The sequence below is a fragment of the Collinsella sp. AM13-34 genome (genome assembly GCF_003473055.1).
In the GTDB taxonomy this organism is placed as follows: domain Bacteria; phylum Actinomycetota; class Coriobacteriia; order Coriobacteriales; family Coriobacteriaceae; genus Collinsella.
Map to the genome: position 1 here is coordinate 1 of NZ_QRLE01000004.1, position 44,209 is coordinate 44,209.

44 protein-coding genes and 1 tRNA gene are annotated in these 44,209 nt (G+C 61.1%); 34 read left to right on the top strand and 11 right to left on the bottom strand.

Features of this window, described 5'->3' with window-relative positions:
- Positions 1–227: 227 nt before the first annotated feature.
- The 15 genes from DW151_RS02005 to hisE all read left to right on the top strand — a co-directional run bounded on the left by DW151_RS02005 (position 228) and on the right by hisE (position 12,172).
- Positions 228–644: a PTS sugar transporter subunit IIA gene (locus DW151_RS02005; protein WP_117564884.1), complete on the top strand. Its 417-nt coding sequence runs from the start codon at positions 228–230 to the stop codon at positions 642–644.
- 16 nt (positions 645–660) lie between these two features.
- A complete protein-coding gene (locus DW151_RS02010) occupies positions 661–1,131 on the top strand; it encodes a PTS sugar transporter subunit IIB (protein WP_117564885.1) in 471 nt (156 codons plus the stop codon).
- An 8-nt stretch (positions 1,132–1,139) separates the two neighbouring features.
- Positions 1,140–1,931: a PTS sugar transporter subunit IIC gene (locus tag DW151_RS02015; protein WP_118334185.1), complete on the top strand. Its 792-nt coding sequence runs from the start codon at positions 1,140–1,142 to the stop codon at positions 1,929–1,931.
- Positions 1,921–2,757 (top strand): PTS system mannose/fructose/sorbose family transporter subunit IID, encoded by an 837-nt coding sequence (locus tag DW151_RS02020; RefSeq protein ID WP_118334187.1) that lies wholly within the window; start codon positions 1,921–1,923, stop codon positions 2,755–2,757. Before DW151_RS02015 ends, DW151_RS02020 begins: the two co-directional genes overlap by 11 nt.
- A gap of 83 nt (positions 2,758–2,840) precedes the next feature.
- A complete protein-coding gene (locus DW151_RS02025) occupies positions 2,841–3,677 on the top strand; it encodes a sugar phosphate isomerase/epimerase (RefSeq protein WP_117640904.1) in 837 nt (278 codons plus the stop codon).
- Between the two features lie 169 nt (positions 3,678–3,846).
- Positions 3,847–5,562 carry an ATP phosphoribosyltransferase gene (hisG, locus tag DW151_RS02030; protein ID WP_118334189.1) on the top strand — a complete coding sequence of 572 codons (1,716 nt, stop codon included), beginning with the start codon at positions 3,847–3,849 and terminating at the stop codon, positions 5,560–5,562.
- Between the two features lie 105 nt (positions 5,563–5,667).
- Positions 5,668–7,104, top strand: coding sequence for a histidinol dehydrogenase (gene hisD, locus DW151_RS02035; RefSeq protein ID WP_117862623.1), 1,437 nt, complete (start codon positions 5,668–5,670; stop codon positions 7,102–7,104).
- A 1-nt stretch (position 7,105) separates the two neighbouring features.
- Entirely contained in the window at positions 7,106–8,221 is a 1,116-nt protein-coding gene (gene hisC / locus DW151_RS02040; protein WP_199579876.1) for a histidinol-phosphate transaminase, read from the top strand.
- On the top strand, positions 8,222–8,809 hold the full coding sequence (gene hisB, locus DW151_RS02045; RefSeq protein ID WP_118334192.1) for an imidazoleglycerol-phosphate dehydratase HisB: 588 nt from the start codon (positions 8,222–8,224) through the stop codon (positions 8,807–8,809).
- A gap of 89 nt (positions 8,810–8,898) precedes the next feature.
- Positions 8,899–9,600 (top strand): imidazole glycerol phosphate synthase subunit HisH, encoded by a 702-nt coding sequence (locus tag DW151_RS02050; protein WP_118334194.1) that lies wholly within the window; start codon positions 8,899–8,901, stop codon positions 9,598–9,600.
- The gene (locus DW151_RS02055; RefSeq protein ID WP_117648476.1) at positions 9,597–10,340 is read left to right on the top strand and encodes a HisA/HisF-related TIM barrel protein; all 744 of its coding nucleotides are present in this window, start codon (positions 9,597–9,599) and stop codon (positions 10,338–10,340) included. The genes DW151_RS02050 and DW151_RS02055 overlap by 4 nt, the downstream gene beginning before the upstream one ends.
- Before the next feature lie 3 nt (positions 10,341–10,343).
- Complete coding sequence (gene hisF, locus DW151_RS02060) at positions 10,344–11,126, top strand: imidazole glycerol phosphate synthase subunit HisF (RefSeq protein WP_117799852.1); 783 nt, start codon at positions 10,344–10,346, stop codon at positions 11,124–11,126.
- A 147-nt stretch (positions 11,127–11,273) separates the two neighbouring features.
- Complete coding sequence (gene hisI / locus DW151_RS02065; RefSeq protein ID WP_089573591.1) at positions 11,274–11,615, top strand: phosphoribosyl-AMP cyclohydrolase; 342 nt, start codon at positions 11,274–11,276, stop codon at positions 11,613–11,615.
- On the top strand, positions 11,612–11,839 hold the full coding sequence (locus tag DW151_RS02070) for a hypothetical protein (RefSeq protein WP_117799851.1): 228 nt from the start codon (positions 11,612–11,614) through the stop codon (positions 11,837–11,839). The genes hisI and DW151_RS02070 overlap by 4 nt, the downstream gene beginning before the upstream one ends.
- A gap of 15 nt (positions 11,840–11,854) precedes the next feature.
- Entirely contained in the window at positions 11,855–12,172 is a 318-nt protein-coding gene (gene hisE / locus DW151_RS02075) for a phosphoribosyl-ATP diphosphatase (RefSeq protein WP_117583614.1), read from the top strand.
- Positions 12,173–12,199: 27 nt separating this feature from the next.
- Here the strand turns inward: hisE and DW151_RS02080 are convergent, their stop codons facing one another.
- The 3 genes from DW151_RS02080 to DW151_RS02090 all read right to left on the bottom strand — a co-directional run bounded on the left by DW151_RS02080 (position 12,200) and on the right by DW151_RS02090 (position 17,217).
- Positions 12,200–13,111, bottom strand: coding sequence for a PHP domain-containing protein (locus tag DW151_RS02080; RefSeq protein WP_117767024.1), 912 nt, complete (start codon positions 13,109–13,111; stop codon positions 12,200–12,202).
- Between the two features lie 120 nt (positions 13,112–13,231).
- On the bottom strand, positions 13,232–13,651 hold the full coding sequence (locus DW151_RS02085; RefSeq protein ID WP_089573587.1) for a nitrous oxide-stimulated promoter family protein: 420 nt from the start codon (positions 13,649–13,651) through the stop codon (positions 13,232–13,234).
- Positions 13,651–17,217, bottom strand: coding sequence for an ATP-binding cassette domain-containing protein (locus tag DW151_RS02090; protein ID WP_118334195.1), 3,567 nt, complete (start codon positions 17,215–17,217; stop codon positions 13,651–13,653). Before DW151_RS02090 ends, DW151_RS02085 begins: the two co-directional genes overlap by 1 nt.
- 384 nt (positions 17,218–17,601) lie before the next feature.
- On the opposite strand from DW151_RS02090, the gene larC reads away from it, so the two are divergent.
- From larC to DW151_RS02120, 6 genes are all read left to right on the top strand, one after another.
- Positions 17,602–18,087 carry a nickel insertion protein gene (gene larC / locus DW151_RS02095; RefSeq protein ID WP_233543293.1) on the top strand — a complete coding sequence of 162 codons (486 nt, stop codon included), beginning with the start codon at positions 17,602–17,604 and terminating at the stop codon, positions 18,085–18,087.
- Positions 18,088–18,142: 55 nt separating this feature from the next.
- The gene (gene yfcE / locus DW151_RS02100) at positions 18,143–18,691 is read left to right on the top strand and encodes a phosphodiesterase (RefSeq protein WP_118270943.1); all 549 of its coding nucleotides are present in this window, start codon (positions 18,143–18,145) and stop codon (positions 18,689–18,691) included.
- A 2-nt stretch (positions 18,692–18,693) separates the two neighbouring features.
- Positions 18,694–19,554 (top strand): nucleoside triphosphate pyrophosphohydrolase, encoded by an 861-nt coding sequence (gene mazG, locus DW151_RS02105; RefSeq protein ID WP_118334198.1) that lies wholly within the window; start codon positions 18,694–18,696, stop codon positions 19,552–19,554.
- 188 nt (positions 19,555–19,742) lie between these two features.
- Positions 19,743–21,032 carry a phosphopyruvate hydratase gene (eno, locus tag DW151_RS02110; protein ID WP_118334200.1) on the top strand — a complete coding sequence of 430 codons (1,290 nt, stop codon included), beginning with the start codon at positions 19,743–19,745 and terminating at the stop codon, positions 21,030–21,032.
- Between the two features lie 196 nt (positions 21,033–21,228).
- Positions 21,229–21,999 carry a septum formation initiator family protein gene (locus DW151_RS10705; RefSeq protein ID WP_233543294.1) on the top strand — a complete coding sequence of 257 codons (771 nt, stop codon included), beginning with the start codon at positions 21,229–21,231 and terminating at the stop codon, positions 21,997–21,999.
- Positions 22,000–22,019: 20 nt separating this feature from the next.
- The gene (locus DW151_RS02120) at positions 22,020–23,021 is read left to right on the top strand and encodes a hypothetical protein (protein WP_118334201.1); all 1,002 of its coding nucleotides are present in this window, start codon (positions 22,020–22,022) and stop codon (positions 23,019–23,021) included.
- 300 nt (positions 23,022–23,321) lie between these two features.
- On the opposite strand, the gene DW151_RS02125 is transcribed toward DW151_RS02120, so the two are convergent.
- Together DW151_RS02125 and DW151_RS02130 are read right to left on the bottom strand one after the other, a co-directional pair.
- Positions 23,322–23,406: transfer RNA gene (locus tag DW151_RS02125), tRNA-Leu, on the bottom strand.
- A gap of 31 nt (positions 23,407–23,437) precedes the next feature.
- Positions 23,438–24,061, bottom strand: coding sequence for a hypothetical protein (locus tag DW151_RS02130; protein ID WP_117629965.1), 624 nt, complete (start codon positions 24,059–24,061; stop codon positions 23,438–23,440).
- A 163-nt stretch (positions 24,062–24,224) separates the two neighbouring features.
- On the opposite strand from DW151_RS02130, the gene DW151_RS02135 reads away from it, so the two are divergent.
- The gene (locus DW151_RS02135; RefSeq protein ID WP_055252380.1) at positions 24,225–24,512 is read left to right on the top strand and encodes a PTS sugar transporter subunit IIB; all 288 of its coding nucleotides are present in this window, start codon (positions 24,225–24,227) and stop codon (positions 24,510–24,512) included.
- 11 nt (positions 24,513–24,523) lie between these two features.
- Entirely contained in the window at positions 24,524–24,898 is a 375-nt protein-coding gene (locus tag DW151_RS02140; protein WP_117757630.1) for a VOC family protein, read from the top strand.
- 74 nt (positions 24,899–24,972) lie between these two features.
- On the opposite strand, the gene DW151_RS02145 is transcribed toward DW151_RS02140, so the two are convergent.
- The 3 genes from DW151_RS02145 to DW151_RS02155 are packed head-to-tail and all read right to left on the bottom strand — an operon-like array spanning position 24,973 to position 27,598.
- On the bottom strand, positions 24,973–26,268 hold the full coding sequence (locus DW151_RS02145) for a cell wall metabolism sensor histidine kinase WalK (RefSeq protein ID WP_118334203.1): 1,296 nt from the start codon (positions 26,266–26,268) through the stop codon (positions 24,973–24,975).
- Positions 26,252–27,037 (bottom strand): response regulator transcription factor, encoded by a 786-nt coding sequence (locus DW151_RS02150; protein ID WP_118334204.1) that lies wholly within the window; start codon positions 27,035–27,037, stop codon positions 26,252–26,254. The genes DW151_RS02145 and DW151_RS02150 overlap by 17 nt, the downstream gene beginning before the upstream one ends.
- A gap of 18 nt (positions 27,038–27,055) precedes the next feature.
- Positions 27,056–27,598 carry a DUF4342 domain-containing protein gene (locus DW151_RS02155; RefSeq protein WP_118334206.1) on the bottom strand — a complete coding sequence of 181 codons (543 nt, stop codon included), beginning with the start codon at positions 27,596–27,598 and terminating at the stop codon, positions 27,056–27,058.
- Positions 27,599–28,112: 514 nt separating this feature from the next.
- Between DW151_RS02155 and DW151_RS02160 the strand changes: the two genes are divergently transcribed.
- From DW151_RS02160 to DW151_RS02170, 3 genes are all read left to right on the top strand, one after another.
- A complete protein-coding gene (locus DW151_RS02160) occupies positions 28,113–28,790 on the top strand; it encodes a type IV toxin-antitoxin system AbiEi family antitoxin domain-containing protein (protein WP_199579877.1) in 678 nt (225 codons plus the stop codon).
- Positions 28,791–28,976: 186 nt separating this feature from the next.
- Positions 28,977–30,152, top strand: a complete 1,176-nt coding sequence (dcm, locus tag DW151_RS02165) for a DNA (cytosine-5-)-methyltransferase (protein WP_118334308.1) — start codon at positions 28,977–28,979, stop codon at positions 30,150–30,152.
- Positions 30,130–31,341, top strand: a complete 1,212-nt coding sequence (locus tag DW151_RS02170) for a type II restriction endonuclease (protein WP_118334207.1) — start codon at positions 30,130–30,132, stop codon at positions 31,339–31,341. The genes dcm and DW151_RS02170 overlap by 23 nt, the downstream gene beginning before the upstream one ends.
- Positions 31,342–31,446: 105 nt before the next feature.
- Here DW151_RS02170 and DW151_RS02175 read toward each other — a convergent pair whose 3' ends face one another.
- Positions 31,447–32,856, bottom strand: a complete 1,410-nt coding sequence (locus DW151_RS02175; protein WP_118334209.1) for a hypothetical protein — start codon at positions 32,854–32,856, stop codon at positions 31,447–31,449.
- 387 nt (positions 32,857–33,243) lie between these two features.
- Between DW151_RS02175 and DW151_RS02180 the strand changes: the two genes are divergently transcribed.
- From DW151_RS02180 to DW151_RS02190, 3 genes are read left to right on the top strand one after another with little or no spacing between them, the layout of a single operon-like run.
- Positions 33,244–33,483 carry a hypothetical protein gene (locus DW151_RS02180; RefSeq protein ID WP_118334210.1) on the top strand — a complete coding sequence of 80 codons (240 nt, stop codon included), beginning with the start codon at positions 33,244–33,246 and terminating at the stop codon, positions 33,481–33,483.
- A 40-nt stretch (positions 33,484–33,523) separates the two neighbouring features.
- Entirely contained in the window at positions 33,524–34,162 is a 639-nt protein-coding gene (locus DW151_RS02185) for a hypothetical protein (RefSeq protein ID WP_118334309.1), read from the top strand.
- On the top strand, positions 34,159–34,884 hold the full coding sequence (locus DW151_RS02190; protein WP_118334212.1) for a metallophosphoesterase: 726 nt from the start codon (positions 34,159–34,161) through the stop codon (positions 34,882–34,884). The genes DW151_RS02185 and DW151_RS02190 overlap by 4 nt, the downstream gene beginning before the upstream one ends.
- A 15-nt stretch (positions 34,885–34,899) precedes the next feature.
- Here the strand turns inward: DW151_RS02190 and gluQRS are convergent, their stop codons facing one another.
- On the bottom strand, positions 34,900–35,919 hold the full coding sequence (gene gluQRS, locus DW151_RS02195) for a tRNA glutamyl-Q(34) synthetase GluQRS (protein ID WP_255413181.1): 1,020 nt from the start codon (positions 35,917–35,919) through the stop codon (positions 34,900–34,902).
- Between the two features lie 510 nt (positions 35,920–36,429).
- Between gluQRS and DW151_RS02200 the strand changes: the two genes are divergently transcribed.
- A complete protein-coding gene (locus DW151_RS02200) occupies positions 36,430–38,376 on the top strand; it encodes a DUF2207 domain-containing protein (RefSeq protein ID WP_158571638.1) in 1,947 nt (648 codons plus the stop codon).
- Between the two features lie 411 nt (positions 38,377–38,787).
- Here DW151_RS02200 and DW151_RS02205 read toward each other — a convergent pair whose 3' ends face one another.
- Complete coding sequence (locus tag DW151_RS02205) at positions 38,788–39,429, bottom strand: GNAT family N-acetyltransferase (RefSeq protein WP_118334215.1); 642 nt, start codon at positions 39,427–39,429, stop codon at positions 38,788–38,790.
- A gap of 265 nt (positions 39,430–39,694) precedes the next feature.
- Between DW151_RS02205 and purH the strand changes: the two genes are divergently transcribed.
- From purH to DW151_RS02225, 4 genes are all read left to right on the top strand, one after another.
- Positions 39,695–41,302 (top strand): bifunctional phosphoribosylaminoimidazolecarboxamide formyltransferase/IMP cyclohydrolase, encoded by a 1,608-nt coding sequence (gene purH / locus DW151_RS02210; RefSeq protein WP_117766417.1) that lies wholly within the window; start codon positions 39,695–39,697, stop codon positions 41,300–41,302.
- Between the two features lie 81 nt (positions 41,303–41,383).
- Positions 41,384–42,115 carry a hypothetical protein gene (locus tag DW151_RS02215; protein WP_118334216.1) on the top strand — a complete coding sequence of 244 codons (732 nt, stop codon included), beginning with the start codon at positions 41,384–41,386 and terminating at the stop codon, positions 42,113–42,115.
- A 174-nt stretch (positions 42,116–42,289) separates the two neighbouring features.
- On the top strand, positions 42,290–42,961 hold the full coding sequence (locus DW151_RS02220; protein WP_118334218.1) for a response regulator transcription factor: 672 nt from the start codon (positions 42,290–42,292) through the stop codon (positions 42,959–42,961).
- A gap of 9 nt (positions 42,962–42,970) precedes the next feature.
- Positions 42,971–44,014: a sensor histidine kinase gene (locus tag DW151_RS02225; RefSeq protein ID WP_118334219.1), complete on the top strand. Its 1,044-nt coding sequence runs from the start codon at positions 42,971–42,973 to the stop codon at positions 44,012–44,014.
- The last annotated feature ends 195 nt before the right edge of the window (positions 44,015–44,209 follow it).

Here is a 44,209-nt window from a genome sequence, read left to right on the forward strand (position 1 = left end):
GGCCTTGACGACGAGTTCCGCGTCATCGTGTCTCCGTGGATCCTTTCCTCGCTGATCACCGATCGCCTTGCCGCTTACTACGAGACGGTCACCAAGCACAACCTCAACTACCGTCGCTACTATCACCAGTTCGACTACTAATAGTTGACCACTCATTTAAGAAGCACCCTGCCCGGGCGCATGCGTCCGGGCATTTTTATGCCGAAATTCGCTAGGAAGGGGATCGAATGAGGCAGTTTATCGTGGCGTCCCATGCTCATTTCGCGTCTGGAATCGTCGAGAGCATCGGCCTGCTTTCCGGTGAGCGCGAAAACGTCCATGCGCTCTCTATGTATGTCGACGGAAACGAGGACCTGTCCAAGGAGGCTGCAGCGATTCTGGACGGCTTTGCCGCGGACGACGAAGTTGTCGTGTGCACTGACCTCTTTGGCGGCAGCGTCAACAACGAGTTCACCAAGATCGTCCAGACGCGTCCCAACACGCACCTCGTGACCAATATGAACTTGCCACTCCTTATTCAGCTGCTGTTCGTACCCGATTCCACTCCGATCGACGAGGCCATTCGCCAGATCGTCGAGGCGGACGACACTAAGGTCAAGTACGTCAACGACCTGCTGGGGCAGGCCGAACTCGATGAGTTTTAATCGTTAGGAGCACATCATGATTCAGATGATTCGTGTAGATTATCGACTGCTTCACGGCCAGGTTGCCGTTAGCTGGACCTCGGCTCTGGGTGCCGACTGCATCCTGTTAGTGAGCGACACGGTCCTCAATGACAAGCTTCGTCTGCAGGCCCTGTCCCTTGCAAAGCCCGAAGGATGCAAGGTCGTCGTCAAAAACACCGAGGATGCTGTCAAGGCGCTCCAGAGCGGTGTGACCGATAAGTACAAACTCTTCGTGGTTTGCGAGACGATTCAGCAGGCCGGTGCCGTCGCCAAGGCGATGGGAGTCAAGAAGATCAACCTCGGCAACGTTGCCTTTAGCGAGAATGCCCGCCAGGTCTCGACGAGCGTGTTCCTCACGCCCGAGAACGAGGCCTACGTGAAGGAGCTGCTCGGCGAGGGCTATGAACTGTTCATTCAGATGATTCCGGCAGATGCGAAGACTGACGCCGCGAAGGTCATCGGTTAGGGGCCGTCATGGTTATCAAGACAATCCTGATTTTCCTTATTGCCCTTTTGGGTTATTCCGAGTGGCTGACGGGCACGAGCTACCTCCAGCGCCCGATCGTGCTCGGACCTCTGGTTGGCCTTGTCATGGGCGACATGGTGACCGGCACGATCATGGGCGCCACGATGGAGCTTGCCATGGTCGGCGCCATCTCGGTCGGTGCGTATAACCCGCCCGATACGATTTCCGGAACCATTCTGGGCGTGTCGCTTGCCATGCAGGCCGGCGCGGACGCTTCGGCGGCCCTGACCCTGGGCATTCCCATCGCAACGATCGTCCTGGCGCTCGATACGGCCCTGGGCCAGCCGGTCATGCTTCTGCTGGTGCACCGTATCGACAAAAACGTCGAGGACGGAGACACCAAGGCCATCACGCGCAACATGCTCATCGCCGGTTACGCGCAGAGCTGGTGCGGCCTGCTGATCATTCCCCTGGCATTCTTCTTTGGCGCCGATGCCGTCGCCAGCCTGCTCAACATCATCCCCGATTTCGTTCAGACCGGCATGGATGTCGCCGCCGCCTTCTTGCCCGCACTCGGCTTTGCGATGCTGGCGCAGATGATTATGAACAAAACGGTGGCTCCGTTCTTCTTCGCTGGCTTCTTCCTCGTCGCCTACTTTGGCATTAGCACGACGGGCGTGGCGATCTTTGCCGCGATCATCGTCGTCGCGATGACGGTTTTGGGCGAGAAGAAAAAGGCGGAGCAGCCCGCAGTGGCAACCGAGAATCCTGCGATTGGGAGTGGGTTCGATGAGTTTTAAGTTTGAGTCTTCCTACGACGGGTTGATTACCCGCGCAGATCTTAAGAAGCTGTTCTGGCGCTCGATTCCCTATGAGCACTCCTGGAACTACGAGCGTATGGGCCATATCGGCTTTATGTGGGCCCTTATGCCGATTCTTCGCAAGCTGTATCCGCAGGATGCAGACTTTAAGGCCGCACTCAAGCGCCATATGGAGCTCTATAACGTCACGCCGTACATTTCGACGCTCCCCATGTCTATTGCTGCCGCAATGGAAGAAGTCAACGCCACCGAAGATAACTTTGACACGAGCGCGATCTCTAATGTCAAGCTTGCTTTGATGGGACCGCTGTCCGGCGTGGGCGATGCCTTCTACTGGGGCACGCTGCGAGTTTTGGCAACGGGTATCGGCACGTCGCTGGCGCTGCAGGGCTCTATTCTTGGCCCGATTTTGTTCCTGCTCGTGTTCAACGTCCCTCACTACATCATTCGTTACCTGCTGACGTTTGTGGGATATCGCTTTGGCTCGGACATGATCAGCAAGGTCCAGGAATCGGGCATTATGGACACGATCGTCAAGATGGCCTCTATCATGGGCGCCATGGTGATCGGTGCTATGACCATGGAGATGGTCACCGTGGACATTCCGCTCATGGTCGGCGCGGGCGATGGCGCTCAGACGCTGGCCGAGCTGCTCAACGGAATCTTCCCGGGCTTTGTCACGATGGGGCTGTTTGGAATCGTCTATCTCATGCTCAAGAAGAAGATGAATCCGCTGCTCATTATGCTCGTGATCCTACTCGTGAGCATCGCCGGCGCGTTCTTTGGAGTGCTTGGTGTTCAGTAGGGCATCCGTCATAATTAAAACAATGTAAGAGGGGGCGTCGCGCACATTGTGCTGCGGCGCCCTTTTGCCGAAAGGTGGACAAGATGGAGTATCCGCAGCTTGCCGTCATGAATATCAGCCATCGCTATTTTGACCTTGAGGAATTCTTTTCCTCGGCAGCGGCCTCGGGCTACACGTGTTGCGAGCTTTGGACCGGGGCGATGCATCTGTATGTCGATTGCCATGGATACGATTCGCTCGAGCAGGTGCGGGAGCTGTCGCAGCGGTATGGAGTTCGGATTGTTGGGCTTTGTCCCGAACAGAACAACCCCAAGCCGTGGAATATCGCGGCGCGTGGGAATGAGGCGCGTGCCCGCACGCTCGCGTACTTTAAGAACGTTGTGGATATCGCGGCGGAACTTGGAGCCGAGCAGGTCATGGTCTCGAGCGGCTGGGCATTTTTGAACGAGCCGATCGAGGACGCGTGGGGTCGCAGCGCCTCGATGCTGCGTGCGATTGCCGAGCATGCGGGAGAACGCGGCGTGCGACTGGTGCTCGAAGCCCTACAGCCGGTTGAGTCGATGATCGTGAACTCGGCGGCCGATACGAAGCGCATGATCGAGGCAGTTGATCATCCGGCACTTAAGGCGTGTCTGGATATGGGCGCCATGGCGGTGGCGGGGGATACCATCGACGATTACTTCGATCTGCTTGGCGATGATGTCGCCCACGTGCATTTTGTCGATGTTGCGGCAGATGGCACGACGCATCTTGCCTGGGGTGACGGCGACCGCGATATGCGCGCTGACCTGGATAGGCTGGTGGCGCGCGGCTATCGCGGAGTTGTTTCAGCCGAGACCTATGACGGGCGCTATTTTGCCGACCCCGCAGCTGCCGATGCGCAGGTAATGGCAGAGTATCGTCGTGCGATTGGCGCCTAGGTGGGGTTGGGCTGCGGCAATCTGCCCCATGTTTCCAAATGAATACGGTGTGAGCGGCTGCGACGGATTTCCCCCGCAAACACTCTAGTATGCTAAAGTACCCAGAAGACCGGCGGAGCTATGCCGGTCTTCTGTTCTATACGAAGTACAGCATGAGGAGGCTCACCAGATGACGGCCACACCGTGGGGATTCCGGGACATATTGCCCGAGGAGGCTCAGGCGCGCGAGGAGATCGCATGTACGGTGAAGGGCTGCTTCAGGGAGCATCATTACCTTCCGGTCGAGACGCCGCTGCTCGAGGACAAGGGTTCGCTTGAGGAAGGCGGACGCATTGCGGACACGCCGTTTAAGCTCTTTGATGATGACGGTCGCCTGCTGGTGGTCCGTCCCGACAACACGCTGCCGATCGTGCGCTTGGTTTCGACCCGCATGCGCGCGGCCGATCTGCCGCTGCGCCTGCGCTACGAGGCGCCGGTGGTTCGTGAGTGCCAGCGCAATGCCGGCGGCTCGCGCCAGTTTACACAACTGGGCTTTGAGCTCATCGGTGAGGGCGATGCCGCGGGCGATGTCGAGATTGTCTCGCTCGTGGCCGAGGCCGTGCGTAAGCTCGCGCTGCCCGATGCGCGCATTATCGCAGGTAGTGTGCGTCCGTTTAAGGAGCTGCTCGCGGCGTGCGAGGATCGCGAGCTGGCTGCCGAAGCCCTGTGCTGCGTGCACGCCAACGACTTCGTGGGCCTCGATTCTCGCGTGGCGGCAAGCGCCGAGTCCGATGCCGTCAAGGCCGCCATTAGCGAGCTGCCGCGCTTGCACGGCGGAGCCGAGGTACTCGACCGCGTGGACGCACTGCTGGAGGCTGCCGGTATCGCCGCGCCGCTGACGCGCGAACTGCGTGCCCTGGTCGAGGGCCTGGCGCCCGAGGACGCCCGGGTGCTGTCGTTCGACTTCTCCATCATGAACTCTTTTGATTACTACACGGGTCTGGTCTTTAAGGCCTATGCCGGTGGCCTGCCCGATCCGGTGGGCTCGGGCGGCCGCTACGACTCCATCTTTACCGGCGCGTTCGGCGACGGCATCGAGGTGCCGGCGGCGGGCTTCGCCTTTTCGCTCGAGCGTCTGGAGGCCGCGCGCACCTCGGCCGAGGACGCCGCTTCCGATGGCGATCACGCCGTGGGCCGTGGCGCCGAGGGTCCGCTGCGCATTGCCGTGCCCAAGGGCTCGCTTAAGGCCGACACCCTTGACGTGCTCGAGGCAGCGGGCTTAGACGTCTCTGGGCTGCGCGACCCCGGTCGTCACCTGATCGTGCGCGGACGAGACACGCGTGCCGGTGAGGGCGCGGTCGGAGATATCGAGTTTGTCATTGTGCGCCCCAGCGATGCGCCCGCCTTTGTGGGCTGCGGCGGTGCCGATTGCGGCATCTGCGGTTGGGACTCGCTCATCGAGGCCGACCTCAACCTGCTGCAGCTGGTCGATCTGGGCTACGGCCTGTGCACCTTTATCGAGGCGGAGCCCGCGTGGCGCGCCGGTCAGGCCGAGCGCAACTATGCCCGCCGCGGGTCGCTTCGCGTGGCAACCAAGTACCCGCGCATCGCGAGTGCCTGGTATGCTGAGCGCGGCGTGAACGCCGACATCGTCTCGCTGCACGGCAATATCGAGCTGGGGCCCATCGTCGGTATGACCGATCGCATCGTGGACATTACCGCCACTGGTGCCACCCTACGCGACAACGACTTGGTCATCACCGGCCGCATCATGGACTGCACGGCCCGCTTCTTTGTCAACCCGGGCGCCGCGCGCCTGGACCCGCGCGTTCGCAACCTGGCCGATCGCCTGGCGACTGCCGTGAAGGACAAGCGTTTTGAGCCCGTCGCGGGCTCGGCACAATAGCGCGAGCGCGCACGGGCGCCCCAACGTACGGGCTGCGGGCCGATTGGCGCCGCCGCCCGGCCTCTCGTTTTTCGAACACAACCTCGACCGATAGGGGATACCGATATGAAGACCATCAAGCTTGCTCCCGGTGAGCGCCTCGTTACCAACCAGCTCAACCGCAAGGGCGTGCTACCGCAAAACATCGTCGACGCCGCCCGCGATATCGTGGCCAACGTGCGCGCCAACGGCGATGCCGCGGTGCGCGATTACTGTCAGCGTTTTGACGGCGTTGAGCTGCAGAGCTTCCGTCTGCCGCAAGAGCAGATCGATGCCGCGCTCGAAGGCCTCGATCCCGCTTTTGTCGCGGCGCTCGAAAAGGCTGCACGCCAGATTCGCGAGTTCCACCAGCGCGAGGTCGAGCAGAGCTGGTTTACCACGCGCCCGGACGGCACGATGCTCGGCGTTAAGGTGACCCCGCTCGCGGCGGCCGGCATCTATGTACCGGGCGGTCGCGCGCAGTACCCTTCCACCGTGCTTATGAACGCCATTCCCGCCAAGGTCGCCGGCGTTGAGCGCGTGGTCATGGTGACCCCGCCGCAAAAAGATGGTCTGATTAGCCCCTATACGCTCGCGGCGGCCAAGCTCGGCGGCGTGGACGAAATCTATATGGTGGGCGGCGCCCAGGCCGTGGCCGCGCTGGCGTACGGTACCGAGACCATTCCGCGTGTCGACAAGATTACCGGCCCGGGTAACGCCTTTGTCGCCGCTGCCAAGCAGATTGTCTCGGGTGATGTGGGTATCGATATGGTCGCCGGTCCCTCCGAGGTCTGCGTGCTGGCCGACGCCACGGCCAAGCCCATGGTGGTCGCGGCCGACCTGATGGCCCAGGCCGAGCATGATCCGCTGGCGGCCTGCTATCTGGTGACCTGCGACGAGCAGTTTGCGCGTGAGGTTGAGGCAGGTATCGACATCCTGGTGGCACAGTCCCCGCGTGCCGAGATCACGCGTGCCTCGCTCGACAACGAAGGCACCATCGTGGTGGCCGCCGACATGGCGGCTGCCGTCGAGGCAGTGAACACCGTGGCGCCCGAGCACCTTGAGCTGCATTGCAAGGATGCGATGGGCCTGCTCGGCGGCATTCGCAACGCCGGCGCCATCTTTGTGGGCGCTTGGAGCTCCGAGCCGCTCGGCGATTACGTTGCCGGCCCCAATCACACGCTGCCGACCGGCGGCACGGCCATGTTCTCCAACCCGCTTTCGGTCGAAGAGTTCGTCAAGCGCTCGAGTGTCATTTGCTATACACCCGAGGGCCTGCTCTCCGATGCTCCCGCTACGCAGCGCCTGGCCGAGGCCGAGGGTCTGTGGGCACACGCGCTTTCGGCCGCACTGCGCCGCCGCGTGTTGGAGCAGGGCGAGGATGCCGTGAGCGCCGAGTCGCTCGCCGCGGCCGACCTGACCAAGGTTGCCTGGCCGGGCGACGCCGTGGCGACGGTTGCCGAGGGCGTGGACCTGGCGGCTGCAAGCGCGGATGGCGCCGGCGCGACTGGCAAGGAGGCCTAATATGGCCGAACTCACGCCGCGCATGAAGGAGCTCGTCCAGCCCTACTTGGCCGGCATTGAGCCCTACGATCCCAACTTTACGCCCACGCGCATCAACCTTTCGGCAAACGAGAACACCTACCCCGTGCCGGCCGACGTGCGCGAGGCGGTTGATGCGGCGCTTGCCGCCACGCCGCTCAACCGCTATCCCGACCCCATGTCCAACGACCTGCGCGACGAGCTTGCCGCTTGGCATGGCGTGACGCGCGAGAATGTCTGCGTGGGCAACGGCGGCGACGAGCTGCTCTATAACTACCTGTTGGCGTTTGGCGGCGCGGGACGGACCCTGCTCAACTGCCCGCCGTGCTTTAGCGAGTATGCGTTCTTTGCGTCGCTCTGTCAGACCGAGGTGCGCGACGTGTGGCGCGACCCCGCGACCTTTGAGCTCGACCAGGCAGCCGTGCTTGCGGCGGCGTCCGAGTGCAACCTGGCAATCGTGACCTCGCCCAACAACCCCACGGGTGACGTGGCACCGCTCGACTTTGTCGCGGCGCTGTGCGATGCGTGCCCCGGCATGGTAATGGTTGACGAGGCCTACGTGGAGTTTGCCGACGATTCGTTTGGCGCGGTCACCACGGCGCAGGGGCTTATCGCCGAGCATCCCAACCTGGTGATTCTGCATACGTTGTCCAAGGCGTTTGGCGCTGCCGGTACGCGTCTGGGTTACGTGATCGCGGCGCCGGAAGTCATCGACGTGTTCGCGGCGATTCGCCAGATCTATTCAGTTAACGTGCTGAGCCAGGCGGCAGCACTTGCCTGCGTGCGTGCCCGTGATGCCTACACGCCCGTGGTGGCACAGATCGCATCCGAGCGCGAGCGCGAGCTGTGCGCCCTGCGCGCAATGGCTGCCGAGGGCATGCCCGTGGAGGCATGGTCGAGCGCGGCGAACTTTGTGCTCGTGCGCACGCCGCATGCTACGCGCGTGCGCGAGCGTTTGCGCGACGAGTACTCGATTTTGGTGCGCGACTTTAGCTACGCGCCGGGGCTTGCGGACTGTCTGCGCGTTACCGTGGGCACGCCGCAGGAAAACGACGAGGTGCTGGCCGCATTTGCCGCGCTGGTGAAGGAGGAGATGTAGATGGGCCGTTATGCCGAGGTGACCCGCAGGACGGGCGAGACCGATATTGTCGTAAAGCTCGACCTGGACGGAACCGGTGCGTGCGATATCTCGACCGGCGTGCCGTTTTTCGACCACATGCTCAACGCCTTTGGCCGCCATGGCCTGTTTGATTTGACGGTGCATGTGGTAGGCGATGTGGAGGTCGACGCACACCACACCGTCGAGGACACGGGCATTGTGCTGGGCGAGGCGTTTTGCCAGGCGCTGGGCGACAAGGCGGGTATTACGCGCTTTGCCGACGCGGCGATCGCCATGGACGAGACGCTCGTGATGGCCGCCGTGGACATTTCGGGTCGCGGCCAGGCCTATTGCGAGCTGCCCGTGCCGACCGAGCGCGTGGGCAGCTTCGATACTGAGCTGGCCGTCGAGTTCTTCTATGCCTTCGCGCGTGACGCCAAGCTCACGCTGCACGTGCGCGAGCTGGCGGGCGGCAACTCGCACCACATTATCGAAGCCGCCTTTAAGGCCGTGGGCCGCACGATGCGCCGCGCCTGCGAGCTCGATCCCCGCGTGCAGGGCATCCCCAGCACCAAGGGCTCACTGTAACCGCTGCAACCGCCGTAAGGGCAAAAACCACCACAAAGGGGACAGGCACCTTTGTGGTGGTTTTGGATGATGAGAAGAGGAGGGGTCGCGTGGGCGAACCGAAGATCGTGGTGGTCGACTACCACAAGGGCAACTTGTCGAGCGTCGTGCGCGGGCTTGCGCGCGCCGGTGCTGCCGCCTGCACGTCGGACGATCCGGAGCAGATCCGCAACGCCGACGGCCTGGTCATCCCGGGCGTGGGTGCGTTCTATGACGCGATCGCCTTTATGCGTCAGAGCGGCGAGGAGGTGGCCGTGCTCGATGCCGTTGCCGCCGGAACTCCGCTGCTCGGCATCTGCCTGGGCCTTCAGCTGTTTTTTGAGCGCGGCAACGAGGGCGTGCCTGCGAACGAGGACGCGGACGCGGACGACGATGCCTCCGAGCAGGCCGGTGGTCCCTGGGTCGATGGCCTGGGCATCATGCGTGGCTCGTGCACGCACCTGGAGTCGAGCCGTCTGAAGGTCCCGCACGTGGGCTGGGACCAGGTGCGCATGACGCCCGCCGGTGCGGCCGATCCGTTGCTTGCCGGTTTTGCCGAGGGCGCCAACATGTATTTCACTCACAGCTACGCGGTGGCCGACGACGTCGATGCCGCCGATGTGTTGGCGCGCACGCACTATACACGGAGCTTCCCGTGCATCGTGCGCCACGGCAACGTGTGGGGCTGCCAGTTCCATCCCGAGAAATCCTCTGCGCTGGGTCAGCGCATCCTTAAGAACTTCGTGAGCATCGTCGAGGGGGCCGGCCGATGATTCTGTTTCCCGCAATCGATTTGATCGGCGGCAAGGTCGTGCGCCTGGAGCGCGGCGACCGGAGCCGCTGTAAGGTGTATTCTGACGATCCCGTGGCCGTTGCCCGCTCCTTTGCCGAGCAGGGCGCGAGCTGGGTGCACGTCGTCGACCTGTCCGCTGCCTTTGGCGAGGACGAGGACGCGTGCGCTGCCAACTTGGCAGCGATTAAGGCCATCTGCGGCGTCGACGGTCTGTCCGCGGACGTGGGCGGCGGCGTTCGCTCGCTCGCGCGCATCGACGAGCTGGCCGGCTACGGCGCGCGTCGCATCGCGCTAGGCACGGTGCTCGTGACCGAGCCGGGATTTGCCGAGGTGGCGGCGCAAGGCTTTGGCGAGTTACTGGTGGCAGACATTGCCGCCCGTGACGGCCAGGTCAAGGTGAATGGTTGGCGCGACGGCGCGGGTGTGGCGCTCGACGACGCCGTGGCGCAGCTCACCGAGCTGGGCTTTAAGCATCTGGTGTATACCGACATCGCGCGCGATGGCATGCAGACGGGCATCGACGTGGCGGCGTATCGCCATGTGGCCGAGGTCGCGGGCTTTCCCGTCGTGGCTTCGGGCGGCATCTCGACGCTCGATGATATCCGCGCACTGGCCGCGGTGGGCGAGGATGCCATCGAGGGTGCCATTACCGGTCGTGCGCTCTACGAGGGCAACTTTACGCTGGCCCAGGCGTTGGCCGCCGCCCGAGGGAAGGAGTAGCCCATGCTTGCCAAACGCGTGATTCCCTGTCTGGATGTTAAGGACGGCCGCGTGGTCAAGGGCGTCAACTTTGTGAGCCTGCGCGATGCTGGCGACCCGGTGGAGCTGGCGCGCGCCTACGACCGCGAGGGTGCAGACGAGGTCGTCTTCCTGGACATTACCGCGACGAGCGACAACCGCGCGACGACCATCGAGATGGCGGCGCACGCGGCCGAGGAGCTCGCTATTCCCTATACCGTGGGCGGCGGTTTCCGCGACTTGGCGGGCATGCGAACCATGGTTGCCGCCGGTGCCGACAAGGTGTCGCTTAACTCTGCCGCCGTGCGCGATCCGTCGTTGATCAGCCAGGCCGCCGCGGCGTTTGGCAGCCAGGCCGTGGTCGTGGCGATTGATGCCAAGCGCGTGGGCCTGCCCGGTCAGCCGGATGCCGACAAGTGGGAGGTCTTCACGGCGGGCGGTCGCAACGCCACGGGTATCGATGCGGTGGCGTGGGCCGAGGAAGCGGCTCGTCGCGGCGCCGGTGAGATCTTGCTCACCAGCATGGATCGCGACGGCACCAAGGCTGGCTTCGACCTGGCACTCACCCGCGCCGTGGCGCGCGCGGTGCCGATCCCGGTGATCGCAAGCGGCGGCGTGGGCACGCTCGAGCATTTTGCCGAGGGCGTGATCGAGGGCGAGGCCGATGCCGTGCTGGCGGCCAGCGTCTTTCACTTTGGAACTTTCAGCATTCGCCAGGTGAAGGAGTATATGGCCAGCCAAGGCATCCCTGTGAGGCTGGACTTCTAGTGCTGCGGCTTGCCCAGGCACCGCATCTTGCCGCTCAAACCGTCGCTCGCGTACCAAAGTACGCGTCGCTCCTCTTTCGCGGCAACCTGCGGCACCTGGACAACCCTCGCCGACCTGTGGGATTTCGTTTGTTACTTGGGAGAAATGATGACTGAGGTAATAAATGCTACCGAGCTTAAATACGACGCCCGCGGGCTGATTCCTTGCGTGGTTCAGCAGCATGACACCGGTGAGGTGCTTATGGTTGCTTGGATGAACGAGGAATCGGTGGGGCTGACGCTCAAGACCGGGACCACGTGGTTTTGGAGTCGCAGCCGTCAGGAGCTCTGGAACAAGGGCGCGACGAGTGGCAACATGCAGGAGGTCAAGGAGCTCTGGGCCGACTGCGATAGCGATACGCTGCTGGTCAAGGTGGACTCACCGGGCCCGGCCTGCCATACCGGCAACCGTACCTGCTTCTTTAAGCGCGTGGAAGGGGGAGTGCGATGAAAGTCGTGACGCCGTTCGAGGTCGCCGAATGCAACACCGAGCTCCTCCGCGCGGGCGTGCCATGCCGCGTGCACCTGACTGATGCCTGCGGGGCGCAGTCGCTTTGGCTCGAGGCCGAGAAGGAAAGGCTCGATGAGGCCCATGCCGTCATCGTCGAGTTCTTTGAGAAAAAGGGCGCAAAGCCTCGGTTCGATGAGACCGGTACCTACTTTACGCTGCAGTAACGAGAGGAAATAACCATGGGAGTCAGAACAGCTAACGTGCAGCCGGGAAATATCGGCGAGACGCTGACGGGTCTGGCCGAGGTGATTCACGGTCGTCGCGATGCGTCGCCACAGGAGAGCTACACCGCCCGTCTGCTGACCGACGTCGAGGACGAGCTGCTCAAGAAGCTTGCCGAGGAGGCGAGCGAGGTGATCATGGCCTGCAAGGATAACGACCACGATCACATTCGCTACGAGGCCGGCGACCTGATCTACCACCTGCTCGTGACGCTCGAGCGCTACGGCATCACCCTCGACGAACTGGCCGGCGAACTCAACGCCCGCCGCCACTAGTCATTGGGGACGTTCTTAAACGACTAGTTAGGCGAGGGGCGTGGATTCCCATTCGCCGGTGGGGTGGGGGATATCGAAGGCCCGGTAGCCGCAGTCGTAGGCGTGGGCCTGGGCCTCGCGGATGTTCCAGCAGATGTCGCAGGCGCGGTGCGCGTCCGAGCCAAAGGTGATGGGCACCTCGGCATGGGCGAAGCGGCGCAACAGCCCGGTCGCGGGGTAGTAATCGTCGAGCCCCTTGCGCGGTGCGGCGGTCGAGACCTCAACGCGGCGACCCGTATCGTGGGCGCATTCGGCCATCTGCTCCCAAAACGGCGCGGGGTCAAAGTCGGGTGCAAAGCCGTCCTTCGAAAAGCGCATGACCAGGTCGGGATGGGCCATCGCGTCAAAGTTGAGTGAGCTTTCGCAAGCACGGCACCAGTCGTCGACGTAGCACTCCCACACGCCGCGCACGCCTAAGTTTTCCCAAACATGCAAGTTGGTATCGTCGTCGATCCAACCGCAAAGGGAATCGGGTGTATCGGGGCGCGCGACGTCCTCTGTCCCTGCCGTGCCCGCGGCGCCTGCCGCAATATCGCCCGGGTTGCCAATCCAGTGCACGCTGCCCAGACGTACGACGGCGCCCTGGGACCAGTGCTCTACCAAGGGCTCGCAGCCCTCGTACCAATCGCATTCAAAACCGTAGATAAAGGTGAGCTCCGGCGCAATCTGCGCGGCGAGTTTGCGGGCGTCCTCAAAGGCCAAACGATGTGCCGGCAAGTCGCCCTCGACGACCTGCACCTCGCAGTTAGCATCCATACTGGCGGGCAGGGTAAGGTGGTCGGTCGAGACCATGACGCGGCAGCCGGCGGCAGCAGCGGCACGGACGTTGTCCTCGAACGAGGCGTGCCCGTCCGAGAACGAGGTATGAGTATGGCAATCGACCAGCGGGCAGGCGGGCATGGCGACTCCTTTGCATTTGGTGAATCCGCTCCATTGTAATGGTGCAGCTCTCAACACGCCGCGCACGCCGGGTGCCGAAATCGAGTGGAAAGGCGGGGCGGCGCGTGCCGGCGCCGGCGACTACTTGCTTCGTGCCGCCGCGCGTTTGGCCTGCACTGTTACCATCGCGTGTCTCACGGCGGTGATGGGGCGATAGCGGATCATACGCGGTCCCGACCAACGCATAACCTCGCGGATCTTCTCGCGCATGGCAGGCCGGTAACAATGCGAAGGACATGCCGAGCAAAATGTCTTGGTGCCCATGTGCGGGCAGTGCTCAATGCGCGCGATGGCGTATTTCTGCAGCTCGGCGCATTCGGGGCAGAGCGTAATGGTTCGAAGGCCGAGTTTCACGCGCACGGACTCATCGCCGCCAGCCTGTTCGACCACATGCCCGCCGCCATGATGCCCACGACACCACAGCGCAATCATCTGCGACACCATTTGGGCCTCACGCTCACGTTTGCGTGCTAGCTCCGGTGTGTCGACTGGGCGCGCCATTAGCTCAGCCTCCCGTGCTCGACCGAAAGCGAGAAATCGGCAAACGCGCAGGTGCTGGCACGGTGGCTCACGAGCACAATGGTCTTGCCGCGGCGCTTGAGCTCGTCGATTGCCTGCATCACGGACGCCTCGTTGAGAGCATCGAGCGCGCTGGTGGGTTCGTCGAGCAAGATGAAGGGTGCGTCGTTGAGGAAGATGCGCGCAAGGCCGATGCGCTGGCGCTCGCCGCCCGAAAGCGAGTCGCCCAGCTCGGCAACGGGCGTGTCGAGTCCCTGCGGCAGACGGTCGATGAGCGTGGTGAGTGAGGCGGAGCGGCAAGCGTCGAGCAGCTCGGCATCGGTGGCGTTGGCGTGCGCGACCAGCAGGTTCTCGCGTACGGTGCCGCAGAACAGATGCGTGTCCTGGGTCATATAGGCCTCGTGGCTGCGCAGGCTCGCCGTGTTGATGTGGCGGGCATCGACGCCGCTCACCGTGATGGTGCCGGCTGCGGGGTCCCAAAAGCGCATGAGCAGCTTAAGCAGCGTCGACTTGCCCGAACCCGAGCGCCCCATGATGCAGGTCATGGTACCGGGCGCAAAGGTGCAGGTCACGTCGTCGAGGATGAGACTCGCAGCGGTGTCGTTCGCGACCTGCTCTGTGGCGCCCGCACCGCCCGCGTCCACGCCGCCCACATAGCTAAAGCTCACATGCTCGGCTGCGGCGCCGGCAAACTCAACGTTCTGTCCATCGGCGACCTCGGCGCACTGGGGCTGCTCGTCGAGCAAATCGAGCACGCGTGCGCCCGAGGCGAGCGTCTCCTGCAGTGAGGCGCCCAGGCGGCTCACGGCCATCACCGAGCCAAACGACGACACAAAGGTAAAGACGGCGACAAACGCTGCGGCAAAGTCAATCGTTCCCGCAGCCACCAGCTGCAGCGCACGCCCGAGCATCACCAGATTAGCCACAAGAATAAGCGCATCGGCTACGGCCTCGCTGACCGCCTGGCGGCGCTTGAGGCGCGCGTCCACGGCGCCGACTTGCTCGGTCAGCTTGCCCAGGGCACGGCTGCGATCGGTGCCACCGGCAAACTGGATGGTCTCGCCCGCGCCGCGCAGACTGTCGAGTACAAAGGCGCCCAGCTTACCGGCGCCCTCGCGGCTCTGGCGGCCGGTGGTGCCGCATGCCTTGGCCGAGGTCAGGGGCAGCAGCACGCCCAGGACCGCGTAGGCCACGAGCGCGATGCCCGCGAGCTCGGGGCTCACAGCCAGCAAAAAGCCCTCAAACACAACGGTGCAGACCAGAGCTATGGCAATGGGCGAGATGGTGTGCGCGTAGAAGACCTCGAGCAGCTCGATATCCGAGGTGACCAGGCTCACGAGCTCGCCCTTGCCGCGGCCCTCGAGCTTGGCGGGGGCGAGCTGGCGCAGGGCGCCAAACACCAGGTCGCGAATGTGTGCGAGCAGACGGAATGCGATGTAATGGTTGCAGAGCTGCTCGCCGTAGTGGAGCGGCCCGCGCGCGATGCCGCAGGCGGCACAGGCCGCGCATGTGACGATAAGACCAAGCCCCAAGGCGTTGCGGCCCAGCGCGGCCATAAGGCCAAGGGCGCCAAAGGCCGGCACGAACGCGGCGGTGAGCATGCCAATGCTGCCCAGCGCGACGGCTAGCACAAGCCAGCCGGCAAGCGGTCGGACGAGCCCCATCATGCGCCACATGATGGACGGCGCCGAGCGACGGGCGCGGCCGGAGTCAGGCACCGCGGCAGCGGAAGACGAGCCGGCACCGTTGAGGCCATCGGTACGGGCGGTGCTGCCGTCAACAGCCTCAACCGCGCCGGCATCCTCGGCATCACCCTCCGCATACGCATATGCCGAGAGCTGCTCCTGGCTGTTCCACATGCGCGCATAGGCGCCCGCGGTTGCCAAGAGCTCGCCGTGAGTCCCGCGCTCGGCAATGCGACCGCGCTCCAGCACCAGAATCTGATCGGCGTCCACGATTGTCGACAGGCGATGCGCCACCACGATTACGGTGTGCTCGCCGGCGAGCGATGCAATGACCTCGCCGATTGCGGCTTCGCTTGTGGCATCGACGTTGCTCGTCGCCTCGTCAAACACATAGATCGGCGAGTCGTGCAGCAGGGCGCGTGCCATGCACACGCGCTGGCGCTGGCCACCCGAAAGGTTGGTGCCGCCCTCGTTAATCACCATGTCGAGCCCGCCGTTGGCCTGCACAAAGGCCGCCACGCGCGTGCGGCCGAGCGCGCGCAAAAGCTCGGCGTCGGTGGCGTTGGGCTGGGCGAGCAGCAGGTTGTCGCGCAGGGTGCCGGCAAACAGGTAGCCGTTGGTGGGCACCAGCGTGACGGCGCGCATGAGTGAGGCGGCCGTGGCATCGCGCAGCTCGACGCCGCCAATGCGAACGCTGCCACGGTAGGCACCCTTGCGGCCCGCGATAATCCCCGCGAGCGTGGACTTGCCGCCGCCGCTTTCGCCCACGAGTGCCACGAGCGAGCCGTGCGCAATGGTCGCGCTGGCGCTGTCCAGCACCGTGCGGTTGCCGTATGCATAGCTCACGCCCGCGAGCTCGATATCGCCGCGACCGTCAAGCTCAACATCGCCGCGCTCGGGCTCGGGCGTATCCAAAATGCCAAACATGCGGCGCGAGGCGGCCATGCCGTTCATGGCCGTGTGGAACAGCGATCCCAGGCGGCGCATGGGCAAAAAGAACTCCTGCGACAGAAAGACGATGAGGAAGGCCGCCTCAAAGCCAATCTTGCCCGTGGCGAGCTGCAGCGCGGCTACGATAATGCCGAGCGCGGCGCCCATATAGACGACCAGGTCCATAACGCAAATGGAGCGCAGCTGCATCACCAGCAGGCGCATGGTCGCTGTGCGGAAACGCTCGGACTCGGCGTTGATGCGCTCGTGCCAGCTGCGATCGGCCTGGTAGACCTTAAGGGTGGTGAGACCCTGCACGGCCTCCAGGAACATGCCGCCCAGATCGACATAGCTGCCCCAGTACTCGGCACCGATCTTTTTGGCGTTGCGCATGACCATCATGATGGAGACGGGGATGACCGGAACGCAGGCGAGCAGCAGCGCGGCAGGAAGACCCGCCTGGCCCACGAGCAGTACAAACAGCGTGATGGGTGCCAAGCCGGCAAAGAAGAGCTGCGGCAGGTAGCCGCCAAAGTACACCTGGAGTTGCGTGGCGCCCTCGACGCTGGTCTGGACGGCCTCGGCGGTGGGGACGGTCTCGGTGTAGGAGGGGCCGAGTGCGGTGAGCTTGTCGTAGACGAGCGAGCGCACGCGGCGGACGGCCTCGAACGCGGCCCTGTCGCCGGCGCGTTGGGCCAGGTAGATGGAGGCGGCGCGCGCGATGATGGCGGCGGCGAGCGGCGAGGCCGCCTGTGCGAGGGCATCGACGGCGAGCGCGGCGGAAAGGCCGTCCGTGACGATGCCGCCCAAGATGCGCGCAAGCACCCACATCACCGTGATGTTTGCCATGAGCGCGATCCACTTAAACAGGACGCTTGCCATAATGTAGGGCGTTGCCTGCGGAACCAGGGAGAAGAGCCGCTTCTCGAACATGAAACCTCCTATGCCGTAACGGTGCCGGGCTGGGTCCTCGGCAGCCGCTTAGTTAGCCAAATGCAACTAGAGTAGCATCGTGCAGCCTGTAAGTATGCCGAGGGTAATTTTTTGGCCGATGAACTGCGTAGAAAGTTCAAAATTGTTGAGTGTAGTGAACTTTGTGGTGGACGGAGTGCGAGCGCAATTCTGATCGTGCGCGGCCCCGCTCCAAAACATGTACATCAGCCTCCAAAAGCTGCAAAAAATGACATGTTTGGAGGCTGGCGTACATGTTTGGATAGGGGCGAGGGCGGCGACGGACGAAAGTCACGCCTGTGCCACGTCCGATGTGCTAGCGTTTGGGTGAATAAAACGAGCCCGTGCGGAAAGGATCCGGACCGTATGCAACGTGGAAGTACATCTCCGCTGTCCCGCGAGACCGATGCACCCGAAACTATCGTCAAGCTGGAGTGCGACATCGACGATGCGTCGCCCGAGGTGCTCGCCTATGCCGCGGACCGCCTGCGCGAGGCGGGCGCCCGCGAGGTGCACTGGTTGCCTCTCTACTGCAAAAAAGGCCGCCCCGGTTGGCAGCTGCAGGTAATCTGCGCCCGCGAGGACATTGACCGTCTGCAGACGATTATCTTTTTGGAAACCACCACGAACGGCATCCGGCGCCAGGTGATGGAACGCGTCTGCCTGCCGCGTCGTTTTGAGCAGGTCGCGACGCCTTGGGGCGAAGTGGCCGTCAAGGTGGCCACCCTGCCCGACGGCAGTGAGCGTGCGGCGCCCGAGTACGAGGACTGCGCCCGTCTTGCCCGCGAGCATAACGTGCCGCTCCAGCGCGTGATGCAGACGGCACAAGCCTCGGCACTGCGATTTGAATAGCGCGGCCGGCGACATCTCGCGCCCGGCCACATCAGCCCCACCCGAAAGGACCACCATGAAATACCTCATCGCTTCCGACATTCACGGCTCGGCATACTGGACCGAGCGTCTGGTCGCCGCAATCGAATCCGAGCAGCCCGACCGCATCGTGCTGCTGGGCGACCTGCTCTACCACGGCCCGCGCAACGACCTGCCGCGCGACTACGCCCCCAAGCGCGTGATTCCGCTGCTCAACGCCCTGGCCGACCGCATCATCGCCGTCCGCGGCAACTGCGACGCCGAGGTCGACCAGATGGTGCTCGACTTTCCCGTCATGGCGGACTACGCCACGCTGTTCGATGAGGCCGGCCGTGAACTGTTCCTGACGCACGGCCACGTCTTTGGCGCCGGCATGCACAACAGCGTCGACCACGTGCCCGCGCTGCCCGAGGGCTCCGCGCTCGTCTACGGCCACACGCATATCAAGGTTAACGAGGCAAGCGAGGCACGCCCGGGCCTATGGCTCTTCAACCCCGGCAGCGTGAGCATCCCCAAGGACGGCACGCACAGCTACGGCATCTACGAGGGCGGCGCGTTCCGTCACGTGATCCTGGAGGAGAAATAATCATGGCGCAGCACATGGCTCGGCAAAATGCCGAGGGCTCGCGCGATCTGTCCACGCTGGTCGACGTGTCGGCCGAGCTGCAGCATTTGGTGCAGACTATCTGGCGTCTGCGTCAGCCCGATGGCTGCCCGTGGGACCGCGAGCAGACGCACCGCAGCATTGGCAAGAACATGATCGAGGAAGCCTACGAGGCGCTCGATTGCATCGAGGCGGACGACGTGGCGCATCTGCGCGAGGAGCTGGGCGACGTGCTCATGCAGGTGGTACTGCATGCGCAGATTGCGGCGGACGCCGGCGAGTTTACACTTGCCGATGTGGCACGCGATATCGACGCCAAGCTCATCCGTCGTCATCCGCACGTGTTTGGCGATGCGGACGCCGAGAGCTCCGATGAGGTGCTCAAGATCTGGGACGAGGTTAAGCTTGCCGAGAAGGCTGCAAAGGACAAGGCCGTGGCAGCGGGCGAGGCTGCGCCCGAGGGCCTGCTCGACGGCGTGCCCACGCATCTGCCGGCGCTGATGCAGGCTCAGAAGGTGTCGCGCAAGGCGGCTGCCGTGGGCTTTGAGTGGGAGACAGTCCAGGACGTGTGGGACGAGGTCGCCGAGGAGCGCGCCGAGTTTGAGGCCGAGACTCCCGGCTCGCCCGAGCGCGAGATGGAGTTTGGCGACCTGCTCTTTGCTCTGGTCAACGTTGCGCGCAAGGAGGGAATCGACGCCGAGAGCGCCCTGCGTGCCAGCACGGCAAAGTTCCGCCGCCGCTGGGCCGCGATGGAGCAGATGGCGGCCGACGCCCACGTGGATCTGGCCGAGCTTTCGACCCACGGCCTCAATGACCTCTGGGATGCCGCAAAGGCAGAGGAGTAAGACTGCGGGGGCGACGGGACGGACTTTCTCATCGCCCCCATTATTTTTCAAAAAGATTGTATCCCTTGGCTAACTTAGGGCATAATGCAAAAAGTGCGATAAGGCTAACTTATGAACCTGCGCGCCACTGTAGCGTGCAAGCCGTGTCGCCAAGCATTCAACCCGTTTCCAAGTGAGAGGGAGACAACATGAGCGATATTTTGGATGTCTACGGTCGCGAGGTAATCGACAGCCGCGGCAACCCCACCGTCGAGGTCGAGGTCGTGCTCGAGGACGGCAGCTTCGGCCGCGCGATGGTGCCTTCGGGCGCTTCGACCGGCGCCTTTGAGGCCTGCGAGCTGCGCGATGGCGACAAGGGTCGCTACCTGGGCAAGGGCGTCTCGCAGGCCGTCGAGCACGTCAATAACGAGTGCGCTAACGCCGTCGTGGGCCTCGACGCCTTCGACCAGCGCGCCGTCGATGCCGCGCTGATTGCCGCGGACGGTACCCCCAACAAGACCAATCTCGGCGCCAACGCCATTCTGGGCGTGTCGCTGGCAGTTGCCCGCGCCGCTGCCGAGTCGGCGGGTCTTTCGCTGTACCAGTACCTGGGTGGCGTCAACGCCCACCTGCTGCCCACGCCCATGATGAACATTCTCAACGGCGGCGTGCATGCCGACAACAACGTCGACTTCCAGGAGTTCATGATCATGCCGGTGGGCGCCCCGAGCTTTACCGAGGGCCTGCGTTGGTGCGCCGAGGTATACCACACCCTCAAGGGCGTGCTGCACGAGGCAGGCCTGGGCGGCGGCGTGGGCGACGAGGGTGGCTTTGCCCCCAACCTCAAGACCAACGCCGAGCCGTTCGAGTACATCACCAAGGCCGTGGAGAAGGCCGGCTTTAAGCCCGGCGTCGACTTCATGTACGCCATGGACCCGGCCTCGACCGAGTTCTACAACGCCGAGACCGGCATGTACGAACTCAAGGGCGAGGGCGTGGAGTACACGAGTGCCCAGATGGTCGATTACTGGGAGAAGCTCGTCGACACCTATCCCATCATCTCCATCGAGGACGGCATGGCCGAGGAGGACTGGGACGGCTGGGTCGAGCTGACCCGCCGCATTGGCAACAAGGTGCAGCTGGTGGGCGACGACCTGTTCGTCACCAACACCGAGCGCCTCAAGAAGGGCATCAAGCTGGGCGCCGCCAACGCGATCCTGGTCAAGGTCAACCAGATCGGCACGCTCACCGAGTCGCTCGAGGCCATCGAGACCGCCAAGGAGGCCGGCTACGCCTGCATCGTGAGCCACCGCTCCGGCGAGACCGAGGATTCCACGATCGCCGACCTGGTCGTGGGCGTCAATGCCGGCCAGATCAAGTCGGGCGCCCCGTGCCGTAGCGACCGCATCGCCAAGTACAACCAGCTCATCCGTATCGAGGACGAGCTCGAGGGCAGCGCGCACTACGCCGGCAAGGCCGCGTTCTACAACATTCGCTAGGCAAGCGGCGTGTGCGGGGGCGGGGCTGACTCGGATTCACCTCGCTCCCGCCGGGCACTGTTGAGCACCATTGGGCGCTGGGCCATATGGCTCAGCGCCTTTTTTATGTCGAGCAAGGGCCGCCGAAGGCGGTGCGCGCACTCGTGCTATAACTAAAAGACTTAGCGCAAACAAACCTCAACCGCACAAGGCGCACATGGATCAGATTTACGACAACAGGTACTATTCCGCCGGTTCGCGTGAGCCGTCACCTCGCCGTGCGCATTCGGTGCAGCTTGGCGGGTCCGATTACGCCGGTGCCGACCGCTCCATGCAGCGACCGACAAGTGCCTCACACTCCCGTGCTCAAATGAATATGCTGACGGACCGTCCGCCACGTTCGGTGCGCCCGGCGCATTCGGAGCGTGCTCAGCGTTCCTCGGATCAAACGCACGAAAAGCCGAGTAGGCCCTCGAACCGTTTTTCGGGCTCGGACTTTATGCGCTACGCCAACGACAACGCGGTGGTCAAGGCGATCTATGACTTTACGCATGGCCCTCTGCGTCCGCTGTTTATCGGTATCGTGGTGGCGCTGGTGCTCGTGAGCCTGTATTTCCCCGTGCGCGATCTGTACGTGGCAAAGCGTTCGAGCGATATCTTGGCCAAGCAGGTCGAGATTCGCCAGCAATACAATGATGAGCTGCAAAAAAGCGTCGACAAGCTGCTCTCGGAGGAGGGTATCAAGGACGCGGCGTCCGAGGACCTGGGCCTGGTGATGCCCGGCGAGAAGAAGATTGACGTGCTAGGCTTGGACGACGATTCGGACTCGTCGTCGAGCAAAAAGTCCTCAAACGCCAAGAAGGCCAGCGAAGTGGCCAAGGAAATCGAAGAAGTCGGCAAGGACGCGCCGTGGTACATCCAGGCGCTCGACATGCTGTTTGGGTTTAACGGCGTCGAGGGTCAGACGGTCGTGTCCAACGGCAAATAGCGCCCGGAGGGGAGCCCGCAATGACAAATTGCAAACGCTATAAGGTAGCCGCGATCGACCTGGGAACGGTGTCGTCGCGACTGGTGTTGGCCCAGGTCGAGGGCGGAGCGATTGTGGAATCGTCCAAGCATACCGAGATTACCGACCTGGGCGAGGGCGTGGACACGACGGGGCGCTTTTGCAAGGCGGCTGTCGAGCGTGTGCTCGCTGCGTGTCACATGTTTGTGGACGAGGCCCGTGCCTTTGGGGCCGTGTGCGTCTGCACCACGTGTACGAGTGCCGCGCGCGATGCGTCCAATGCCGCGCTGCTGTTGGACGGTCTGCGCGATCTGGGGCTTGAGCCACAGGTGATTCCGGGCGAGGTCGAGGCGCGCCTGACGTTTTTCGGCGTGGCGCACGACTTTGCCGGCGAGCGCATCATTGTTGCCGATTCGGGCGGCGGATCCACGGAGCTCGCGACTGGCGTGTACGCGCCGGAGCGCGGCGTCTTTGCGCTGGAGGGAACGCGCTCGCTGGACATCGGTTGTCGCCGCGTGACGGAGCGCTTTTTCTCCGCGTTGCCGCCCGCGGATGGCGAGCTTGCTGCCGCTGCCGCGTGGGCAGGCGAGCAGTTTGCCGCCTATTTTGAAGGCCTGCCTGTCGACTTTGAGCGCGCCGAACGCTTAGTCGCGGTGGGCGGCACGGTGACTACGCTGGTGGCTCTGGTCCACGAGCTGGAGCCGTATGATTCGAGCTTTGTGCACCTGCGCGAGCTTTCGATGGAGCAGGTTTCGGCTGCCATCGAGCGTATGTCCGCGCTGGATGTGGAGGGTATCGCCGCGCTACCGGGTGTACAGCCCAAACGCGCGGGCGTGATTCTGGCCGGCGTCGTGGTGATTCGCGAGCTCATGCGAGCCGGCGGCTACAAGACGCTCACCGTAAGTGAGAACAGCCTCCTCGCCGGCATGGCCGCCACCATCAACGAGGTTCTCGACGGCGCGACCCCCACCATCGCCTGGACCCCGAGCCTGAGCACCCTTTAAAAGTAGTCAAAAAAGCTCTGTCCCAAATGAGCTGCTCTGCAGTTGACGGCACCTAAAAGAAACGAGCCCGCATCCCTTGGGGACACGGGCTCGTAGACAATACGTGGTAGGGGCGGTGGGACGTCTGCGCATTTGCTGCGCAAATGCGCACCGGCTTCGGCCGCCTGTCGGCGCCCTCGCCGGCTCGCTACGGACGCTGCGCGTCCGCTTGACGCTCGCCCCCTCGCGGGTTCGAGCCCCACCGGCGTCCAAAAGAAACAAGCCCGCATCCCCATGGGGCACGGGCCCGTAAAAGCCAAATGGTAGGGGCGGTGGGACTCGAACCCACAATCCTTGCGGCGAGAGATTTTAAGTCTCCTGCGTATGCCAATTCCGCCACGCCCCCGTGAGACTAGAAGTCTAGCACAAGCCGTCCGTTACGCGTTGACGGCCATCGAGTGCTGCCCCGACTTCTCCAGGAACTCCTGGAACTTGGCTTCGTCGCCCTTGTTCTTGTACTGCAGGGCCAGCAGGTACTCCAGGCGGCAGCGCTTGACCGGGTCGTCGCCGACATCCTCGAGCATGCGCTCCAACTCGGGAATGTCGTTGTGGCGCTTGAGGATCATCGTGTCGTACATCAGCTGACACTCGTGTGCAACCGCCTCGGCTTGACCGCCCTCAAAGCCCTTGATCTCGCGCAACAGCTCTTTGGACTTTTTGCGGTCCTCCTGGCCAACATAGTAGTTAAAGGCCTTAATGACCAGGTCGACGCGCTGCATCTTGGGGAGGTTGAGTCCCAGCAGCAGGTCGAACATCTCGCTGGCGCGCTCGTGGTCCTCGCGCAGCAGATAGGAGTTCAGACGCAGGTAGTCGCGGTTGTAGCGCGGGTACAGCATGCTGGTGAGTTTGCCGTCGAGCAAACGATCGAACTCGTCCCACTGCTTGGCAGCCATAAGCTGCTGCAGGCGCTTAAACGTGGTGCGTTTTTTGATGCTAAAGAACACCGACACGGCGATACAGATGATAACGACGGCGGTCCAGAGTGTGCGGGAATCGGGCATATTAGGGTCCTTAGTCGCTCATAAAGCGAGCGGTATGACAACACGTACTGGATGTATTATACGCAGCGCGCAAGCAAACTGGCATAAAAGCTCATCGAGGCCGAGTGCCATCGCTCGCTGCGGTACACTTACCTAAAGTAAACCATGAAGGGAGACATTACCTATGAAGAAGATCGTTTTGGCTTGCGGTGCTGGCGCTGCTACTTCCACGCTCGTTGCCCAGAAGGTCGCTACCATGCTCGACGCCAACGGTTATGCCGGCAAGTATGAGATCGTGCAGTGCGCCATCTCTGAGGCCAAGGACGCTTGCGACGAGGGCGCCGACCTGCTGATCGCCACCACCGTTGCCCCCGAGGGCCTCACCTGCCCGTACGTGAGCGGCGTGCCCTTCATGACCGGCATGAACCGCGTCGCTGCCGAGAAGGCCGTTCTCGACGTTATGGCTCAGTAGGCGCTGACTGTATGAGTGAGCAGAACGCCAACCCGGTAGAGCTCTTTGGCATGCGCGTTGCCCATGTGGGCATTAACGCCACTGACCCGGCAGACGCCCTGGAGATCGCGGAGCTGTTCTCGACGATGATGGGCCTGCCCGTTATCGAGACCCCGGTTTCGTACTTTAACGATTCGCTGGTCGAGATCATGAAGCAGAACGGTCGTGGCGCCAAGGGCCACATTGGCTTTGCTGTCAACGACATCGATGCGGCCGAGAAGTGGTTTGCCGAGCGCGGGCTCGAGGTCAACGAGGAGTCGCGCGTGCTGCTGCCCGACGGCGGCACCAAGCTCGTGTACTTTAAGCGCGAGTTTGCCGGTTTCGCCGTGCATCTGTGCCGCGAGTAGCGCACAGGCTGCTATAGCTAGCAAAAAGGGATAGAGCCGCCTGGCCCTATCCCTTTTTTATGCCGAGGGGCTTCCTACCGCGGCAGGCGAATCGTAAAGCGGCTGCCGACGCCCTCGACTGAGGTCACGCCAATGACACCACCATGGCTATCGACGATCCACTTGGCAATGGCAAGCCCCAGACCCGAGCCCTGCGCGCCGGCGTCGCGTGCGTTGTCGGCGCGGTAGAACCGTTCAAACGCGTGAGCTGCGGATTCCTGGTTCATGCCGATACCCTCGTCCTCAACACTTATGTCGATCGTGCCTGCGCCCGCATCCGGCGCTACGCCAAACGAGATGGGCGTGCCCGCGTCCGAATACTTGGCGGCGTTTTGCACGATCACGCGCAGAGCCTGCTTCACGAGCGCCACGTCAACGGGCGCGTCGCAGCGCGGGTCGCTGACAAGCGCAGCGTCGTACGCCAGTCGATACGTGTGCGCGGCATCGATCATCTGTGACTCCTCGCATACCTCGCCGACCAGCGCGGCCAGGTTGGTATTCGCACGCCGCAGGACCGTGCGTCCGGCGTCGCCGCGTGCCAAAAACAGCAGCTGTTCCACGAGCTCTTGCATGTGCTCGCTTTCGGCCTTGAGGGACGCGATGGATTCTGCCAGCACGTCCGGGTCGTCTTTGCCCCAGCGGTCGAGCATGTTCACGTAGCCCTGAATCACCGCGATGGGCGTGCGCAGCTCGTGGCTCGCGTCGTTGACAAAGCGCATCTGCTGCAGCTTGGCCTCTTGCATCTGGCGCAGCAGGCGGTTGAGCGCGACCTCGATGCTTGCCAGGTCGGCGTCGCCGGTGGTGACGCTCGGCGAGTCGACGCTTGCGCGCTCGATGGCCTGCTCGAGCGTTTCCATCTTGCCGCCGGAGAGCTGCATGCGGCCGAGTTCGTCCACGCGCAGGGCCAGATCGTTGAGCGGCGCCATGGTGCGGCGCACGCGGCGGGCGCCGCCGAGCATGTTGAGCACGCTGATGACCTGCCAACCCACAACTACAAGGTAGAGAGGCCATAGCGTGACGAGGTCCTGCGCGAGGGGGAAAGTCTTGGTGGTACGCGCAAGCTCGACGGTATAGGTGAGCGTTGTCAGGTCCCAGCCGCGCGCGGGCGTCAGCGACATGCTGCGAACGGTGGCGCTGGGGATCCATCCTGCGGTAAACGCGCCGTTGGGCAGCGTCTGGTTGTATCCATAGACGAGGATCGCCACCGCAATAACCAACAGCAACAGATCGAGCCAGACGTAGCTCATCAGGCGGCGCCACATATAGCTCCAGTTGATGGCGCGGGCGATGGAGGTGACGCGCTTGGCCTCGGCATTACGCGCGGCAGACATAGCCCACCCCGCGCACGGTCTGGATGATGCGGGCACCGCCGGCGTCTTCGATCTTGGCGCGCAGGTGCGCGATGTGCACGTCGACGTTGTTGGTGTCGCCTACGTATTCGTAGCCCAGCGCCTCGTGCGCGATGCGCTCGCGCGTGAGCACGGTTTCGGCATGCGTCATAAGCAGGGCGAGGACGTCGAACTCGCGGGCCGTGAGCGCGATGGGCGAGCCGCCGACCGTGACTTCGCGGCGGTCGGGATCGAGCGCGACCGAACCCACGGCGAGTGCGGCGGGGGAGGGCGCGGCAGCGGTCTGGGCCGTGTCGGTTGCCGGGGACATTGTGGCGATACCGGCGGCCGTGCCGCTCGCTACGCCAGCCCCGGCCCCGCCGCCGCCAACGCCCGAAGCCGTCCGCACAGCCTCCGAGCGCTTTAGCGCCACGCGGATCCGTGCGAACAGCTCCTCAATGGCAAACGGCTTGGTCAGGTAATCGTCAGCACCGGCGTCGAGCCCGGCCACCTTGTCCATCACGGCATCGCGCGCGGTGACCATAATCACCGGCACATCCTTGTGCTTGCGGACACGCCGCAGCACCTCCATGCCGTTGAGCTGCGGCAGCAGTACATCGAGCAGAATCAGATCGTAGTCGCGCTCCAGCGCTAGGTCAACGGCGGTGCGGCCATCGGCGGCGTGCTCCACCTGGTAGCCCTCGTGCTCCAGCTCGAGCGTCACAAAGCGGGCGATTTTCTCCTCGTCCTCTACGATCAGGATCCGTGCCATGCGTGCCCCCATCTGCGATTACTTGTCGTCGTTCAGATTTTGCTTGATGTCGTCCGCGGCATTGGCAGCGCTGTCCATCAGGTTGTTGATGCTGCCGGGCACGTCGCCGTCGCTATCGATGCGGTAGCGCATGCCAAAGAACAGGCCAATCAGCATCAGCCATATCGTGGCGCCCCAGGCAAACAGCGCGACGATGGGAATCAGGATGGGGATGTTGAGGATGATCGCATCGCGGCGCGTGGCGATAAACTTGGTGTCCAGACTCAGGCGGAAGAGCTTTTTGAGGTACTCCCACACGCTGTCCATCTTCTTGGAGAAGTCGGTCTTTTCACTCGACTTTTCGTAGGCTGCCTGCGCGGCGACCATCTCGGCCGAGGGCTCATCGACTGGCGCGGACTCGGTGGCGGCATGCGCCGACGTGGTCTGGGTCTTGCCCTGCGACTCGAGCCAAATGATGGCATCCAAAACGTTGCCGTTGGCAGCGTCGAGCGCCGCCTTGGCATCGGTGTAACTCACGTTGCACTTGGTGCGGATGGTTTCAACTTTTTCGAGGTCGTCCATGACCTGTCCTTTCGTTCGATGGGCGCGACGCCGGGCGACCTGCCCGGGCGCGAGCGTTGCGTTCGTCGGCCTGCGTTGCGCGGTGCCGCCCGCCCTTGGTCGAACTCTATAGTGCAGGTTATAGATTAAGCGATTCTTGAGCCAAGATTAATGTTGGATGAGTTTTTGGGTGGCGAAGCGCGTGACGCGGGGCGCGCAGGCAAGGGGGAGGTCGGTTTTGCGTGGCGTGAAGGAGGGACGGTCTGATCTTTGGGATAGCTGATAGCGAGGTCTAATACTTTTCCGAGAAGTGAATGAGTGAAAACGGACCCCCGAAGCATCGACACTTTAGAGGTGCCGCTTCCTGCGGTTTCAATGCTGAAATCCCACGATTTTGCCGCCGAAAAATGCGGATGTTTCAGGGGTCCAAAAACAGCCGTTCACTTCGCGGAAAAGTATTAGACCTCAATAGCGGGGGATGGGGTGCCGGTGCAAAACGGCGTCAGAAATGGGGTAAACAAGGCAAACGGATCTAATGGATCAAAAATCACGTTGCAAAAGTATGAAAATATCCTACAATTGCAGCATGAAGTACTTTAGCAACATAACGGCGATAAGCGAGCTTTCCGAGAGCGAGGGCGTGTTCACCACAGCCCAGGCGGCTCGCATGGACATCTCTCGAGATGCGCTGGCACACTCATGTCGTGCGGGGCGTCTTGAACGAATATGCCACGGCGCCTACCGGATGTCTGGAACACAGCGCCGAGACACCGACGAGCTCAACGCTTTCTGGAAGCTCACCAATCCCTCCCTTTGCGCGTGGGAGAGAAAGCGCCAGTGGGACGGCATTGCAGTGAGCGGTACGACTGCGGCGAACCTGCAGCAAATGGGCGATTTCTACCTGTCCCCCTACAGGATGACCGCGCCCGCGCGTATCAATACAAGAAACGAATCCCTTTCTTTTGTAAAGCGCGAGATTGCTGAGCGGGACATCGTTTGGCTCGACGGCCTGCCGGTAACTAAACCCGAGCGCACGCTTGTCGATCTTTGCCTCGATTGCGAGGATCCCTCATTAATTATCGATGCCTATCACGACGCGCTTGGACGTGGACTCGATATACAACGGCTGAAGGATCTTGTAGAAGAGAACTCTAAAACCGCCAAACGACGCGAACTAATGAGGCCTTTGCTGATAGCTCTGGGTTGTGACTGAATACGCAGGCCTGATGTTGGCTAGTTGCAAGTTGGGGCAATCGTTTGTCCGTGCGACACGTTAATCTAAGTTACCGTTGAAAGGCGTTGCAACAAAGTGTTGCAACTGCCATGCATCGCGTTTAATCTTGATAACGCTGTGTCAATTAGCGGACAGTTCGTCCGTAGTTTGTTCCGATTGGATAGCATGAAAGACGTTAGGGAAGAGATAACTGCCAAACGCAAGGAGCTCGCGCTGACTCAGAAGGAGTTCGCCGCCGCTCTTGGCATGGGACCTAATGGTGATAGAACCGTCCGGCGTTGGGAGACTGGCGAGACCAGTCCATCTGCTACGGAGCTCACGTTTATACGCTCCCTAGGTTATCAGGCGCCCTTTGCGCAGGGTGATCGGGAGGACGCTCCTTTCACTTACATTGACCTATTTGCTGGTATCGGTGGCATTCGCTTGCCGTTCCAAGAACTTGGTGGTAAGTGCGTTTTTTCTTGCGAGTGGGATAAATATGCACAGAAGACGTACCGCATGAATTACGGTGATCAGCCAGCTGGGGACATTCATGACGTTCGTTCGGACGACATTCCAAAATTTAACGTTTTATTGGCGGGATTTCCGTGCCAGCCATTCTCGCTCGCGGGCGTTTCAAAGAAAAAATCGATGGGACGTGCTACTGGCTTTGAAGACAAGACGCAGGGGACATTATTTTTCGAAGTAGCTCGTATTATTCGCGACAAAAAACCTGATGCTTTCCTGCTGGAAAACGTTAAAAACCTAACGAGTCACGATCGCGGCAAGACCTTCAGGATTATTATGCAGACCCTTAAGGACGAGCTTGGTTACGATGTGCACTACAAGGTTCTTGATAGCAAGAATTGGACTTGCCAGCATCGTGAGCGCATTTACATTGTTGGCTTTAAGAAAAAAACTAATTTTGATTGGGACCAACTAGAGCTTGGGGGCGGTGGGCACACCGTCGGGGAGATTCTTGAAGATGCTCCTGATGATCGATACGTTCTTTCCGACAAACTGTGGGCTTATTTGCGTGCATATAAGGAAAAGCATCAGGCGGCAGGCAATGGCTTTGGCTATAGCACGGTTGGCCCCAATGACACGACAAGGACGCTTTCAGCACGCTATCACAAGGACGGAAGTGAGATTCTTGTTTCACGTGGCGAGGGGAAGAACCCTCGCAAGCTGACTCCGCGTGAATGCGCCCGACTTCAAGGGTTCCCCGATCAATTCATTATTCCGGTTTCGGATACGCAGGCATATCATCAATTTGGTAATTCTGTCACCGTACCGGCTGTGCGAGCAGTGGCCAAGCTGATGATGGGAGCGTATTTCGATGGACTACGGAGTTCTGAGTAGCTATTTTGACGGCGCGGTTGCGAAGAAACTCGTTGCTGTTGATATTGATAGAAAACGCAGCAACCAGCATGAATTCAACGGAACTGCGGAGCTCCGTTCCCTGTTTGGCGACGATGATATAAGAAATATACCGACGACCTTCGTATTTCTTTGCGACGATGCAGACCCTTTGTTTGATCACGGGTTTACGACTTGGTACGACGCGCGCAGGAAGCATCCGACTAGGACAGAATACAGGCTCTATTACAACGATAGCGAAGCGATACGAGCCTCGAGAATCGGTGACCTGATGGTCATTGCACCTTCAGACGAGCATGGTCTTCTGATTGTATTTGCTAGACAAGGATCAAATGCCGAGTGCCAATTAAGATGGCTTTTCGGTTTGAACGAAGTTGACGACAGTGGTTTTTCGCGGTCAACCGCAGATGACAGGCGAATAGACTCAATCGCCGCATCCATTCTTGAAGCGATTGGCATCGAAGTTTCGCTTCCCACGTCGGCTGTTACGTATTTGGATGAAATGGTCGAAAAGTTCGGTGATTCTTTTCCCAAAGGGATTGAATTCACGAGGTATTCCATCTCGACTTTGGGTGTGCTTGATTGGAGGAGCAACCCCGACAAGTGCCTTCTTGACTGCTATGAGCGAGAAGAGATTCTCTTTAAGGTATTCGAGAGACATTTGCTTGAGCGCGATTTGGCTCCCTATCTAAGAGGCGATCTCGATGTTGATGGAGTGTTACGGACCACGATGTCAGCTTTCCAGCGGAGGAAATCGCGCGCGGGAACTGCTTTCGAGCATCAACTTGAGTACCTGTTTAAGGGATGGGGCATAAGTTATTCCACTCAGCCGTATACTGAGGGCAAATCAAAGCCAGATTTCATTATGCCGTCGATTGAGGCTTATAGAAATCCTTTGTATCCTGCCGAGAAGCTGACCATGCTTGGCGCAAAAACGACCGTTAAAGAGCGCTGGCGCCAAGTGTTGGAAGAAGCGGATAGAATTGAAAATAAGCATTTGATTACACTTGATGTGGCGGTGAGCACTGAGTACACGGACTCGATGCGCAGGCATAGTCTCCAACTGGTTGTGCCTCGTCCTGTATTTGGTTCATATACGGCTGAACAGCAAAGCTGGCTGATGGACGTAGGGGAGTTTTGCCAACTACTGGTCGATAAAGAACGACAATAGTTCATTTCTATACCGGAGTTTTACATAGCCAGCTTAATAATAAGCGCGCAAGTGCGTCGGGCATAAATGACGTCCTTGCGCGCCGATGCTTTGCCTAAGTATCCGCTAGCCCATAAGAACTGCGAGCTTCATCGAGTTTTCAACGGCGGTGTAGCTCATAGCGCCCTTGCCGACCTTTTGCGGATCGTAGTCAGATTGCTGAATGACACCGCTGTATTGAGCGACGACATTTTCAAATGCCGGGCTATCGAGGAACTTGTGAGGATCAGTTTTCCAATACACCTTCCCCTGATCATCTGCTTCCATCAATGCGCGGAGGCCACAGACTAGGGGGTAGATAAAGCCATCAGGAACAGGATTGTCCGTTGCCTTTTCAAAGAAGGGAGTTTTGTATTCATTGCGACTATTCTTAAGGCTCTTAACGGCGCCGATTTTTCCGTAGCTTCCTGTTTTGTTGTAGTGCTTGGGGAAACGCGAATAGATTTCATCGTATAGACCGGGAAGGTCCGTAGCCACTTTGAGTGCGCTGAGAACTTGCGGATTCTTGAGTTCGCGGCGCGCTGAACCAGCAGCTTTGCTTACTCGGTCATCCCTCATAAGCTGCAAGAACTTTTCCTGGCACTTCTCCTTGCCGCTATAGACTAGGGGAAGTTGTGGCGCTTCGATGTCGCCAGAGGTGACGTTACTCGAGATGAGCGATAACGGGATCCAAGAGAGTGCGACAAGCTTTCTGGATTCAATGGGGTTGCCGTCGTTGGTTTTCCAGCTGATTTTGGCTGCAAATTCAGGATATTTTTCGGCATAAAGAGCCTTAAAGGAATCGAAAAGACCTTCCTGATTGCCCTTGGTGCCTTGTGTGAGTTGAGCGTTATTGTTGCGAGCGTCGCAGATTTCCAAAAGTGAGGTGCGGAAGTTCTCAACGCAGAGCGCATCGTTTGGGTCGGTTGGAACGAGCAATTCGACAGGAATCGAGAAGTCTAGAGTGCTTATGCCTTTCTCTTTGAGGGCTGCTTTTTCTTCACGGAGAAGTGACAGGTACTCTTCAATATCGGTTCGACGGTTCATCCATGTTTGCTTGAATGAATCCCAGATTGTGACTTCGTTCTTTTTGGGAGGTCGATTGCCAAGCGCATGTTCGGCTTCGCTGAGAATGTAGCTGCCGATTGCGAGTGTGTTGTGGCCGCCGTCAAGAATTCCCTCAACTTCGTCGTGAGAAGCAAAGCTTAGACGATAACGCCCGCGATCAAGGGACTCGTAGCTCGAGGACGCGAGCAGAATTCCCTTTGATTTAAAAGGGAAGAGCTTTTGCGTGGGAGAAAGCTCATCAGCGCGAATGGATGCCTGAATAGCATCGGTCACTGAGCCCAAACGGGAATTGCGGGGGTTGGCATCGAGATCGAGAGTGTCGATAATTTTGATAATGGATTTGGGGGACATCAGCCCGACGATCTTTTTAATGTTTCCAACTTTTTGCTCGTAGCTGTCGGTAAAGCGAACAATAATGTCGGTGCTCATAGCGAAACCCTTTCGTCTAAAGTGGTCAAAACAACAGGCCTGCGCTCTTGGAGTGCCGGAGATTGAAAGGGAGCATCGCTAACAAAAAAGCTGGTCTCCCAGCTCTAGACGAAAGTCATAACGGTGATCGGGCGTTATGGTGTTGTGCCTAGAGACATCCGTCTCATCTTCCAGCCCCTATCCAGGAAGCTTGATCGAAGGATCTCACTGACCGAGGAAGAGATCAAGATCTGTGGGCATATAAATCGGGTCCCTTCTACGTGAACGGTAGGTAAGCGGTGGTGATCGGTATTTTGTGTCCGCACGACGTGTGACACTTAACCTGCCGTCCTATTCTGCCGCGGCGGTATGAATTTGAACAACGACCCTCTAAGGAGCTCGATACCAATGAGTGACAACACCAAACATCTTGCAAAGAAGTGCGTCAAGGACGCGGGACCGTGCTTTGCGCTGTGCGTAGCCGGCGCAGCGGTCGCGCTGCTGGCTGTTTTGGGGCCATTCGACGTGCTCCGAAGTGCCAGTTCCCTGCACGTTATCATCGCCCTTGCCGCCGCCATGATGACCGGCGGCGTGCTCGATTTGATCTTTTGGGTGCTCGACCCGTTTGGATGGAAGAACGAGGGGTAAGCCCTAAGGGATGGATACCCCGCAGCAACAGGAGGTCCCCGTGATCTGGTTTACCAGCGATACACACTTTGGACACGAGAACATGCTACGGCTTAGCGATAGGCCTTGGTCGACTGTTGCGCAGATGAACGACGCCATGGTCGCCAACATTAACAGCAAGGTTGCTGCGGATGACGAGCTCTACATCTTGGGCGACTTTAGCTTTAAGATGACGGTCCAAGACGCCCACGAGCTGCGCAAAAGCATTGCATGTAGGCGCGTCCATCTGCTGCTCGGCAACCACGACAAAGACTGGACGCAGCCTGCGGTAGCGGATGCTTTTATCGTCGAGCCGCCCATTTGCGTGCTCAGGATCGACCGCCAGAAAATCGTGCTGAGCCACTATCCCATGGTCGACTGGCAGGGCATGTCGCACGGCAGCTGGCATCTGCACGGGCATATCCATAGCTGCGGCGGCGCGTATAACAAGTTCAACCTTCGGCAGGGGCTGCTGCGCTATGACGTGGGCGTGGACGCCAACGGTTACGCCCCGGTAAGTTTGGATGAGCTCAAGTTATGGTTTGCGCAGGTAGACGAGCTGGTGCAGTGCGTTAAATGGCCGTGGTGGGTCAACGCCACGGGCGACGAGCAGATCGAGCGCGATCTCGAAACCTATAAGAGGGAAGTGGTGATCCGATGACGGTCTATGTGACGGGCGATATTCACGGCGGCCTCGACATGCAAAAGCTGCTCGACTGGGAGCTTGGGGATAGTCTGACGAGCGACGACTATCTCATCATCGCGGGCGACTTTGGCCTTCCGTGGGATTTCTCTGCCGAGGAGTGCGCCGACATCGCCTGGCTGGAGTCGCGGCCCTATACCGTGCTGTTTGTCGACGGTAACCACGAGCGCTTCGACCATTGGGCGGAGCGTCCCATGGAGCTGTGGCACGGTGGGCTGACACAGCGCCTGTCGGACACCTCTCCCATACGGCGCCTGACGCGTGGCGAGATTTTTGAGCTCGACGGCTCAACGATCTTTACTATGGGCGGTGCCACGAGCGTGGACAAGGAATACCGCATTCCGTATTCCAGCTGGTGGCCGCAGGAGCTGCCGGACGAGCGCAACTTTGAGGAGGCGCGGACAAAGCTCGACAGCGTAGACTGGAAGGTCGACTACGTGATCACCCACACCTGCTCTACGCGCATGCTTTCGCCCACGCTCTATCCGGGGCCTGGCTGGAATTACCCCGCCGTTGATCGGCTTACGGCATTTTTCGATGAGCTGGAAGACCGCTTGGATTACAAGCGCTGGTACTACGGGCATTTTCATCGGGATGCCAACCCTGCCGAGCGCCATACCGTGCTCTACGACTGCATCGTTCGCCTGGGCGACGAACTCCAGCCCTGGGATGTTGCGTAGGGGTGGGGTGCCTGATTACTCAGCCGTTACGGTAATGTTCTCCCTGTGCTTGCGGATAACATCCCAGCTAAAATGCTCGACCAGCTGCTCGGCAGAGCGCGGCGTGGTGCCCGGCGCGATGCCTGTTTGTCCGGCGAGCCAACCCAGCAGCGCTTCGGGCGTGCCAAAGCGGGCGCGGAGTTCGCCCAGGTCCAGATCGCGGTCTCGTTTGGAAAGGCGGCGGCCGTCCGGTGCCATGAGCAGCGGAATATGTGCGTAGTGCGGCGTGGGCAGTCCCAACAGGTGCTGCAGATAGATCTGGCGCGGCGTGGACCCCAGCAGGTCGCATCCGCGCACGACCTCGGTGACGCCCATGGCAGCGTCGTCGACCACCACGGCTAGCTGATAGGCAAACACGCCGTCGCTGCGGCGCACCAAAAAGTCGCCGCACTCGGTGGCGAGTGCTTCGCATTGGGCGCCGTACGTGCGATCCACAAATTCGATCACGTCGTCTGCGAGGTCGTCGACGGTGGGCACGCGCAGACGTGTGGCCGGCGCGCGCAGGGCGCTGCGGCGGGCCACCTCCTCGGCCGAAAGACTTCGGCAGGCGCCACGGTAGATGGGCGTGCCGTCGCTCGCGTGCGGTGCACTCGCGGCGTGGAGCTCGGCGCGTGTGCAAAAGCAGGGATAGGTGAGGCCGGCGTATTGCAACTGGTGCAGGGCGTCCTCGTACAAGTCCAGGCGGTCGTGCTGGTAGTAGGGGCCTTCGTCCCACTCCAGCCCCAGCCAGGCCAGGTCGTCAATCAATTGAGCGGCAAGTTCGGGGCGCTTGCAGCGATCGTCCAGGTCCTCAATGCGTAACACGATGCTGCCGCCCTGGCTGCGGGCCGAAAGCCACGCGCACAGGCAGCTGAACACGTTGCCCAGGTGCATGCGGCCCGAGGGTGACGGGGCAAAACGGCCCACGACAGGCGCGGGGGCGGGGACGAGCTTGCTGTTGGTCGCCGTCGACGTGGCCACGGCGGGCGTTGCTATGTTGCATGCGTTGATATCCATGCGGACGAGTATAGCGCGGGGTGAGGTGAGGGGAGGCGTCGTCGATGCTCGCAAGTTGCCGCGGCCACACGTTGCGCGTGCCGGACCACCGGCTCGGCGCCTTAATCGTCGTCAATCAATCTAGCCCTCAAACGACAGAAACCCCGGCAGCTCTTCGCAACTGCCGGGGTTTCCGCGGAAAAGGGGGACATGATCCTCAAGCGGACGGCAAAGGGGCAAACCGTTTTCGCTCAACTGCTTTATGCCCCTCAACTGGCGGCTCAATCAGCGAATGCCGCGCCCACACAAAGCCGCTACACCTGTGATGGAGCTATGAAGTGGTATCTATTGCCGGAGCGGGCTATGCCAAGGAGTGTTCCAGATTACCGGCAGATAGGGAACGTCACCAGGTGCCGGCGGCGGGCGTGACTTTTGTCCCGTTTTGACGCTCCGCTGACTTAGATGTTCGTCACATGAACCCGCAAACGTGGGACAATGACGCTACTGGTACCACAGACAAAGGATGTGCCTATGAACGCCCCCGTTGCCCAGCCCTGTCGGCAGCGCCGCCTGTTTGCGCGGTTCGCTTCCGTCTGCGCACTCGTCGCGCTTGCGTTGTTGCTGCTGCCTGCCGTCGCGCACGCCGACGGCTACTCCATGAGCCAAACCTATATCGGTGCCACGGTTGAGGCCGATGGCTCGCTGACCGTTGTCGAGGGACGCCAGTTCGATTTCGACGATGACATTAACGGCGTGTATTGGGATATCAATACAGGCTCTAACCAGCAAGGCGGCTCGGTGGTCGTCAATGTGCTGAGCGTCGAGGAAGACGACACTGCGTTTAACAAGGTCGACAGCGCAAATAAAGGCGACGACGGCGTTTACACGGTGGAACAGTCCGACGACGGCGTAAAGATTAAGGTGTTCAGCCCTCACGAGAGCGGCGACAGCGCAATCTACTACGTGAGTTATTCCATGACCGGTGCGGTTATGAACTGGGCCGATACCGCCGAGCTCTACTGGAAATTCGTCGGCGACGGCTGGTCGGCGGACTCCGATGACGTCGAGATGGAGGTCTACTTTGCAAATGCCGCTGCCGGGACGGCTGCCGTCAAGGGCGATAACTTCCGCGCATGGGGCCACGGCCCGCTGACGGGCGACGTGTCGCTCGATGCGGACGAGCCCATGGTCACCTATACCATTCCCTGCGTGCACCAGGGCGAATTCGCCGAGGCACGCATCGCCTTCCCTAGCGACTGGGTGCCGCAGCTTGCCGCTTCGGGCGAAGAGCGCATGTCAACGATCCTGAGCGAAGAGAAGGAATGGGCCGACGAAGCTAACGCCCGCCGTGAGCACGCGCGTGCGGTTGCCAGCGCGATTGCCGTGGTGTGTGTTGTCGTGGCGGTTGCCTATACCGGTGTAATCGTGATGCTCAAGCTGCGCAGGCCCAAGCCCAAGCCGCTCTTCCAGGACGAGTACTTCCGCGATGTGCCCTCCGCCGATCATCCCGCGGTGCTTGCAACTCTTATGAGCTGGAACGACGTGCCCGATCAGGCATATATCGCCACGCTGATGAAGCTGACCGACGACCGCGTGATCAAGCTGGAAGAAGCGACCGAGACCAAGAAGAAGGGTCTGCTCCGTCGCGAAAAAGAGGAGCAGACGTATCGCATCACAGTGACCGACGAGGCCTGGAAGGCTGCCAAGAAGGACGGCATCGATCGCGACGTGCTCAAGGTCTTCTTCGCTGGCGTTAAGCCCGATAAAGACGGCGTCCGTTCGCGCACGTTTAGCGAGTTGGAGGAGTACGCTAGCGAGCGCACCACATCTGTTGGCGACAAGCTCGAGGACTATCAGAGCACAGTTAAGGGCAAGCTGGAGGCGCGCGAGCTTATTGCATCGGATGGCACTATCGCGATGGTGGCCGGCCTGGTTCTCGGCATCATCATTGTCTTTGGCATTCTGGGCTCTCTGTTCTATACCGACTTTGCGGATGCCAACGTCGGTGCCGCTATGATCTCGATCCCCGTTACGATCGTGGGCTTTGTCCTGAGCTGCACCTTCCGCCGTTACACGCCGGAGGGCGCCGAGGTGGCGGCTCGCTGCAAGGCGCTCAAGCATTGGCTCGAGGATTTCACACGCCTAAAGGAAGCCGTCCCGGGCGATCTGGTGCTGTGGAACAAGCTGCTGGTGATGGGCGTTGCCCTAGGCGTTTCGAAAGAAGTGCTGCGACAGCTGGCCGAGGCCGTGCCTGCGGACCTGCGCAACAGCGACGATTTCTACGACAACTACCCCTGCTACTGGTGGTATTACCATCACTACGGCAACGAGTCTCCGCTCGATTCGTTCAACGATGTGTATCACGAGACCATCCGCGAGTTGGCTTCGAGCTCCGATAGCTCGAGTGGCGGCGGTGGTGGCGGCTTCTCGGGCGGCGGAGGCGGCGGCGTCGGCGGAGGCGGCGGCGGAACGTTCTAGCGAGCGCTTGCTTTGGGGTGGATCTTTCTGGGCGGTTGCCAGGGAAGATTCATCCCATTTTTGTGCATCGAAACGGGTCAAACTTTCCGCTGAGGACCTTCGCGCAAGGGGCAGTGGACAAAAAATGCCAAATATGAGTACTGTTGCTGCGTTGGTCACATATGTTTGCACATAATAATGGGCTCCTAATGAGAGTACTTCTCGTTAGGAGCCCATTTTATTGAACATTTGGGGAGTTACGTCAGCTCGTGCAGCTGGTCGTCATGCCTATAAGCATCAAAAATGCCCTGAATCGCTGCTACTAAAAAGGTAACAGTACTCATATTTGATGTATTTTGACCAAGGCTATTTGCAGATCACCAAGGCTACTCATTGGGGACAGACTTAAATGACTAGGTGTGGCTGCTTGGGCTAGGCTGTTAGGTCGAGTTCGTAGAGAAAGCTTTCGCGCGGCATGTCGTGACGACGCTCTTCGCGGTTGGCGCGGTGCGTGGCCGTGCGCTTAAAGCCGTGCAACTCGTAGAACTTCCACGAGCAGTTGGAGTCGGTGTACAGGTGCGCCCTTGTCGCCCCGCGCGAGGACAGGTACGAGACCGCGGCATCGAGCAACACTGAGCCTACACCCAGGCCGTGGACATCGGGATCGACGGCGAGCAGCGTGACTTCGTTGTCGTGCGGCAACGGGCTGCTCTCGAGCAGGCGGTTGTTGATTCGGATGGTTGCACGCACAAACGAGAGATACTCGGCGCAGACATCGGGCTCCAGCTCACGCATCTGCGATAGCAGCGCGCGTTCGGTATCCATCCAATGTTCCTTAACGGTGGCGCCGGAGCTCTGTCCCGCACGCGCGAGCGAAATGCCACGCGCCTGACCGTCGATTACGGCAACCTGCGAAAACGTCGATGACGAAAGGCAATAGGCGAGGTCGCACGCGGCCTCAAGGCGGTTGTACTCATCGTTATCCGAATTGTTATGCCAAAGCTGCTGCAGAATCAGCGCGATGGCGTCGAAGTCTTCGGTATCAAACGGTCGGTAGAGAACCCGCGAGACCATGGTGCCTCTTTCTTTTGCGGATGCATATCGAGCACAGTTCTACCACGCTATTGGCATCTAATTATGGTGCCCCTGTGTTCCATGAACTCACCGTGCCCATCCCCTCCGCGCGCAAACTTTTTCTGCACATGCGCCCGTTGCGGGGTGCATCGATGCGCTCGATGCGCTACATTGAATCAGTATTTTCAATGCCGCTGCGCGAGCGCTGCAGATCGACGTATCACCGACTCACAGAGCACGGCGGCGTACCAGACAGGAGGACTGCATGGGATCTGATGTGAAGATCGCACGCGCGTTGATCTCGGTTACCGATAAGACGGGCGTCGTCGATTTCGCACGGACGCTGGTCGATGACTTTGGCGTCGAGATCATCTCTACGGGCGGCACGGCTCGTGCCATCGAGGACGCGGGCGTTCCCGTAACCCCCATCGAGGAGTTCACGGGCTATCCCGAGATGATGGACGGCCGCGTTAAGACCCTGCACCCCAAGGTTCACGGCGCGCTGCTGGCCCGCCGCGATTCCGAGCAGCACATGCAGGAGGCCGCTCAGCACGGCATTAAGCTGATCGACCTGGTCGTCGTCAACCTGTACGAGTTCGAGAAGACCGTTGCCAACCCCGAGGTCACCTTCGCGGATGCCATCGAGCACATCGACATCGGCGGTCCCTCCATGCTGCGCTCTGCTGCCAAGAACGCCACGAGCGTTACCGTCATCTCCGATCCGGCCGACTACGACGCCGTCCTGGCCGAGATGCACGAGACCGGCGGTTGCACCACGCTTTCCACCCGTCGTCGCCTGCAGGTGAAGGTCTACCAGACCACCGCCGCCTACGACACGGCTATCTCCCGTTGGCTTGCCGCCCAGGCAAGTGACGTGGCGGATACCTCTGCCAAGCTCGAGATTTCGCTGGAGAAGGTCGACGACCTGCGCTATGGCGAGAATCCTCAGCAGAAGGCTACGGTCTACCGCTTTGCCGAGGGTTGCGAGAACACCGCGAGCTCGCAGTTTCCGCTCGTGGGCTCCGAGCAGATCCAGGGCAAGCCGCTCAGCTACAATAACTATCTGGATGCCGATGCCGCTTGGAACCTGGTCCGCGAGTTCGACGAGCCTGCCTGCGTGATCCTCAAACACCAGAACCCCTGCGGCTCCGCCGTTGCCGAGGACATTACGTCCGCTTACGACCGCGCCTTCGCCTGCGATCCCAAGAGCGCCTTCGGCGGCATCATCGCCTGCAACCGCGAGGTTCCCTTTGAGCTGGTTGAGCATTTTGCCGATCAGAACAAGCAGTTTGTCGAGGTCATCATCGCCCCGAGCTACACTGCCGAGGCGCTCGAGCGCATGGCCAAGCGCCCCAACCTGCGCGTGCTGGCTACCGGCGGCGTGGACCACGGCGCCCAGGTGGAACTGCGCTCCATCGACGGCGGCATGCTGGTGCAGGAGGTCGACCACGTGACCGAGGACCCCGCGACCTTTACGTTCCCCACCGACCGCAAGCCCACCGATGCCGAGATGGCCGAGCTCGAGTTTGCCTGGAAGGTCTGCAAGGGCGTTAAGTCCAACGCCATCCTGGTCTCCAAGGGCAAGGCCGGCATTGGCATGGGCCCGGGTCAGCCCAACCGCGTGGATTCTGCGCTGCTGGCCTGCGAGCGTGCCGAGGACTTCTGCGAGCGCGAGGGCGTGGAGAAGGGCGGCTTTGCCTGCGCAAGCGACGCATTCTTCCCGTTCCGCGACAACGTCGACGTGCTTGCTGCGCACGGCGTGACCTGCATCATTCAGCCCGGCGGCTCCAAGCGCGACGACGAGAGCATCCAGGCCTGCAACGAGCATGGCATTGCGATGGTCTTTACTGGTGCTCGCCACTTCCGTCACTAAGTTCCGCCCTGGGACAAAATAATCTCTGCAAAAGACGGCCGCTCCGTTTGGAGGGCCGTCTTTTTGGTATAAGAGGACGGAATGACTAACACGAAAGGTATGACCATGCCCCAGATTGATGATGCCGAGCTGTTTGGCAATGCCGAGGATCAGCGTGCGTACGAGGATTTTTGCGCCAATCAGGAGGCGGTCGAGAAGTTCACGCTCGACAAGCCCGCGCTTGTCTGCCGTTGGCGCATGTCCAACAAAAAGGTGCCCATGCTCAACCGCCACATTCGCGCACTGTCCGAGCGTCTGGTGCAGGGCGAGCCACTTACTCATAACATGCTCAGTTGGGCCAAGCAGCACGTTGAGTGGTCGCTTGCCGAGGGCGACTACACCGCCCACGACGGTGTGCTCATGCTGGTGATCGACATCAACGGCAACGCCGCCATGACGGTGGGGGAGTACGAGCCGCTGACGGATACGTCGGCCAAGGCACTGCGTGCCCGTTCTGCCGAGGCTCGCTCCGAAGCCGACGAGACCGGCGTGGCGCCCGAGCTGCTCGCTGCTGTCGATAACGGCGAGCTGACCTTTGTGGCGCCGGCGGACGAGTGCCTGTGCGGCACGGCGACGCTCATCGAACAGCTGGCCCAGACCAAGGGCATCCCGGTCACGCGCGTAGACATTCCCGCACAGCTCAAGGGCGCGCTGTTCCTGGTGAGTGATGAGCACGGCGTGGTTCCCGCAACCGAGACGGAGGCCGCCGAGGCCGACGCCGCCACGGTCGCCTTCTTTGCCGACGGCTACGAAAAGCTCCGTGCCCGCCGCTAAATGATTTTTCTGGGACGGGGATTAAAAACTCATTTAATTCCCGTGCCCGTTGCGAGCGAGGGGCAAGCCCCTGCCGCTCGCGAACAGTTCTGTCACCTTGGTGACGCGCAAGGCGCGCACCTGCGGCTCCGCAGCCATAATGGTGGCAAGACAACCAAGGGGGGAGCGGAATCCATGGCGCTGATCTATATCGTTGAGGACGACGAGCCCATTCGTCGCGAGCTTGCCGATATCCTTGCCCGTGCGGGTTTTGAGGTCGAGGCATGCGAATCATTCGAGCACGTTTCGCGCAATATTCTCGCCGCCGCGCCCGACCTGGTGCTGCTCGACCTCACGCTTCCCGTTAAGGACGGCCAGCATATCTGCCACGAGGTTCGCCGCGAATCCGAGGTTCCCATCATCGTCCTCACGTCGCGCGCGACCGAGATCGACGAGGTCATGGCCATGACGCTCGGCGCGGACGACTTTGTTCCCAAGCCCTATAGCGCCCGTGTGCTCGTGGCGCGCATCAACGCCCTGCTGCGTCGCACCGCGGCGGCAGGCGAGCGCAGCACGCTCGTCCACAAGGGACTGGAGCTCGACCTCGCCCGCTCCATGGTCACCAATACGGCAACCGGCGACAGTACCGAGCTCACCAAAAACGAGCTGCGTATCCTCTCGCTGCTCTTGGGTCGCGCGGGCAAGATCGTCTCGCGTCCGGCCATCATGCAGGACCTGTGGGACTCCGACGCCTTCGTGGACGACAACACGCTTACCGTCAACATCAACCGCCTGCGCACCACGCTCGAAAAAATCGGCATCAAGGGGTATTTGACCACGCATCGCGGCCAAGGCTATTCGGTCTAGGGGCCGGCTATGTCGTTTGCCAAGTTCTTTAAAGACGCACTGCTTCCCGTCGCCGTGTGGACGTGCGGCGTGCTACTGAGCTGCTTTGTGCTGACGGTCGCCGGCGCACCCGTTTCTATCGTGGTCGTGGCGGTTGGTGTGTCCTTTATCTTCGGTATGCTCGGCATCGTGATCGAGTACGCGCGTCGTCGTCGTTTTCTGCGCCAGCTGGGGCGTGCGGCAGAGGAGCTCGAGAGTCCCGCATGGGTGCAGGAGATGGTGCAATGCCCGACCTATGCCGAGGGCGAGCTTGAGTACGAGGTCTTGCGCCGGGTTGGCAAGGCTGCCTGCGACGAGGTTGCCGAAGGCCGGCGTCAGACCGATGACTATCGCGACTATATCGAGAGTTGGGTCCACGAGGCCAAACTGCCCCTGGCGGCGGCCCATCTAATTTTGGAAAACCTGGACGGCAGCGAAGACGACCTGTCGCGCGTGGATGACCTGGGCCGTGAGTTGGCTCGCGTGGAGCGCTATATCGACCAGGCGCTGTACTACGCGCGCTCGGAAGTCGTGGAGCGCGACTACCTGATTCGCCGCTGGGATCTTAAGACCTTAGTGACGGGCGCGATCAAGGCCAATGCGCGTGAGCTCATCGCGTCACACGTGGCGCCGGTGTGCGAGAACCTCGACTTTGAGGTGTTTACCGACGAGAAGTGGCTCGAGTTTATTCTGGGCCAGCTCATCCAGAACAGCATTAAATATGCGCGTGAGGACGGCGCGAAGATCGTGTTTTCGGGAGCGTTGTTGGACGAGGGCCTGGCAAGCGAGCGCATCGAGCTTACCGTCGCGGACAACGGCTGCGGCGTGAGCGCGGCCGACCTGCCCCGCGTGTTCGAGAAGGGCTTTACCGGCGACAACGGTCGCACCACCAAGCGTGCAACGGGCATCGGCCTCTACCTGGTGGCGCGCCTGTGCTCCAAGATGGGCATCGACGTCACCGCAGCGTCCGAGCCCGGAGAAGGCTTCGTCGTTACGTTTGCCTTCTCAACCAACAAGTTCCAATACTTTGAGTAGTTAGCCCGTCTTACGGTGCGGACGGCTATGTTCCCGAACGTGAACTTAGCTAAAGTAATTGGTGCTATGTTCCCGAACGTGAACATAGCCATGAGGCTCAAATGAATCTCCTATAACAAAAACGTGCCGCCCCAAACGGGGCGGCACGCCATTTCTCTATTCAGCCAACTCGCTGAAGTAAGGCCCCGCGGCCGG

Bases quoted from the DNA above. Each gene is read 5' to 3' on its own strand.
- DW151_RS02005 (WP_117564884.1), top strand. From the start codon at position 228: ATGAGGCAGTTTATCGTGGCGTCCCATGCTCATTTCGCGTCTGGAATC.
- DW151_RS02010 (WP_117564885.1), top strand. From the start codon at position 661: ATGATTCAGATGATTCGTGTAGATTATCGACTGCTTCACGGCCAGGTT.
- DW151_RS02015 (WP_118334185.1), top strand. From the start codon at position 1,140: ATGGTTATCAAGACAATCCTGATTTTCCTTATTGCCCTTTTGGGTTAT.
- DW151_RS02020 (WP_118334187.1), top strand. From the start codon at position 1,921: ATGAGTTTTAAGTTTGAGTCTTCCTACGACGGGTTGATTACCCGCGCA.
- DW151_RS02025 (WP_117640904.1), top strand. From the start codon at position 2,841: ATGGAGTATCCGCAGCTTGCCGTCATGAATATCAGCCATCGCTATTTT.
- hisG (WP_118334189.1), top strand. From the start codon at position 3,847: ATGACGGCCACACCGTGGGGATTCCGGGACATATTGCCCGAGGAGGCT.
- hisD (WP_117862623.1), top strand. From the start codon at position 5,668: ATGAAGACCATCAAGCTTGCTCCCGGTGAGCGCCTCGTTACCAACCAG.
- hisC (WP_199579876.1), top strand. From the start codon at position 7,106: ATGGCCGAACTCACGCCGCGCATGAAGGAGCTCGTCCAGCCCTACTTG.
- hisB (WP_118334192.1), top strand. From the start codon at position 8,222: ATGGGCCGTTATGCCGAGGTGACCCGCAGGACGGGCGAGACCGATATT.
- DW151_RS02055 (WP_117648476.1), top strand. From the start codon at position 9,597: ATGATTCTGTTTCCCGCAATCGATTTGATCGGCGGCAAGGTCGTGCGC.
- hisF (WP_117799852.1), top strand. From the start codon at position 10,344: ATGCTTGCCAAACGCGTGATTCCCTGTCTGGATGTTAAGGACGGCCGC.
- hisI (WP_089573591.1), top strand. From the start codon at position 11,274: ATGACTGAGGTAATAAATGCTACCGAGCTTAAATACGACGCCCGCGGG.
- DW151_RS02070 (WP_117799851.1), top strand. From the start codon at position 11,612: ATGAAAGTCGTGACGCCGTTCGAGGTCGCCGAATGCAACACCGAGCTC.
- hisE (WP_117583614.1), top strand. From the start codon at position 11,855: ATGGGAGTCAGAACAGCTAACGTGCAGCCGGGAAATATCGGCGAGACG.
- DW151_RS02080 (WP_117767024.1), bottom strand. From the start codon at position 13,111: ATGCCCGCCTGCCCGCTGGTCGATTGCCATACTCATACCTCGTTCTCG.
- DW151_RS02085 (WP_089573587.1), bottom strand. From the start codon at position 13,651: ATGGCGCGCCCAGTCGACACACCGGAGCTAGCACGCAAACGTGAGCGT.
- DW151_RS02090 (WP_118334195.1), bottom strand. From the start codon at position 17,217: ATGTTCGAGAAGCGGCTCTTCTCCCTGGTTCCGCAGGCAACGCCCTAC.
- larC (WP_233543293.1), top strand. From the start codon at position 17,602: ATGCAACGTGGAAGTACATCTCCGCTGTCCCGCGAGACCGATGCACCC.
- yfcE (WP_118270943.1), top strand. From the start codon at position 18,143: ATGAAATACCTCATCGCTTCCGACATTCACGGCTCGGCATACTGGACC.
- mazG (WP_118334198.1), top strand. From the start codon at position 18,694: ATGGCGCAGCACATGGCTCGGCAAAATGCCGAGGGCTCGCGCGATCTG.
- eno (WP_118334200.1), top strand. From the start codon at position 19,743: ATGAGCGATATTTTGGATGTCTACGGTCGCGAGGTAATCGACAGCCGC.
- DW151_RS10705 (WP_233543294.1), top strand. From the start codon at position 21,229: ATGGATCAGATTTACGACAACAGGTACTATTCCGCCGGTTCGCGTGAG.
- DW151_RS02120 (WP_118334201.1), top strand. From the start codon at position 22,020: ATGACAAATTGCAAACGCTATAAGGTAGCCGCGATCGACCTGGGAACG.
- DW151_RS02130 (WP_117629965.1), bottom strand. From the start codon at position 24,061: ATGCCCGATTCCCGCACACTCTGGACCGCCGTCGTTATCATCTGTATC.
- DW151_RS02135 (WP_055252380.1), top strand. From the start codon at position 24,225: ATGAAGAAGATCGTTTTGGCTTGCGGTGCTGGCGCTGCTACTTCCACG.
- DW151_RS02140 (WP_117757630.1), top strand. From the start codon at position 24,524: ATGAGTGAGCAGAACGCCAACCCGGTAGAGCTCTTTGGCATGCGCGTT.
- DW151_RS02145 (WP_118334203.1), bottom strand. From the start codon at position 26,268: ATGTCTGCCGCGCGTAATGCCGAGGCCAAGCGCGTCACCTCCATCGCC.
- DW151_RS02150 (WP_118334204.1), bottom strand. From the start codon at position 27,037: ATGGCACGGATCCTGATCGTAGAGGACGAGGAGAAAATCGCCCGCTTT.
- DW151_RS02155 (WP_118334206.1), bottom strand. From the start codon at position 27,598: ATGGACGACCTCGAAAAAGTTGAAACCATCCGCACCAAGTGCAACGTG.
- DW151_RS02160 (WP_199579877.1), top strand. From the start codon at position 28,113: ATGGATCAAAAATCACGTTGCAAAAGTATGAAAATATCCTACAATTGC.
- dcm (WP_118334308.1), top strand. From the start codon at position 28,977: ATGAAAGACGTTAGGGAAGAGATAACTGCCAAACGCAAGGAGCTCGCG.
- DW151_RS02170 (WP_118334207.1), top strand. From the start codon at position 30,130: ATGGACTACGGAGTTCTGAGTAGCTATTTTGACGGCGCGGTTGCGAAG.
- DW151_RS02175 (WP_118334209.1), bottom strand. From the start codon at position 32,856: ATGAGCACCGACATTATTGTTCGCTTTACCGACAGCTACGAGCAAAAA.
- DW151_RS02180 (WP_118334210.1), top strand. From the start codon at position 33,244: ATGAGTGACAACACCAAACATCTTGCAAAGAAGTGCGTCAAGGACGCG.
- DW151_RS02190 (WP_118334212.1), top strand. From the start codon at position 34,159: ATGACGGTCTATGTGACGGGCGATATTCACGGCGGCCTCGACATGCAA.
- gluQRS (WP_255413181.1), bottom strand. From the start codon at position 35,919: ATGGATATCAACGCATGCAACATAGCAACGCCCGCCGTGGCCACGTCG.
- DW151_RS02200 (WP_158571638.1), top strand. From the start codon at position 36,430: ATGAACGCCCCCGTTGCCCAGCCCTGTCGGCAGCGCCGCCTGTTTGCG.
- DW151_RS02205 (WP_118334215.1), bottom strand. From the start codon at position 39,429: ATGGTCTCGCGGGTTCTCTACCGACCGTTTGATACCGAAGACTTCGAC.
- purH (WP_117766417.1), top strand. From the start codon at position 39,695: ATGGGATCTGATGTGAAGATCGCACGCGCGTTGATCTCGGTTACCGAT.
- DW151_RS02215 (WP_118334216.1), top strand. From the start codon at position 41,384: ATGACTAACACGAAAGGTATGACCATGCCCCAGATTGATGATGCCGAG.
- DW151_RS02220 (WP_118334218.1), top strand. From the start codon at position 42,290: ATGGCGCTGATCTATATCGTTGAGGACGACGAGCCCATTCGTCGCGAG.
- DW151_RS02225 (WP_118334219.1), top strand. From the start codon at position 42,971: ATGTCGTTTGCCAAGTTCTTTAAAGACGCACTGCTTCCCGTCGCCGTG.